Origin of the sequence: Flavobacterium sp. N3904, from assembly GCF_025947305.1 — a bacterium.
Taxonomy (GTDB): domain Bacteria; phylum Bacteroidota; class Bacteroidia; order Flavobacteriales; family Flavobacteriaceae; genus Flavobacterium.
Genome location: NZ_CP110009.1, coordinates 1,777,501 through 1,835,171 on the forward strand (window position 1 = coordinate 1,777,501; position 57,671 = coordinate 1,835,171).

At 34.6% G+C, this 57,671-nt stretch carries 39 protein-coding genes, 1 tRNA gene and 2 rRNA genes (2 of these 42 only partly in view); 23 read left to right on the forward strand and 19 right to left on the reverse strand.

The genetic code is table 11. The features are described from left to right. From OLM57_RS07300 to OLM57_RS07325, 6 genes are all read left to right on the forward strand, one after another. Positions 1 to 194: ribosomal RNA gene (locus tag OLM57_RS07300) — 23S ribosomal RNA — on the forward strand (it extends 2,697 nt beyond the left edge of the window). 154 nt (positions 195 to 348) lie between these two features. Beyond that, positions 349 to 458 (forward strand): 5S ribosomal RNA (gene rrf / locus OLM57_RS07305). A 253-nt stretch (positions 459 to 711) separates the two neighbouring features. Then, positions 712 to 1,116, forward strand: coding sequence for a secretion protein (locus OLM57_RS07310; protein ID WP_264563495.1), 405 nt, complete (start codon positions 712 to 714; stop codon positions 1,114 to 1,116). A 493-nt stretch (positions 1,117 to 1,609) separates the two neighbouring features. Continuing rightward, positions 1,610 to 1,684 (forward strand) — tRNA-Val (locus OLM57_RS07315). 147 nt (positions 1,685 to 1,831) lie between these two features. Continuing rightward, positions 1,832 to 3,058: a Glu/Leu/Phe/Val dehydrogenase dimerization domain-containing protein gene (locus tag OLM57_RS07320; RefSeq protein WP_264566567.1), complete on the forward strand. Its 1,227-nt coding sequence runs from the start codon at positions 1,832 to 1,834 to the stop codon at positions 3,056 to 3,058. A 240-nt stretch (positions 3,059 to 3,298) separates the two neighbouring features. After that, positions 3,299 to 4,201, forward strand: coding sequence for an energy transducer TonB (locus tag OLM57_RS07325; protein ID WP_264566568.1), 903 nt, complete (start codon positions 3,299 to 3,301; stop codon positions 4,199 to 4,201). Between the two features lie 362 nt (positions 4,202 to 4,563). Here OLM57_RS07325 and OLM57_RS07330 read toward each other — a convergent pair whose 3' ends face one another. Both OLM57_RS07330 and OLM57_RS07335 read right to left on the reverse strand, forming a co-directional pair. Then, on the reverse strand, positions 4,564 to 4,959 hold the full coding sequence (locus OLM57_RS07330; RefSeq protein WP_264566569.1) for an ExbD/TolR family protein: 396 nt from the start codon (positions 4,957 to 4,959) through the stop codon (positions 4,564 to 4,566). A gap of 3 nt (positions 4,960 to 4,962) precedes the next feature. Continuing rightward, the gene (locus tag OLM57_RS07335; protein ID WP_264566570.1) at positions 4,963 to 5,658 is read right to left on the reverse strand and encodes a MotA/TolQ/ExbB proton channel family protein; all 696 of its coding nucleotides are present in this window, start codon (positions 5,656 to 5,658) and stop codon (positions 4,963 to 4,965) included. 129 nt (positions 5,659 to 5,787) lie between these two features. On the opposite strand from OLM57_RS07335, the gene OLM57_RS07340 reads away from it, so the two are divergent. Continuing rightward, positions 5,788 to 7,023: a bifunctional folylpolyglutamate synthase/dihydrofolate synthase gene (locus OLM57_RS07340; RefSeq protein ID WP_264566571.1), complete on the forward strand. Its 1,236-nt coding sequence runs from the start codon at positions 5,788 to 5,790 to the stop codon at positions 7,021 to 7,023. Positions 7,024 to 7,063: 40 nt separating this feature from the next. Here the strand turns inward: OLM57_RS07340 and OLM57_RS07345 are convergent, their stop codons facing one another. The 5 genes from OLM57_RS07345 to OLM57_RS07365 form a co-directional block, all read right to left on the reverse strand. Further along, the gene (locus OLM57_RS07345) at positions 7,064 to 8,041 is read right to left on the reverse strand and encodes an MlaD family protein (RefSeq protein ID WP_264566572.1); all 978 of its coding nucleotides are present in this window, start codon (positions 8,039 to 8,041) and stop codon (positions 7,064 to 7,066) included. A 3-nt stretch (positions 8,042 to 8,044) separates the two neighbouring features. Further along, on the reverse strand, positions 8,045 to 8,821 hold the full coding sequence (locus OLM57_RS07350; protein WP_264566573.1) for an ABC transporter ATP-binding protein: 777 nt from the start codon (positions 8,819 to 8,821) through the stop codon (positions 8,045 to 8,047). 1 nt (position 8,822) lies between these two features. Beyond that, on the reverse strand, positions 8,823 to 9,635 hold the full coding sequence (locus tag OLM57_RS07355) for an MlaE family ABC transporter permease (RefSeq protein WP_264566574.1): 813 nt from the start codon (positions 9,633 to 9,635) through the stop codon (positions 8,823 to 8,825). Between the two features lie 414 nt (positions 9,636 to 10,049). After that, positions 10,050 to 12,803, reverse strand: coding sequence for an AsmA family protein (locus tag OLM57_RS07360; RefSeq protein WP_264566575.1), 2,754 nt, complete (start codon positions 12,801 to 12,803; stop codon positions 10,050 to 10,052). A gap of 50 nt (positions 12,804 to 12,853) precedes the next feature. Beyond that, positions 12,854 to 13,435 carry a tRNA-(ms[2]io[6]A)-hydroxylase gene (locus tag OLM57_RS07365; RefSeq protein ID WP_264566576.1) on the reverse strand — a complete coding sequence of 194 codons (582 nt, stop codon included), beginning with the start codon at positions 13,433 to 13,435 and terminating at the stop codon, positions 12,854 to 12,856. A 109-nt stretch (positions 13,436 to 13,544) separates the two neighbouring features. Here OLM57_RS07365 and OLM57_RS07370 point away from each other — a divergent pair, with 109 nt between their 5' ends. Continuing rightward, the gene (locus OLM57_RS07370) at positions 13,545 to 14,789 is read left to right on the forward strand and encodes a glycosyltransferase (RefSeq protein ID WP_264566577.1); all 1,245 of its coding nucleotides are present in this window, start codon (positions 13,545 to 13,547) and stop codon (positions 14,787 to 14,789) included. A 78-nt stretch (positions 14,790 to 14,867) separates the two neighbouring features. Here OLM57_RS07370 and OLM57_RS07375 read toward each other — a convergent pair whose 3' ends face one another. The 6 genes from OLM57_RS07375 to porU form a co-directional block, all read right to left on the reverse strand. Beyond that, positions 14,868 to 16,715, reverse strand: coding sequence for a hydrolase/aminopeptidase (locus OLM57_RS07375; RefSeq protein ID WP_264566578.1), 1,848 nt, complete (start codon positions 16,713 to 16,715; stop codon positions 14,868 to 14,870). A gap of 91 nt (positions 16,716 to 16,806) precedes the next feature. Further along, positions 16,807 to 18,432 carry a pyruvate dehydrogenase complex dihydrolipoamide acetyltransferase gene (locus OLM57_RS07380; protein WP_264566579.1) on the reverse strand — a complete coding sequence of 542 codons (1,626 nt, stop codon included), beginning with the start codon at positions 18,430 to 18,432 and terminating at the stop codon, positions 16,807 to 16,809. A 7-nt stretch (positions 18,433 to 18,439) separates the two neighbouring features. Continuing rightward, entirely contained in the window at positions 18,440 to 19,438 is a 999-nt protein-coding gene (pdhA, locus tag OLM57_RS07385) for a pyruvate dehydrogenase (acetyl-transferring) E1 component subunit alpha (RefSeq protein ID WP_264566580.1), read from the reverse strand. 162 nt (positions 19,439 to 19,600) lie between these two features. Next, the gene (cdd, locus tag OLM57_RS07390) at positions 19,601 to 20,083 is read right to left on the reverse strand and encodes a cytidine deaminase (protein WP_264566581.1); all 483 of its coding nucleotides are present in this window, start codon (positions 20,081 to 20,083) and stop codon (positions 19,601 to 19,603) included. A gap of 152 nt (positions 20,084 to 20,235) precedes the next feature. Next, positions 20,236 to 21,333 carry a type IX secretion system outer membrane channel protein PorV gene (gene porV / locus OLM57_RS07395; protein ID WP_264566582.1) on the reverse strand — a complete coding sequence of 366 codons (1,098 nt, stop codon included), beginning with the start codon at positions 21,331 to 21,333 and terminating at the stop codon, positions 20,236 to 20,238. Positions 21,334 to 21,372: 39 nt separating this feature from the next. Beyond that, entirely contained in the window at positions 21,373 to 25,203 is a 3,831-nt protein-coding gene (porU, locus tag OLM57_RS07400; protein ID WP_264566583.1) for a type IX secretion system sortase PorU, read from the reverse strand. Positions 25,204 to 25,418: 215 nt separating this feature from the next. On the opposite strand from porU, the gene gldJ reads away from it, so the two are divergent. Both gldJ and OLM57_RS07410 read left to right on the forward strand, forming a co-directional pair. Then, positions 25,419 to 27,119 carry a gliding motility lipoprotein GldJ gene (gene gldJ, locus OLM57_RS07405; protein ID WP_264566584.1) on the forward strand — a complete coding sequence of 567 codons (1,701 nt, stop codon included), beginning with the start codon at positions 25,419 to 25,421 and terminating at the stop codon, positions 27,117 to 27,119. Positions 27,120 to 27,180: 61 nt separating this feature from the next. After that, a complete protein-coding gene (locus tag OLM57_RS07410) occupies positions 27,181 to 28,467 on the forward strand; it encodes a UDP-N-acetylmuramoyl-tripeptide--D-alanyl-D-alanine ligase (RefSeq protein ID WP_264566585.1) in 1,287 nt (428 codons plus the stop codon). Between the two features lie 41 nt (positions 28,468 to 28,508). Here the strand turns inward: OLM57_RS07410 and OLM57_RS07415 are convergent, their stop codons facing one another. After that, positions 28,509 to 31,382: a triple tyrosine motif-containing protein gene (locus tag OLM57_RS07415; protein ID WP_264566586.1), complete on the reverse strand. Its 2,874-nt coding sequence runs from the start codon at positions 31,380 to 31,382 to the stop codon at positions 28,509 to 28,511. 323 nt (positions 31,383 to 31,705) lie between these two features. Here OLM57_RS07415 and OLM57_RS07420 point away from each other — a divergent pair, with 323 nt between their 5' ends. The 11 genes from OLM57_RS07420 (at position 31,706) to OLM57_RS07470 (ending at position 49,521) form a co-directional block, all read left to right on the forward strand. After that, the gene (locus tag OLM57_RS07420; RefSeq protein WP_264566587.1) at positions 31,706 to 34,822 is read left to right on the forward strand and encodes a SusC/RagA family TonB-linked outer membrane protein; all 3,117 of its coding nucleotides are present in this window, start codon (positions 31,706 to 31,708) and stop codon (positions 34,820 to 34,822) included. Between the two features lie 14 nt (positions 34,823 to 34,836). After that, positions 34,837 to 36,345, forward strand: a complete 1,509-nt coding sequence (locus tag OLM57_RS07425; RefSeq protein WP_264566588.1) for a RagB/SusD family nutrient uptake outer membrane protein — start codon at positions 34,837 to 34,839, stop codon at positions 36,343 to 36,345. Positions 36,346 to 36,364: 19 nt separating this feature from the next. Next, positions 36,365 to 37,231, forward strand: coding sequence for a hypothetical protein (locus OLM57_RS07430; protein ID WP_264566589.1), 867 nt, complete (start codon positions 36,365 to 36,367; stop codon positions 37,229 to 37,231). A 139-nt stretch (positions 37,232 to 37,370) separates the two neighbouring features. Next, positions 37,371 to 38,435, forward strand: coding sequence for a glycoside hydrolase family 16 protein (locus OLM57_RS07435; RefSeq protein WP_264566590.1), 1,065 nt, complete (start codon positions 37,371 to 37,373; stop codon positions 38,433 to 38,435). Positions 38,436 to 38,526: 91 nt separating this feature from the next. Next, on the forward strand, positions 38,527 to 39,369 hold the full coding sequence (locus tag OLM57_RS07440; RefSeq protein ID WP_264566591.1) for an endonuclease/exonuclease/phosphatase family protein: 843 nt from the start codon (positions 38,527 to 38,529) through the stop codon (positions 39,367 to 39,369). Positions 39,370 to 39,372: 3 nt separating this feature from the next. After that, positions 39,373 to 40,830 (forward strand): glycoside hydrolase family 30 protein, encoded by a 1,458-nt coding sequence (locus OLM57_RS07445; RefSeq protein WP_264566592.1) that lies wholly within the window; start codon positions 39,373 to 39,375, stop codon positions 40,828 to 40,830. Positions 40,831 to 40,876: 46 nt separating this feature from the next. Then, positions 40,877 to 42,334, forward strand: coding sequence for a glycoside hydrolase family 30 protein (locus OLM57_RS07450; RefSeq protein WP_264566593.1), 1,458 nt, complete (start codon positions 40,877 to 40,879; stop codon positions 42,332 to 42,334). Between the two features lie 220 nt (positions 42,335 to 42,554). After that, the gene (locus OLM57_RS07455; protein WP_264566594.1) at positions 42,555 to 44,480 is read left to right on the forward strand and encodes a cellulase family glycosylhydrolase; all 1,926 of its coding nucleotides are present in this window, start codon (positions 42,555 to 42,557) and stop codon (positions 44,478 to 44,480) included. A gap of 101 nt (positions 44,481 to 44,581) precedes the next feature. Further along, entirely contained in the window at positions 44,582 to 46,330 is a 1,749-nt protein-coding gene (locus tag OLM57_RS07460) for a cellulase family glycosylhydrolase (protein ID WP_264566595.1), read from the forward strand. A gap of 32 nt (positions 46,331 to 46,362) precedes the next feature. After that, the gene (locus OLM57_RS07465; protein WP_264566596.1) at positions 46,363 to 48,582 is read left to right on the forward strand and encodes a glycoside hydrolase family 3 N-terminal domain-containing protein; all 2,220 of its coding nucleotides are present in this window, start codon (positions 46,363 to 46,365) and stop codon (positions 48,580 to 48,582) included. A gap of 6 nt (positions 48,583 to 48,588) precedes the next feature. After that, the gene (locus OLM57_RS07470; protein ID WP_264566597.1) at positions 48,589 to 49,521 is read left to right on the forward strand and encodes a sialate O-acetylesterase; all 933 of its coding nucleotides are present in this window, start codon (positions 48,589 to 48,591) and stop codon (positions 49,519 to 49,521) included. Between the two features lie 203 nt (positions 49,522 to 49,724). Here OLM57_RS07470 and OLM57_RS07475 read toward each other — a convergent pair whose 3' ends face one another. Together OLM57_RS07475 and OLM57_RS07480 are read right to left on the reverse strand one after the other, a co-directional pair. After that, entirely contained in the window at positions 49,725 to 50,846 is a 1,122-nt protein-coding gene (locus OLM57_RS07475) for an acyltransferase family protein (protein ID WP_264566598.1), read from the reverse strand. A 95-nt stretch (positions 50,847 to 50,941) separates the two neighbouring features. Further along, positions 50,942 to 53,272 (reverse strand): glycoside hydrolase family 3 C-terminal domain-containing protein, encoded by a 2,331-nt coding sequence (locus OLM57_RS07480; protein ID WP_264566599.1) that lies wholly within the window; start codon positions 53,270 to 53,272, stop codon positions 50,942 to 50,944. 310 nt (positions 53,273 to 53,582) lie between these two features. Between OLM57_RS07480 and OLM57_RS07485 the strand changes: the two genes are divergently transcribed. Further along, positions 53,583 to 54,338, forward strand: a complete 756-nt coding sequence (locus tag OLM57_RS07485) for an NUDIX hydrolase (RefSeq protein WP_264566600.1) — start codon at positions 53,583 to 53,585, stop codon at positions 54,336 to 54,338. A gap of 135 nt (positions 54,339 to 54,473) precedes the next feature. Here the strand turns inward: OLM57_RS07485 and OLM57_RS07490 are convergent, their stop codons facing one another. The 3 genes from OLM57_RS07490 to OLM57_RS07500 all read right to left on the reverse strand — a co-directional run bounded on the left by OLM57_RS07490 (position 54,474) and on the right by OLM57_RS07500 (position 57,081). Then, positions 54,474 to 55,049, reverse strand: coding sequence for a chalcone isomerase family protein (locus OLM57_RS07490; RefSeq protein WP_264566601.1), 576 nt, complete (start codon positions 55,047 to 55,049; stop codon positions 54,474 to 54,476). A 58-nt stretch (positions 55,050 to 55,107) separates the two neighbouring features. Next, positions 55,108 to 55,689: a chalcone isomerase family protein gene (locus OLM57_RS07495; protein WP_264566602.1), complete on the reverse strand. Its 582-nt coding sequence runs from the start codon at positions 55,687 to 55,689 to the stop codon at positions 55,108 to 55,110. Between the two features lie 321 nt (positions 55,690 to 56,010). Next, entirely contained in the window at positions 56,011 to 57,081 is a 1,071-nt protein-coding gene (locus OLM57_RS07500) for an anhydro-N-acetylmuramic acid kinase (RefSeq protein ID WP_264566603.1), read from the reverse strand. 96 nt (positions 57,082 to 57,177) lie between these two features. On the opposite strand from OLM57_RS07500, the gene OLM57_RS07505 reads away from it, so the two are divergent. After that, positions 57,178 to 57,671, forward strand: the 5' portion of a protein-coding gene (locus tag OLM57_RS07505; protein ID WP_264566604.1) for an acyl-CoA dehydrogenase family protein. It continues 646 nt past the right edge of the window; 494 of the gene's 1,140 nt are visible here — the first part of the coding sequence; the start codon lies at positions 57,178 to 57,180; the stop codon falls past the right edge of the window.

Sequence of the window (57,671 nt, forward strand, 5' to 3'; positions counted from 1 at the left end):
CTGTTGTTCCGCCAGGAGCATCGCAGAGTAGCTACGTTTGGAAGGGATAAGCGCTGAAAGCATATAAGCGCGAAACCCACCACAAGATGAGATTTCTTTTAAGGGTCGTGGGAGATGACCACGTTGATAGGCTATAGATGTAAAGGCAGTAATGTCATAGTCGAGTAGTACTAATAACCCGTAAGCTTATGTACACCTTTTCCCGAGCCGCAAGGCTCGGGGAGAAACTTTCTAATAAAATACTTTTTATATTCTTTATCTCAGTATGTTACGATATTATTGCAATTACGAATTCAGAATTATGAATTACGACTTGCAGATAATTGCCCAAAGCAATTATAACAACCTTAAGGTGGTTATTGCGGCGGGGCTCACCTCTTCCCATCCCGAACAGAGTAGTTAAGCCCGCCTGCGCAGATGGTACTGCAGTTATGTGGGAGAGTATGTCGTCGCCTTTCTTTTTAAAAACCCTTCATCCTATCGATGAGGGGTTTTTTGTTTTGAAGAAGGTTTTAAATAAAAAAACTCAAAAACTCAAAGAAAGAACTATTCTAAATTACCTCGAATCTGTACTAAATTATCTCAAGAGTCAATACATCGTTTTCGTGTAGTTAAAATAGCAGTTGTATTGGAAAATACAGTTGCATTTTCAATGGAATTAGGATACTACTTTAGCCATAGAAATTATTACTAATTTAAAACAGCAGTATTATGAAAACGATTTTAAAACTTAGTCTAGTAGTATTAGTAGCGATGACTACCATGAGTACTTATGCAATCGATGGTGATTTTTTACTAAATGTAAAAAAAGGAACGGGTAAAGAAATTAGTTTTTCTGTAAACCAGATTCAAAAAGCCAATGTGACGATCTATGATAAATTCCACAATGTAATCTATAGCGAAATCGCCACCGGAAAAGGGGGTATCTTGAAAACCTATAGTCTTGAGGAATTTCCTGATGGCGTTTACTTTTTGGAAGTGGAAACCAATCTTAAAAAAGTGACACATGAAATCGTGATTGCTAATCAAGCGACCACTTTGTCGAGAAAATCAATCGCCGAAGTTTACAAAGGAGAATTGAAAATGAAAAACCAAAACGTGGCTACAACCAATTAATTGGGTTGCTGTTTAGGACACAATACTTACTTCGAAATTATGAAAAACAGCTCTTCTTTGAGCTGTTTTTTTGTTTATAATGTAAAACGGAATTAAACTATAAAGAGGTTGTGAAAACGTAATTGCATGAGGGATGGGAACGGCATCCCACACTTTTGGGTGTGGATACAGTGGACAGCCCGACCGCGTTGCCAACAAAAAAGTTCTTACCAAGATGAAATGGTGTGCAACGGGGGCATGCCAAAATTCTAAATTTAATTATTCATATTTCTTGATTTCTTGGTTTTTTTAATAGTTAAATGTATTTATTTTGTTTTAATTTATGGTTGTTTCCTTTTTTGGATTGATTTAAAAGTATAATTGATTAGATATTAGGTATATGTGTATTTGATTAAAATAAAAAGTAAAATTTATTAAAAAATATTTTGCACATGCGGAAAAGTAGTCTATATTTGCACTCGCAATAAGGAAATGAAAATTACTAAATTGTTAAGGGCGATTAGCTCAGCTGGTTCAGAGCACCTCGTTTACACCGAGGGGGTCGGGGGTTCGAACCCCTCATCGCCCACAAGACAAACTCCATTAGAAATAATGGAGTTTTTTTATGCTTTATTTTTAAATAATTTTTACTATTGTTTGAAAAAAAATAACTCTAAATGCATATTTCGCATAAAACCTTTATTATATTTGTCATAAATATACATATCACAACAATATGAAAGATTTATTAAATAAATTTGAAAACAAAGCTCCTGAAATTGTATTCAACTGGAAAGATTCTGAAACCGAAGCTGAAGGTTGGACAGTGATAAACTCTCTTCGTGGTGGTGCGGCCGGTGGTGGAACCCGAATGAGAAAAGGTCTGGATATGAATGAAGTTTTGTCATTGGCCAAAACCATGGAAGTAAAGTTTACCGTTTCTGGACCAGCAATTGGTGGAGCTAAATCTGGAATTAATTTTGACCCCAACGACCCTCGAAAACAAGGAGTACTTCAACGTTGGTACAAGGCAGTTTCTCCTTTGCTAAAGAGCTATTATGGAACTGGTGGTGATTTGAATGTTGATGAAATTCATGAAGTAATTCCTATGACCGAAGAATGTGGTGTCTGGCATCCGCAAGAAGGTGTCTTCAACGGTCATTTTAAGCCTACAGAGGCAGATAAAATTAATAGAATAGGTCAATTGCGTCATGGAGTTATTAAAGTTATTGAAAACCCAAAATTCTCTCCCGACGTAACCAGAAAATACACAATTGCAGATATGATTACCGGTTTTGGAGTTGCTGAAGCAGTACGCCATTATTATGATATCTATGGTGGTTCTGTAAAAGGGAAAAAGGCAATTGTTCAAGGATTTGGGAATGTAGGTTCGGCTGCTGCATTTTATTTGGCCGAAATGGGAGCCAAAATTATTGGAATTATAGATAGAGACGGAGGATTAATGAACGAAGAAGGATTTACTTTTGAAGAGATAAAAACACTTTTCCTAAATAAATATGGTAATAAATTGATTGCAAATAATATGATTCCTTTTGAAGAAATCAACGAAAAGATTTGGACGATTGGAGCCGAAATATTTACTCCTTGCGCTGCTTCTCGATTGGTTGCACAAAGTCAGATAGATAGCTTAATAGCCAATGGTCTTGAAGTTATTTCATGCGGAGCTAATGTACCTTTTGCTGATACTGCCATTTTCTTTGGACCTATAATGGAAGATGTAGATCGTAAAGTGAGCTTAATTCCAGATTTTATTTCTAACTGCGGAATGGCTCGAGTTTTTGCTTATTTCATGGAGAAAAAAGTACAAATGACCGATGAAGCTATTTTTACAGACACTTCAGAAACAATAAAAAAAGCCATTGCAAAAGCACATGATTTGAATATTTCAAAAAAGAATATTAGTGCTACTGCCTTTGAGATAGCTTTAAAGCAGCTTACATAAAAATTATATTTCAATGGTTAAAAACGGATTGAACAGCTTTAAAAACTGTTCAATCCGTTTTTTTATGTAAAAAGTTCAATAAAAAATAAAATGCTAAAACAAATTAATCTCTAAAAAACAATTGCTAAGGTTAAACGTGCAGTTATAGTTTGTTTTTAATTCTAGGCAGTTTTTTATTGTTGACAATTTTTAGTACTTTTCAACGTTTTTATAAATACAGTTTTTAATTCAATTTTCACAATGAGTTCTACATTTTCCAACGATCAAAAGAAATCATTAGTTCTATCCATACTCATTTACGCATCCTTATTGCTACTCTTGTTTTTTATCCGTTTTTGGCCACCTGCCAATCTCGAAGAACTGGTAGGCAGTGGTGGAGGAGGAGGTGGCGTTACCCTAAACTTTGGTGATAGTGATTTGGGGTCTGGAAAAAATACGCAAAGCGAGATTCTGAATGTACAAAACCAAGCCAAACAAGTTGCTGCCAAAAGCACTCCTGACGAAGCTATTTTATCTCAAGAAAATGCCACCGAGGAAAGTGTGGTTATCCCTCAAAAAGAAAGGCCCAAAAAAACTGAAGTTGTTGTCAAAGAAACACCAAAACCCGAAGTGGTTAAACCAAAAGTTTCAAACTCTACTAATGACGCCTTGGCTAGTATTTTAAAAGGTTCTAACAAAGGTGGGGACGGCGATGACAAAACCGCTGGCAACAAAGGAAAATCAAATGGAAGTTTGGCAGCTACGGGTTATTACGGTACAGGAGGAACGGGTGGTGGAACAGGCGGAGGCAATGGTACCGGAAACGGTATTGGCAACGGCAGCGGTTATGGTCCAGGGAGTGGTGGAGGCTCAGGCGGAGGGACTGGAGGCGGTTCCGGCTATTCTCTTGGTAATAGAAAAGCGCTCACTAAACCTGCGCCCAAATACACTTGCAACGAATCTGGTAAAGTGGTTGTAGAGGTTTCTGTTGACCGAAACGGAAATACCATCAACGCTGTTCCAGGTACAAAAGGCACGACCAATACTGCAAAATGCCTGCTGGACCAAGCCCGAATTGCAGCGATGAATACCAAATGGGACGCCAGCAGTGACGCTCCCGAAAAGCAAATAGGCAAGATTATTTATAATTTCAATCTGAATTAGGAGCAGCTCTTTTTTGAATTCCATCGACAGTTGTCCTGCTATCCGCTGCAATCTTGCTTATCCCGTAAAAAAAAACGGGACAATCAAGGATTTTTACTACTATCAGGGCTAGTTTACACGTTTAGTTTTTCAAAAGATATTTTATAAAAAACTTCCTCTTTGTCTATATTCCAAAACTTTAATTAATAGTCAATAATTTCTTGTGTTTTTGATAAAGTGCGTGAGGGATAGAAGCAAGCTACCGAAGTAGCGCGGATTCCCGATAGCTATCGGGAGACCGCAATGAAAAAATGGGGCGACTCTAGATTGTCTAAAGTAGCCCCATTTTTTTATTGTGGTCACGCCCAACTAATTTTTAAATTTTACTTTGGACTTGTGGCAATCACGAACTTTAAGTTGTTTTTCACTCCTATTTGCAATACATCAACTAAATCCTGTACCTGTAAATTGAATGGAATCCGTACGATAACGGTTTGGTCTTTTTGCGTATTCATTTTGGACATCAAAGTCGTTTCTAGTTCCTCAAAAGGAACGGGTTCCTTGTCGATATAGAATTTTTTGTCTTCGGTGACGGATAAACTAATATATTGTTTGTTGGTTTTTTCATTGGTTTTTGACTTTGGCAAAGTCATCTTAATCACATTCGGATTTGCCAACGTTGAGATAATCAGGAAAAACAGCAACAAAAAAAACATGATGTCACTCAAGGAGGATGTGGCTACTTCGGCGTGAAATCTTCTTTTTCTTTTGATAGACATGATTTATGCTTTTTGAATAATGTTCACGAATTCCAATATTTGCTTTTGTACTTTCAAAGCATAATTATCGATTTTTCCGTTCAATAAATGGTAAGCGCTGTAGGCAATGATACCAACGATCAGTCCTGAACCGCTACTGATCATTTTTTCGTACAAACCTCCTGAAATATTACCAATACTGATATTTTCGGTTACAGAGATGCTGTAAAAAATCTTGATTACCCCAGATATTGTTCCGATAAATCCTAACGTTGGTGCTATACCAGCGATGAGACCCAATTGACCCAGATGTTGTTCCATTTGGGCAATTTCGATATCGGCGGCACGATCCATATTCGATTCAATTTCGGCAATGGGGCGACCAATTAATAAAATTCCTTCTTTGATTACATTTCCTGAAGCGGTATTGGTTCTCTCGGTGATGGAACGCGCCAAATCAAAGTTCCCTGCAGTAAGATGATCGCGTATGTCTCGCATCAAAAGCGGATCTACTTTGGACACTTTATGGATGAACAAATACCGTTCTATAATTATATAAAAGGTGTAAAATAATAAGATTGCAATAGGAATTAAAAAAAATCCTCCTTTAAGTATAAACCCCAAAACGGAGATTTCAGTATTGGGTGCTATTTTTTCGATAACAACATTGGATGCAGCGTTGGCAAGAGTATCGGCTTGTAATTGTATGAAACTAAACATATATTATTTTGGGTTTATAATCATTAATTCTAAAAATTATTTCAATTTTGTATAAAATACTTTTCACTGTAATATTAAACTAAAAAAAGTGAAAATTATTTCAATTTACAACTATTTTATCAAATAATAATGAACTATCAAGAAACCACAAACTGGATGTTTAATCAACTTCCGATGTATCAATTGCAAGGGGCTTCGGCTTATAAAAAAGACTTGACCAATGTAAATTTACTGGCGGAGCATCTTGATAATCCTCAACAAAAATTAAAATGCATTCATGTTGCGGGTACGAACGGTAAAGGCTCTACGTCGCACATGTTGGCTTCTGTCCTACAAGAAGCGGGATACAAAGTGGGACTATACACTTCTCCACATTTAAAAGATTTTCGGGAACGCATCAAGATTAACGGTGCCGAAATCTCCGAGACTTTTGTTTGTGAATTCATTGAGAAACACAAATCCTTTTTTGAAGAAAACGACATGAGTTTCTTTGAAATGTCGGTTGGATTGGCTTTTGACTATTTTGCAAAAGAAAAAGTAGACATTGCCGTTATCGAAGTGGGATTGGGTGGAAGATTGGATGCAACTAATATTATTACGCCATTGGTTTCGGTAATTACAAACATCGGAATCGATCATGTACAATTTCTCGGTAACACTTTGGAGTCTATTGCAACCGAAAAAGCGGGAATTATCAAACCTGGAATTCCTGTAGTTATCGGCGAATATACTCCTGAAACCCATACTGTTTTTTTAGAAAAAGCTTCGACAAATAATTCTCAAATTTATTTTGCTTCTGATTTGATTTCAGAAACATTTCCTTCTGATTTACTTGGGGATTATCAAGATCACAATAAAAAAACGGTTATTCAAACCATTGCAATTTTAAACGAGCAAACTGATTTTAAAGTGAATGAAGAAAATGTAAAATCGGGATTATTTAATGTGCTAAAAAACACTGGATTACTTGGACGATGGCAACAATTGGGCGAAAACCCAAAAGTGATTTGTGATACCGCTCACAACAAAAACGGTCTAGAAATTGTTTTGAAACAAATACAAAAAGAGACTTTTGAACATTTGCATATTGTGTTGGGAGTTGTCAATGACAAAGAATTGGATGAAGTATTGCCGCTGTTCCCTAAAAATGCAACGTATTATTTTTGTAAACCAAATATTCCACGTGGCTTGGATGCTGTTTCATTACAAGAAAATGCTTTGCGATTTTCATTAGTTGGAAATGTATATGAATCGGTAAATGAAGCATTCAGCACTGCACAAAAAAATGCTTCTAAAAACGATTTTATCTATGTTGGAGGTAGTACTTTTGTAGTGGCTGAGTTGCCATTAAATAAAATTTTTTAAAATCATTTATTGAATGTAAAAAGCTCCTTGTAAGAATCGGTTATTTTTGAGAAGCGGCTTTTTTAGCCTCTTTTTCTTTATCTTTAAAATAACCTCTCAACAAAAAATTGCTTTGGGCTGCCTTAAGATCTTCGTCTAATTTTTCGGAACTGCTTTCTAGATTCTCAATAGTTCTTTTCAAACTGGCTCCTGATTTTTCATCATGTAACAAAACTCCAATAGTTGAATTAGGATTAGCACTAGCTTCTTTAAGATTATCCATAAATACATTGGCTGATTTTGTCATCTTTTGTAATTCTAAAACTGATTTTTTAATCGAATTAAAAACGATGGTGTCGGTAACCAAATCATTCCCCAGAGTACCTTTTTTATTTAATTTCGAGCTATATTCATTAAGTGAAGCAATAAGTTTTTCAGACTTTACAGAGGCTTTATTGAGCGATATAGCTATTGAATTAATGTTGTCATACATAGCATCATCGTTTAACAATTTTCCAACAGTTCCTTCATTTGTTGTTAGCTTATGACTTATTTTTTTAAAATCGGTTGTTATTGCTAGAAGATTTTCATTGTTTTTCTGTAAAGTAATCATCATATTCTCTGTAGAATAGGTGCTTCCTACAAGCAAAGTATCTCCATCCTGTACGGTTGCGGAATTTGCAGTTCCACCATAAATAATAACTACTTTATTCCCTATAAGACCATCAGTACCTATTTTAGTATTAGCATCTTTAAGAATAAACTGCTGTGCGCTTTCTTCAATAGCTAAAGTTACTAAAACATTCCTGCTTGGATTGATTCTGATATTCTTTACTTTCCCAATTTTCACACCAGAAAGCCAAACATTTGCTCCTGTTTGCAATCCGTTTACTTCGTCAAAAACAGTAACTAATTGCATTTTCTTTTTGAAAGTTTCATGAAGATTACCCACCATCAGAATCCCTGCCAAAAGAAATATTAATCCTATGAAAATAAATAGACCAACTAATATATTGCGTTTCCTTGGTGATTCGTTCATAACTTAAAGTGTAAAATTATAGGAATAAAATTGTTTTATCTGTTCTTCTTCTGTTTTGAAAACTTCTTCAAATGTTCCCGTTTTCAAAAATTTTCCATCAAGCAACATTGCGATACGTTCACAGGTGCTCTTTGCACAAGTAAGATCATGTGTAATAACAATGGAACTTGTTTTATATTTCTGTTGCATCTCAACAATGAGTGCATTTATTTCAATACATGTTACTGGGTCTAAACCCGCCGTAGGCTCATCATACAGCATTATTTCGGGTTTTAATATGAGTGTTCTGGCGATACCCAATCTTTTTCGCTGTCCTCCCGAAAGCTCTTCGGTACGTCGCTCAATTTTATCTAATAGACCTACTGCATCGAGAGCTTCTTCCACAGCATCATCAACTTGTTTTTTGCTAAGGTTCTTTACATTCATCGTTAAAGGAAAAGATAAATTGCCATATACGCTCATGCTATCGTATAAAGCGCTATTTTGAAAGGAAAAACCTATACGCAGTCGTAATGCATTTAATTCCTTTTGGTTTAATCGATCCAGTTGCTGGCCAAATATTGTTATAGTACCTCTATCTGGTTTTAATAAGCCTACCAAAAGCTTTATCAAAACGGATTTACCAGTTCCTGATTTGCCTAATACTGCCAAATTTTCGCCTTTTTGCAGCGTTAAATCGACGCCCTTTAAAACGTCAAGTTCATCAAAAGATTTATACAAACCTTCAATTTTTATAACCGCATCTCCGCTATTGCCATATTGAATTTTCTCTTTCTCCATATTAAAAATATCTAATCCAATTAACAATCTGCACAATGATTAACTCTTCGAGAAAAATTAGGAACATAGCCAATATTACCGCCTGATTCGTTGCTTTACCAACACCACTTGTGCCATTGGAGGCAAAAAAACCTTTATAACAGCTAATAATTCCAATGGTAAATCCGAAGACTATAGATTTTGTAAGCGATGAAAAAAGATCTAAAAATGAAATGTTCGAAAAAGCATTGGTGTAAAACACTTGCAGGCTTGTCGCCTCTTCAGTAGAAACATTGTAATAAGAACCTAACAATCCTATACAGCTGCAATAAAACGAAAGGATGGGAATAGAAATGCTAGTAGCCAAAACTCGAGTAACGACGAGATATTTAAAGGGATTAATTGCTGATACCTCCATCGCATCAATTTGTTCCGTTACTTTCATAGACCCTAATTCAGCACTAATGCTTGACCCAACTTTACCAGCACAAATTAGCGAAGTGACTAATGGTCCCAACGCTCGCACAATAGCAATTCCCATTAATGACGGCAACCATGATACTGCTCCAAAATTTTCTAAAGACGGCCGAGACTGTTTGGTAAAAACGATACCAATGATAAAGCCTGTCATTGTTATTAGAGAAAGTGATTTTAATCCAATCTCAAAACATTGATTAATAACTTCCCGAAAATGGAAGGGGGAAGTAAAAGCTTCTTTAAAAAAACGAAGTGCAAATTGATATCCTTTATAAATACCTTCAAAATAGGAATCAATTTTTTTTGAAAACAAATATTTTCTGGCTCCTACTCTAGTCATATTTTTTATTTTTTCCATTTATTGCGCAAGAGTTAGAATATTTATATTCTAACGAGAGCCTATAAAACATTTACAAACTAAAAGATTCACAACTTATAAACTTATAAAAAATTATTACACACATCTTATACTTTAGCAATTTACTTTTACAAGATTCCTACTAAAAATGTACTGAAATTTTAAACGATATAGACATTTGTTAACAAAGAACAAATAGCATTATTATTGTTTTGAAAACACTAAATTACGAACAAATACTCTGCAAAAAATTTACTTCTTACTGATATTTATTATGAATTCCTTTTCTATGCCCATTTCCGGAAGTTTTATTCTCACTACGTACAAAACAGAATCTGGACATTTTAGATTTCTTTAATTCGGCAATTTATATTGAATGACAAAAATAGAAATCAAATCTAAAATTTCTATTCTTTATTCAGTGTCTTGAGTTTCCTCGATTTCATCGCCTTTTCTGCCCACTTTCACTTTCGGATTGTCCTTGGTTCCTGTGACAGTTAACGGTATTCCAATAATGCCCAATGGAGGTAAACCCAGTCTCATTTTTATATTCAACTTACCGTCAAGGCTTGACGTTCCTTCTATCCTTGGCCTGAAACCTGCAAATTTGAATTTGAATCGTTCAATGGTAATAATGTTATTTTTTACGGTTGTTTTAATATCCACTTTAGACAATTCAGGGTTTTTGATGGCTTCATGATCCGCAGTTTTGCTCACGGCACTAAACATTTTCATTCCTTTCAGTTTCACATCTTTTATAGAGAGAATACCTCCGCCAATTAAAGAAGGATAAACAGGCATCATTTGTTGGTTCAGCCTGCCTTTTATTTTATAATCCAACGAAACAATTCCCTCAGCATTTTCGGCGGCACTAGCCATTTCCTTAAACATTTTTACTTCTTTGTAGGCTCTTTTAATATCAAAATCCGTGGCTTTGATACTGTATTCAAAAACAGCTTTTTTAGGATTTATTCCTTGATAAGCAGCATTCATTGCAACATTACAACCAATTAAATTGAATCCTGTATTTTGCATTAGCATTTTACCGCTTTTCATTTTAACTGCGCCTTTGCAGTCTTGTAACATAAGTCCCTGATAATTTATTTTGTGGGCTGTCGCATAAAATTGCAAATCAAAATTGGATGGAATAAGAATTACGCCCGTTTCTGGAGCAGTAGCTTGAGGAGCCGTATTGGACGATGTTGCGGTATTTGTAACTGGAGCTGTCGATGTACTGGACATAAACTCATCGACATTGATGTATTTTGAATTTAAAGTAAACGACCCTCTCAAAACTCCATTTTTGGAAGCCATAAAGTTGAATACATTTTGCAAATACCCATTCAATTTAAAATCGGATTGACCATATGATGCCAAAAATGTATTGAAAGACATTTTATCCTGATTGAATCTGAAGATCCCTTCTTTTATCAATAATGATTTTGGCAAGTATTCTGTAGCGACATTTATATTTCGAAGTTCAAGCGTTCCCTTATTATGTAAACGACTATAATTTCCTTTTTCGGCATCGCTTTGAATTCCTTTCAATTGCAAATCGGCTTTGATAAAACCGTCTACATCCAATCCTTTTTGAGAAAATACTTTGTAGATTTTGCTAATGTTTAATGTTCCTTTGGCAGTGATGTCATAATTCAAATCATCAAAATTTTTCAAATCGGCTTCGACCAAAAAAGGTTCCCCTTCAAAAGTAAAAGTTGCCGGTTTCAACACCACCGAAAGATCCTTGTAAGTTCCTTTTTTATCTGAAATCGTGGTATTGACATTGATATTGGTTATTGGATTTGGGTAATATGGTGTTTTTACAAAACCATTATTCAAATTCAATATTCCATTTGTAATTGGAAAAAGTCCTTGTTTTTGGTCGTATTTACCTTTTGCTTTTACATCGGCAATTAGCTTTCCTTTCAATTCAATGTCAGAAATTCCTAAAGCACGATTCAATTTTTCCAGATCAATATTAGAATTCAAAACCATATCTATCTCCGGAGTGGTCAACCCATTCATTTTCAATTGGGCTTTTAATTGATTTTTTTCTACGTTTAAAGAAATGTTTCGTGCATTCAAATCTAAAAGTTCCGGATTCAAAGACGCCATTTTCGTACTGATATCCATATTTAAATTTGAAACTGGAAAAGCACTTTTTTTATAATTTACAAATCCGTCTTTCAATTTAAAATCTAAACTTAAATCGGGAGCTATGTTTTGCGAAGCAATATATTTTCCTTTAAGCATAAAAAGCAAATCGACATTTCCTTTCAATTCGGTATCTTTCAGCCAAGTAACGTATTTAGGAGGAAAAGCGGTGAACAGATCGTTTAGGTTACTCTTGTTTGATTTTATTATAAAGTCAATATCATAACCATCCTTCAAAAAATCGAATTTTCCAGTAAAATCAACCAAAAGTTTATTGATAAAAAGGTCATTTTGCTCAAAAATAAATGACAGCGAATTGGTATTTATTTTAGTAATCAAATCCCCATCCACTTTTTTGTTCATTAAATAGGGTTCGTTTTCATAAATGATATTTAGCTTTTCAATTTTGGCTTTCGAATGCAAAGCAAAAATAGCTTGACTTAAATCTCCGTTTCCTAAATAATTAAACCCTAATGCATCGATATGCACTTTGGTCGATTGATCGTCATAAATTATTTTACTGTTAGTGATTTCAATTTCCTCTAATTTTAATCCCGTTTCTTCCTTCTCTTTTTTTGTTGCAGTTTCTGGCTCGGATATGTAAACATTATAATTGGCTTCTCCTTTTTGGTTCACTTTGACATTAATCAATGAATTGGAAAGAAAAATTTGGTCTATTTTTATAGCTTTACCAAAAACGAGACTACTCAAATTGATTCCAAAAGCAACCTCATCCGCAGTAACAAATTTTTCTTTTTGAAAAGGAGCCGATCCGTTAAGACTAAAATTGTTTAAAGTCAATGTCAAGGATGGAAAATGAGTAAAAAAGGAAACATTGGCATCCGAATAATTCAGTTCTCCGTTTAATTTTTCATTAGCCGTTTTCTTTACCTGTTCCCGAATTTTATCCGAAAAAACAAAAGGGGTAATAAACATCAACGCCAATAAAACCACAAGGGTAATTCCTGTATATTTTAAAATCTTAAAAAAGATTGATTTGTAGTTGATTGCCATATGTTTTTTATATGAAGTTAAACAAAATATTGGATGCTTCTTATGTTTTATTAACCATGCACGGTTTCCTTTTTACCATAATTGATGATAATTGAGGTTTCAAAATCAATCCATTCCTGCCAGCGTTTATCAACATCAAAATTATCAACATATTTTCTGGCAAAGCCAAGAAAAGTGGTATAATGTCCCGCTTCAGAAATCATTAAATCACGGTAAAATTTGGCTAATTCAGGATCTTTTATATTTTCAGATAACACTTTGAAACGCTCGCAGCTTCGGGCTTCAATCATTGCCGAAAACAACAATCGATCTACTAATGCATCTTTACGGCTGCCATCTTTTTTCATGAATTTAAAAAGCTCATTCACATAATGATCTTTGCGTTCTCTCCCCAATGTCAATCCTTTTCTTTTTATCAAGTCATGAACCATTTGTAAATGATCTAATTCTTCTTTTGCAATGACTAACAGTTCTGTAACCAATTCTTCTAATTCTGAATTGTAGGTAATCAAACTTATGGCATTTGAAGCCGCTTTTTGTTCGCACCAAGCATGATCGGTCAATATTTCTTCAATATTGCTTTCTACTATGTTTACCCATCGAGGGTCTGTAACCAATTTTAATCCAAGCATAACAGGTGATATTTAGTCTTACAAAATTAGTATTTTCCTGTTGATTTTCAATTTAATTGATGCTTTAACCATCTAAATTGTATTATTTTGCAGCATTATTTTAATTCACATGAATCAAACTCAAAAGCTTTTAATCATTGGCACTGTATGGCCTGAACCGAATTCCTCTGCTGCTGGCGGTCGAATGTTACAATTAATTACTCAGTTTCAGCAACAAGGATTTACAATTACATTTGCAAGTCCAGCAATGGATAGTGATTATATGGTTGATTTAGCCTCATTAAATGTTGACAAACAATCAATTATTTTAAATTGTTCCAGTTTTGATGCTTTTGTAAAAAACCTAAATCCAGCTGTTGTTTTATTTGACCGATTTATGACGGAAGAGCAATTTGGTTGGCGTGTTGTCGAGAATTGTCCTGATACTTTGCGAATTTTGGACACCGAAGATTTGCATTGTTTGAGACTGGCAAGACAAAAAGCTTTTAAAGAGAAACGCGAATTTGTGCTTGTTGATTTATTTAAGGAAGATAGTGCCAAAAGAGAAATCGCCAGTATTTTGAGATGTGATTTGTCTTTGATAATATCCGAATTTGAAATGGATGTTTTGAAAACGACTTTTAAAATTGACGAAAAACTGCTTTACTATTTGCCCTTTTTATTAGAACCGATTTCGAGTGCAGCTTTTGAAAACCTTCCTTCTTTTGAAAAAAGAAAAGATTTTATTTTTATTGGGAATTTTTTGCATGAACCCAATTGGAATGCAGTCCAGTATCTAAAAGAAGCGATTTGGCCACTGCTGAGAAAACAATTGCCAGAAGCCCATTTAAATATTTATGGAGCCTATCCTTCCCAAAAAGTAATGCAATTGCATCAACCCAAAGAAGGTTTTTATATCAAAGGACGAGCGATTGACGCCAATGAGGGGGGTCAAAATGCAAGAGTTGTATTAGCTCCATTGCGTTTTGGGGCCGGTATAAAAGGAAAATTGATTGAAGCCATGCAATGTGGAACTCCCAGTATAACAACTGCTATTGGTGCCGAATCGATGCAAGGTGATTTACCTTGGAATGGTTTTGTAACAGATGATATAGGTGAATTCACAAATGCTGCTATGTCATTGTATCAAGATAAAAATCTTTGGCAGAAAGCGCAAGAAAACGGAATTGCGATTATCAATAATCGGTATTTGAAATCACTTTTCGAAAATGACTTTAGATCCAAAATTCAATTTTTACTTTCTAATTTAGAGCAACATCGTTTGAATAATTTTTTTGGTGCTTTGCTCCAACATCAAACTTTAAATAGCAGTAAATACATGTCGAAATGGATAGAAGCAAAAAATAGAATTTAAATAAAATCCCCTCAATTTCAAAAACTAGACGGGATTTGTATTTATAAACTAAGTTGTTTTGCTAGAATAGGAGTCTTTTTATTTTAACATCCCTTCAATATCCTGAACGGTTGTTAAATGATATCCTGATTTTGCCTTTTCAAAAATTTGTTTTGCCCAAGCTTTTCCTTCAGGTGTTTTTATCATTTCTTTGTAAAGTGTTTGCAAGGAGCCTGTTCTACTAGTAGCAATCATAAATTGCTCTATTGCAGGATAGGCAACAGTATAATTATGACGAATTGCGGGAACAAACCACTGACGCTTGATAACAAAGTTACCGCCTTTAGTAAAATTGAATTCCGCATCAATTTCGGCCATTTCTTTTGTAGAAATATCTTCAGGAAGATAATCTATGAAATGCTGTTTCTCATTGGTCGACTTAATTTTCTGGCTCAATCCTTTAACACCTGTTTTTCGCCAGTTTTTTTGAATGCTGTCTATTGCATTAAAATCTTCAGAATTAACCGTTGTGATATTTGATGGAACACCAGGATTATAAACCCATTCGGTTACCTTTATTTTATTGGCAAGAGCTTTGTCGTCTTTTATAAGATTTTCGTTCAAATAATCTACAAAATCTTCTGTAGTTATGGATTGAAAAGCGTGCGCATCAAAATAATTTTTAAGAAAAACATCAAACTTTTTACGCCCAACGGCCTGCTCTATTACTTTTAGAAAATCATATCCTTTTTCATAAGGAATATCGCTTAAGCCATCATCTGGATTTCTTCCGTTAGTATTTACTTTAAGTCGAGTGTCTGGATTCGTATTTCCAAATTCGGTTATGTTATCAAGTAAAACTTTACGGCTTAAAACGTCCTGCATTTTTGCTTCTTTCACTCCAAAAATTTCTTCACCGATTCTATGTTCGACATAAGTGGTAAAACCTTCATTCAGCCAAATATCATTCCAAGTAGCATTGGTTACTAAATTACCACTCCAACTGTGACCCAATTCATGGGCTAACAAACTAGTTAAAGAACGATCTCCCGCAATCACTCCGGGAGTTAAGAAAGTTAAGTTCGGATTTTCCATACCTCCATAAGGAAAACTCGGAGGAAGGACTAGTACATCGTATCTACCCCAACGATAAGGGCCGTATAGCTTTTCGGCAGCACTTACCATTTTTCCCAATTCTGCAAATTCCCAAGCCGCTTTGTTAAGCAATGAAGGTTCAGCATAAACCCCTGTTCGGTCATCAATAGCTTTAAACTTGATATCTCCAACGGCAATTGCCATTAAATAAGAAGGAATTGCTTTATCCTGTTTGAAAGTATAAATTCCTGTGTCGTTTTTTTGTTGCGGATTGACAGCGCTCATTACCGCCATCAAGTCTTTAGGCACGGTAACTTTTGCAGTATAGGTGAATCTTATTCCTGGAGAATCCTGACACGGAATCCAAGTACGAGACCAAATGCTTTCTCCCTGAGAAAAAAGGAATGGCTTCTTTTTATCGGCAGTTTGTTCCGGTAATAACCATTGTAGTGCAACGGCATCTTTGGTTGTATTGTAATAAATATTGACTTTTGTTGTATTGGGTTCAATTGTTATATGAAGTGGTCTTCCGTGAAATTTCACATCTTTTCCGAGTTCAAATTTTGTTTCTTTTTCATCGTCACCAAGCGTAACTTTAGTAATATTAAGTGTGTTTTCATCGAAAATAATTTCGTTGCCTTTGCTTCTATTATCAATTTGCCAAGAGGCTTTTCCCGAAATGGATTGGGATTCGAAATCGACTTTAATATCAAGATCCAAGTGCTTTACAACCGCTTGATTGGGTTTTGAGAAAGAATGTTCATCTTTGACGATTGTGGTTTTCTCGGCATTGTCTTTTTTCTGACAGGCAAAAACGGCAAAAAATAAAATAAGAAGGTGTATTTTTTTCATAGTATGAAACGTGAATTTTACGATTGTAAATAAAATAAAAAAATCCCGTTTGACGAATCAAAACGGGATTTAAATTATAAAAATAAATCTATTATGCCAGCATTGTAACTGGGTTTTCGATATATTGTTTTAATGTTTGTAAAAATTGAGCTCCTGTTGCACCATCGATTGTTCGGTGATCGCAAGCCAATGAAAGCATCATAATGTTTCCAACTACAATCTGTCCATTTTTGACTACTGGTTTTTCTACAATAGCACCTACAGAAAGGATAGCAGAATTTGGTTGGTTGATGATAGAGTTAAATTCAGTAATACCAAACATTCCAAGGTTCGAAACGGTGAAAGTACTTCCTTCCATTTCAGTAGGAAGTAATTTTTTGTTTTTGGCTCTTCCGGCAAGATCTCTTACACTCGCGCCAATTTGAGACAAACTCATAGCATCTGTAAATCGTAGAACAGGAACTACTAATCCGTCTTCAACAGCTACTGCTACTCCCACATTTACATGGTGATTGATGATGATAGCATCTTCTTTCCATTGTGAGTTAATTTTTGGATGTTTTTTCAATGTTAATGCGCAAGCTTTAATTACCATATCGTTGAAAGATACTTTTGTATCCGGAACGCTATTGATAATTGCTCTAGATTGCATTGCTTCGTCCATTGTTACTTCGATTACAAGATTGTAATGAGGTGCAGTAAACAATGATTCGGCCAAACGTTTCGCAATGATTTTACGCATTTGCGAATTTTTTATTTCTTCTGTAAAAATTTCACCTGCCGGTACAAATACTTTTGGAGCTTCTGTTTTTGCAGTTTCTGGAGCTTTTGATGTTGTTGTACTTGGTGCAGCAGTAGTTGATGGAGTAAAGTTTTCGATATCGCTTTTTACGATACGACCGTTTTCTCCCGATCCTTTTACTTGTGCTAATTGAATTCCTTTGTCACTCGCAATTTTTTTAGCTAATGGTGATGCTAAAATTCTTTTTCCATCGCTTACTGTTTCGATTACTTCATTAGATTCAGTTGCGGGAGCTTTGGTTTCTTCTTTTGCTACAGTAGCTGCTTGTGCAACTCCACCTGTTTTATAATTTTCAGCTATTCCGCTAATATCTGTTCCTGCAGGACCGATGATGGCCAAAAGACTATCTACCGGAGCTGTATTTCCTTCCTGGATTCCAATGTATAATAAAGTACCCTCATTGAAAGATTCGAATTCCATTGTTGCCTTATCAGTTTCGATTTCAGCAAGAATATCGCCTTCAACAACGTTGTCGCCAACTTTTTTCAACCATGTAGCCACAGTTCCTTCAGTCATAGTGTCGCTCAAACGAGGCATAGTTACTACGATTACGCCTTTTGGCAAAGCAGCTGCAGGAGCTGTTTTAGGCGCTTCTTCAGTTTTTGCTTCAGCTGGAGCTGATTCTGCAGCAACCGGAGCTGCCGATCCTCCAGCTATCAATGCCGAAACATCTTCACCTTCGTTTCCAATGATTGCCAATAAAGAATCTACTGGTGCAGTTTCTCCTTCTGGGATTCCAATATATAAAAGGGTTCCTTCATTGAAGGATTCAAATTCCATTGTTGCTTTGTCGGTTTCAATTTCAGCAAGGATATCACCTTCGCTTATTTTATCTCCTACTTTTTTAAGCCAAGCTGCTACCGTTCCTTCTGTCATAGTATCGCTCAAGCGAGGCATTGTTACAATTGTTGCCATAATTGATTTATAATTTATGAGGTGTGAATGGATAGTTTTCTTGGTCGTAGACTACGTCGTATAATTGTTGAATTTCTGGATAAGGAGATTCTTCTGCAAATTGAACACATTCTTCAACTAAAGCTTTTACTCTTTGGTCAATTACTTCAATTTCATCCTCATTAGCATATTTTTGATCTAATATTACATCTAATATTTGTGTAATTGGATCAATTTTTTTGTATTCTTCAACCTCGTCTTTTGAACGGTAAAGTTGTGCATCAGACATAGAATGTCCTCTGTAGCGGTACGTTTTCATTTCAAGGAAAGTTGGTCCATCGCCACGACGTGCTCTGTCAATTGCTTCGGTCATTGCTTCGGCAACTTTTACAGGATTCATACCATCAACAGGTCCACAGGGCATTTCATAGCCTAATCCTAATTTCCAAATATCAGTGTGATTTGCAGTTCTTTCTACTGAAGTTCCCATGGCATATCCATTGTTTTCAACGATAAAAACAACTGGAAGTTTCCATAACATTGCCATATTGAAAGCTTCATGCAATGAACCTTGGCGTGCTGCTCCATCTCCAAAATAAGTCATTGTTACACCACCAGTTCCGTTGTATTTGTCTCCAAATGCTAAACCAGCTCCCAATGGGATTTGTCCTCCAACAATTCCATGTCCTCCGTAAAAACGGTGCTCTTTAGAAAAAATATGCATTGATCCACCCATTCCTTTTGAGGTTCCGGTTGCTTTTCCCATAAGTTCTGCCATAATGCGTCTTGGGTCAACTCCCATACCAATAGGTTGTACGTGATTTCGGTATGCAGTAATCATTTTATCTTTTGTCAAATCCATAGCATGCAAAGCTCCTGCCAATACAGCTTCCTGACCATTATATAAGTGTAGAAAACCTCTAACTTTTTGTTGAATGTATAATGCTGCAAGTTTGTCTTCAAACTTTCTCCAAAGAAGCATGTCTTCATACCACTTTAAATAAACTTCTTTTGTAACTTCTTTCATTTGAATTAATTCTTTTGCTTAAGTGTTATTGTATTGTCAATTAGGACCTAGTAACGCAAAATAGTTTCCTCACCACAAATTTGCGCCCCAAAGGGATCGGGATGCAAAAATAAGACATTCCTACTAAGAACTAAAATATATATGCCAATTTTATTTTATTTTTTAAAGTAATTTTGTTTCGAACATAAATGGGAGAAGGTTTTTTAGTGAGGCAGATTTATATATTTGACCAATCTCACCCATAAAATAGATTTCTATTGGGGAACTTTGTCGAATTTCATATTCAGCTATTGATTGCCTGCATGAACCACACGGAGGCACTGGCGTATCGGTTAAGTTAATGTCTGAAGAAGCAGTAATGGCTATTTTTAGAATATGTGCTTCGGGATATATCGATCCAGCTTGAAATATTGCAACTCGTTCTGCACAAAGTCCAGATGGATAAGCCGCATTTTCTTGATTTGAGCCAAGTACAATTGCTCCATTATCTAATAGAATTGCACAACCAACTCTGAATTTTGAATAAGGAGCATAAGCATTTCTCTTGACTTCAATAGCCTTTTCCATTAAATCTTGAACTAAAGTTGGCAATTCTTGAATTGAATCATAAACTATGATTTCAGTTGTGATTTTGATATGTTTCATAAAGGATTGCGATTTACTTTTTAATTAAAGTATTTGATAAATTTAAAGGTATGCTTTATTTAGTTCAAAATGACTTGAAAACATAACGTATCAAATGAAAAAATCCAAATCTCATAAAGAAATTTGGATTTTTGATTTATAATTTTTAACAGTTAGTTATTTTCATATTTTTCTCCAAAATCAAATGTCAAAGAGAAACGCAAAGTATTTTCTAACGGATTCGGCACTTTGGACGCTGAGAATAGGTAAGATACATCAATTTTTACTGCGCTGTATTTAAATCCTGCTCCTAGAGAGAAAAATTCACTTGCTCCATAATTAGGATTTTCATAAAAATATCCAGCACGAAATGAAAATGAATCTTGATAAACATACTCTGAGCCAAGAGAATACGTTAATTCATTGGTATTGCCAAAAGACTGAAACATACCCTGAAACCATCCAATTGATTGATATTCGGCATAAGTTTCTGAATCTTCAGGAGAAGGAACTAATAATTTACTGATTTCTAAATTTACCGCTATCTTACTGTATTCATCCAATATAAAATCAAATCCACCACCTAATTTCATATTGGCAGGAAGGAAATTGGAGTTAAATTCGTCTCCATCATAGTTCACTTTAGGCCCCATATTCTGAAAATTAAATCCTGCTCTCCATCGCCCATTAAAATCACTGTAAGCTATTTCGTCTGACTGATAATAACCTGCAACGTCTACTGCAAAACTGCTTGCAGATGATGAATCATTATTTAAGGAAGGTACTTTTAGATTAGAATTGATATAACGACCAGCAACCGCCATCGAGAATTTTTCGCTTAATTTTAGGGAATACGAAAGATCAAAAGCAAATTCATTTGGGGATACTATCTGAGGTTCACTATTATAATCTTCTCTTAATTCAATGTCACCTAAACCAAAATAACGAAAACTGGCACCAAAAGCACTTTTGTCACTATATTTATTAAAGTATGTTAATTGGCCTAATGAAATATCGTTTGCCAACTCCGTCAAATAAGGGGTATAGCTTACCGAAAATCCCTGTTGGTCTGTAGCAAAAGCATATTTTGCTGGGTTCCATTGTTGCGAAAAAGCATCTGCTGACGTAGCAACACCATTGTCTGCCATACCTGCAGCCCTAGCATCTGCGGCGACCAAAAGGAAGGGGACAGCTGTAGTTGTGACAATTTCTTGTGCATTGATATAATTAAAACCATATAAAAATGTAAGTAATAGAACTGCTTTTTTCATTATTTTAAAAAATTAATTTGAGGTAAATATACTATATTATTAAAGAATCACAAGTTTTTCATATTTTTCAGCCCGTTTATTGGTTAGGATCGATTTTACCGTTAGTTTGTAAACATATACGCCTTTTCCAATTTTATTTCCAAAATCATCTCTAGTATCCCAAGATAGATCTCTAGATAAAAAACCGGCTGTAGAAATAGTTTGATTTTTGGTCCAAACCACTTTTCCGGTGATTGTTAATACTTGAATTTGAACTTCCAAAGGCTCATTTGGTTTATTATGCGTAAACCAAAATTCAGTGTAATTTACACAAGGATTCGGGTAGTTCAAAACATTTGTTAGTGTTATATTTTCATTTCCAACAACTAAAAACTGAATTTCTGTAGTGGTTGAATTATTATATACATCCCAAACCGTAAATGTTACCGTGTGCAAGCCAATTTTTAAATTTCTAAAGGGAAAATGAAGTTCACCTTTAGTAAAATTATCCAGCTCTGTTTGGTAATAATCATTCAGGATAAAAGGATTGCTAACGTCGCCATCCAAAACAGCAACAATATCATGACCAATTCCCCCAGCTGTATTTATACCACTTTCATCCTCCATGAATGCAATAAAAACGGGAGATTCATTTGTTATACCACCTGACACGAATGTCTCATCATTCATATATAACTTCACTTTCGGACTTATATTGTCTGCTGCGGCATTTTCATTTAAACCTCCTACTTTTATTACTGAATTATAACCAGTTACATCTTCTAGTGCGTTATTTTTCTTGGCATAAAAGCTTATTTTTCCGTTGTCTAATGGGATGCGAATATCTTTGGATACAATAAAACTATATTCAAATTTGCCATCGGTGACTGTTGCATTCCCTCTGAAAATTGCTTCTCCTAAAGTAGTGAAACTCATAGGGGGGCTAAAGCCGTCATTGTTTAAGGTAGTTTTAGTTGATGTTTTGTCAAATAGTATAGTAGCCAATACTCCGTTGAACGTGTTAATTGGAATGTCATTTTCGTCGGTTATTTGCCCCGTTACCTTCATTTTCGCCAATGACTTGAAGTCGGGAATAGTTTGGTTGACTGGGACATCATTTACTTTTGTCAATATAACTTTTGGTTTTGGAATAGCAAGAACTAATGCAGGATCACCTAGATACAACACAACATTGGTTGCTGAATTTGGGTTTTCATTTTTAGACAAGCGTAATGCTTCTGCTGCAGATACGTATTGATTTGAACCGTAAGACAAAAGGTTTTTGGTAAATACATCATTGAAATTTTCGGCACTAAATTGCCCTATCGAACGAATTGTGGTGACTAATGAAATCGCTCCTCCTTTTGGATTCCAATAAATATATTCTCCAGCTGTTGGGCGTGTTGGGTTGTCAAATCTTGAAAATTCGCAAGTGATTGTTATAAATAATGGATATTTGTATTGATTGCTTACATTTTGGCTATCAGATTTATCCCAAATGCGCTCACTCGACAATCCGTCTTCACCACCATGTCCCAAATAGTTAAAAACGAGCGCCCCTTTTTCAAATTCATTATAAAAATCTGATTTGGCTTTAGGATATCGCGATCCGCCAGCGGACGCTTCTTGAGTATAGGAGTCTAGAAATATTTTGGATACATTTATAAAAGGTTTCTGCAACGTTATTTCATCTGCCAATGCATTTTGTCTTGATTGTAATGATGCATCCGATGCTTTGTCAGAATCATCGGCAAGTGTTACATAATTGTTTCTCCAACTGCCGTATGATTTTTTGTCATAGTATTCAATAACTTTATTGACCATTTCATCTGCTTGTGTTGTATTGTTAATCAACATTCGGCCAACGGCAATGTCAATTCCGCCATAATTATAAACAATATTGCCTTCGGAATCATCCATTAGACCATAAAAATCATCCGATGCAAATGAAGCTTCACCAATCGTATTGCTTACCAAAGATTCGTAAATGGGAACAATGTTTGAATTGTTTGGGGTTCTTTTTTTATAGTCATACGACGCATCTCCAAAAAGATTGACATATTGAATTTTTTTATCAACAGATGACGCATTATCATATATGTATTTTATGCAATTTCTTATAGCTGAAATGTCTTGTTTGCCTGATGAGAATTCCTGATAAATAGATTCCAATGTTAAGACTTTGACATTTAGATTAGAATTTAAACGATGAAAAGTGGCTAGTTTATCAGCCTGAATTTTTAAAAATTCGGGTGTAATAATAACATAATCCACATCTTGAAACTGACCTTGTGTATTTTTGAAAACTGTTCCTTTTATATTTGTATTCTGGATTTTTGATTTTGCTTCCTTTAAAGGGGAATAATAATCGTTAGGGTCGATAGCAATATATTTTTTTAGTTCTCCGAGGTTTGCTTTGAATGAAAACACACTTTGATTGCTGTTTTCAGTTTTAGAAACATTATAGATATCGGTTATATCCCAGATTTGAGAAATCGCAGTCGCATTATTTATTGTATAACTTACTATGCCGAGGCTGGAACTTGACAAATCATATTGAAAAGGAAATTGCTTTCCGTAACCTTGTAGTTTGCTTTTTGCAATTAATCGTATATAATCCAGATATCCTTTTGAGCCGGGGACACCATTGTTATTGTAAGACAATTTTATTTTTACATTTGCCGAAGCTGATAATGTAGTAGTAGAAGGTAAGTTTCCTGAAAAATACTGAATATCCGAGTTTGTATTCAGAGCTGCAAAAGTAATGTTTCCTAGATCCTGGCTGTTTGCCAAAACTTTAAAGCTAGTAGGAGTATAGGCAGCTGAAGCTAGTGTGATATTCAGTTTTATAGGTGTGGAATTATCAATGTTGGGAAAGTCAAATGAAAATTCCTGATCTTGCGTAATATCAAAAGTTTCACCAAACCATTGTCTGCCAACTTTAGCAATATTTACATTGTCAATTTCGTGAAATTGATAATCATCAAAGGAAGTTAGATTTAAAGTACTTGAACCCGAAGGTTGTGGCATATCAACTATTCTTTTGCCATTGTCACCCTGAATAGTTACATAATAATAGGACTTAGAGTCGTATAAGTTTAAATTAGTTTGGCTCTCTACATTCCAATTGTCAATTCCTTCACCATAAAACAAAATGTAATCTTCATTATTAAATGTACCGTCGTTTTCTCCTTGAATTTGAATGGCATTTTCGGTTAAATCTGAAGGGTAGTATATACTGTTTGAAAGCGGAAGCATTTTTCCTCCATTGCCATATATTTTAATTTTTTTAGGATCAACTCCGTTGAGATTTAATCCAAGCTGTTGCAGAAAATCTTTAGAAATTTTATAAACACCAGATTTTTCAATATAAAAGCGATACCATTCGCCACTTGCCAGAACAGAGTTGGTTATTGCAGTGGTATTTTTTGCGCTTGCGAATTTTTTTGTAGAGCCGTAATTGATACTATAGGAAAAAGATTTTATTCTTTTGTATCCGGATTGGTCCTTTATTATCGGTGAGAGTTTTAAGAAAGATTGTTTTAAATTCCTTGAATCAACAGAATTTAGCGAAGGATTTAAAGTAGTTGGCAGGGCAACAAGGTTTAAATTGCCTAATTGAGAAAGGGTAACAGGTTCGTAAACGGCATTTGAAATTTGCAGGCTGTTTTCATCTAATGCGGCTTGTGTATTTAGGTTCAGATTGTAATACAATAGTTTTTGATTTGTATTATAATAATAACTGTTGCCTTTAAATTGTGGGATTTGAATTTTAGAATTACCAAAAGTCATTTCAGTTTTTTCCAGCCACTCTATTGAAACATCTCCTTTTAATTGAGCAAAAGTGATAAAAGGGAATAGTAATACAAAGGAAAAGAAAAGATTTCTCATGAAAATAGTTAATGTGTTGTGGGGGAAATAATTGCTAAAATTAAGTAAAAAATATTAAATATCTTTTTTGTTGTTTTTTGTAATAAAAAATATATTTTTGCGTTTTGATAATATCATAAAAAAACATTAAAAAATTAAGTTGTAAAATGGTTTTGTGTTTTAATGGTTAATTATTACATTGCACCACCTAAATTAATTATTACCTACTAGAAAGTATGAAAGTAAATAAAATTATAGCCTTAAGGATAATGTTGTCAGTGACATTAGTAGCAGGTTTAGCTAGTTGTAGCAAAAAGTCTAATTCTAATAGTACCTCTAGAGGAACAGGATGGAATGTGAGTAGTTCAAAAGGTGGTTTTAGTAATGCTGCAAGTAAAACTCAAGAAACTGGACCTGGATTAGTATTTGTTGAAGGTGGTACCTTTACAAAAGGGCTAGTTCAAGATGATGTTATGCATGATTGGAATAACATTCCAACGCAACAACACGTTATGTCATTCTATATGGATGAAACTGAAGTTACAAACTTAATGTACTTAGAGTACTTAGAATGGCTTAAAAAAGTATATCCACCAACTGAAGAGAATTACAAAAACATTTATGAAGGTGCTTCCCCAGATACTTTAGTTTGGAGAAACAGGTTGGGGTATAATGAAACCATGACTAATAACTATTTAAGACATCCTGCTTATGCAAACTATCCTGTTGTTGGTGTAAACTGGGTTCAAGCAGTAGAATTTAGTAGATGGAGAACGGACCGTGTAAATGAAGCAGTTTTGGAAAAAAACGGTTTTCTTAAAAAGAATGCAAAATCACTAGATGTTTCAGCTGAAAGTACTTTTAGTACAGAAACTTATCTGACAGCGCCAACTCTTACATATGGTGGTAACGAAGAAATTGTATTAAAAGGAGCTAGTAAAAGCGGTAAAAAAGGCCCTAAACCGGATAAAGACGGTAAGGTAACTGAAGAAAAAAATGTTTATGCTCAAAGATCAACCGGGATACTTTTGCCAGAGTACAGACTTCCAACAGAATCTGAGTGGGAATATGCAGCAGCAGCAGATGTTGGACAAAGAGAATATAATATTTATAAAGGACAAAAGAAATATCCTTGGTCTGGAAGTTATACCCGTTCAGGAAAACGTTCTAACAAAGGATTTCAATTAGCCAATTTCAAACAAGGAAATGGTGATTATGGTGGAATTGCCGGATGGTCTGATGATGGTGCAGATATTACAAATGCTGTAAAAAGTTATCCTGCAAATGATTTTGGGTTATATGATATGGCAGGTAACGTTGCAGAATGGGTTGCTGATGTTTACAGACCAATTGTTGATATAGAAACAAATGATTTCAATTATTTTAGAGGAAATATTTACACCAAAAATAAAATTGGAAAAGACGGAAAAATAGATATTATTACAGGTAAAAACATTGTGTATGATACCTTAAGTAATGGTAAGTTGGTAGCTGTATATTTACCTGGCGAAATTGCTCAGGTTCCTGTTGATGATAATGAAACTTATTTAAGACAAAATTTCAGTACAAGTGATAACATCAACTATAGAGATGGAGACAAACAATCTTCAAAATATTATAAATTTGGTGGTGCTGATGCAGATAAAGGAAAAATGTCTGAGAAAGAAACCATGTATAATGCGCCAAAGAATAATATCAAAATTGATAGCTTAGGGAATTTGGAAAGAAAATATGACAAATCAAACAAGAGAACTACAATGATAAACGATGCAGTAAGAGTTTATAAAGGAGGTTCTTGGAGAGATAGAGCTTATTGGTTGGATCCTGCCCAAAGAAGGTATTTTCCTCAAGATATGGCAACTGATTATATTGGTTTTAGATGTGCAATGTCAAGAGTTGGTTCTAAAGCAAATACAAAAAAATCACCTAGAAATTAATTTTTTACATAATTCAGAATAAAAGCCCTCTTTAGGGCTTTTATTTTTTAAACTATTTTTTATGGATATTAAATTCATTCATAATTTGTTTTTGAAATGCAATTCTATTTCAATTGACACACGTAAAATTGAAGTAAATTCTTTTTTTATAGCCATAAAAGGAGATAATTTCGATGCAAATACATTTGCAAATGAAGCTTTGGAAAAGGGGGCCTCTTATGTTCTGTTAGACAATAAAGAGTATTATATTGATGAAAGGACAATTATTGTAGAGGATAGTTTAAAGGCTTTGCAAGAGCTAGCAAAATATCATAGAGATTATTTGGGATTGCCTATAATTGCCTTGACAGGAAGTAACGGAAAAACTACTACAAAAGAATTGATCAATGTAGTGCTTTCTAAAAAATTTAAAACAAAAGCTACTGTTGGGAATCTAAACAACCATATTGGGGTACCATTGACAATTTTGTCATTTACTGAAAATACTGAAATAGGTATTGTCGAGATGGGAGCTAATCATAAAAAAGAAATTGAATTCCTTTGTGAAATTGCTAAGCCTGATTATGGATATATAACCAATTTTGGCAAAGCGCATTTGGAAGGTTTTGGAGGAGTAGAGGGCGTTATTGAGGGGAAAAGCGAAATGTATCACTACCTTTTTGACAATAATAAAATGGCTTTTGTGAATTTGGAAGATCCAATTCAAGTTGTCAAATCCCATGCTTTGAAATCCTATTCTTTTGGATTAAACAAAGTAAATGCACATGTTGTGATTAAAAAAATTGAAGCCAATCCTTTTGTCATTATATCGTATTCTGAACAAATTATCTCAACTCATTTAATAGGGTTGTATAATGCAAACAATATTAATGCAGCCATAGCGATAGGAACTTATTTTGGCGTTGATAATACAGATATAAAAGACGCATTAGAAAGTTATATTCCTGAAAATAACAGGTCACAATTGATTGTCAGAGGCACAAATGAAATTATTTTGGATGCTTATAATGCTAATCCGAGCAGCATGAAAGTGGCCATTGAAAATTTTATTCTTTTGGATAAAAAAAATAAAATAGCTTTTCTAGGTGATATGTTTGAATTGGGAGAAGAAAGTCTGGAAGAACACAAGTACATCGTTGGTTTGCTTCAAAACAGAAAAGATATTAAATGTTATTTTATCGGAAAAGATTTTTTTCAAAATAAAGTTAATAGCTCAAGCTGCTTATTTTTTGACTCTTTCGATTCGTTTTCTCTTTCGATTAAAGGTATAGATTTTGATCACAATATGATTCTTATCAAGGGTTCGAGAGGAATGGCTTTGGAACGAACATTAGAGTTTATAAAGTAAAATTTAAAAGCTCCTTCTAGACTGAACTGAAGGAGCTTTTTTTATTTGATGGTCATTAAATAGCCAATAAGATTTTCTTTTTTATTTAATTCTAATTTTTTTCGCAACCTATATCTTGCTAATTCTACTCCTCCTGTTGAAATATTCATGAATTCTGCTATTTCTTTGGTTGACATGTTCATCAATAAATATGTTGATAAATCCATTTCTCGTGGGGAAATTGTTGGGTGTTTTTCTTTTAATTTTTTAAGGAAATCAAAATGGACATTTTTTAAGTGTTTTTCGAGATCTTTCCAACTTTTATCGGTATGTACCTCTTTTGTTATGCTTTTGTTTAATTTTATAAATTGAGTTTTGGTATCTTCATCAAAAGTATTACTGTTTATATCTTTTAATTTGTGAATAATTCCGTTTAATATTTTATTTTTTTTAACCACTTGTAAAGTGTTGTTAACCAATTCTTTGTCTTTGGAGAGAATTTTGATTTGGAGTTTTTCATTTTCCAATTTTTCTATTTCTTTTTCCAATTCATATTGGTCTTGTTTTATTTTCGTCTCTTTTTCTAAATAGAGCCTTCTTTGTTCAATTGTTTCAATGTACTTATTTTGTCTTATTTTCATTTTTATTCGTAGTCGGATATAATAAATTATGCCTGCGACCATCAATAAGTATATAAAATACGCCACAGAATGTCTGTACCAAGGAGGATATATTCTGAAATTTACTGTAGATATATCAGATTCTATTCCGGAACTGTTTTTTACTTTGACCTTCATGATATAATTTCCTTCTTTCAGATTGGTATACTCTTTTATTGTGCTGTTGGACCATGGACTCCAATTTTCATCAAATCCTTCCAGTTGGTAAGCGTACTCAAGATTTTCTAAATTTTCATAAGAGGGCGATGAAAAAGAAAATTTTACCTGATTGGAAGCATAAGACAATTTATAATCTTCCTTTTTATTGTTCCCATTGGCAAGATGTATAGTGTCTTCAGGGAATGAAAAACTTCTGATGAAAGCTTTGGGTTTTAATATTGTATTATTTTCGATAGTAGAATCATAGTGTGCTAAACCGTCTGTTAAACCTATAAAAGTATTATTGGAGTCAATGGTATTTATAGAAACAAAATTGGCTACCAAATTTCCAGTTAAGTTCGATAAAGGAGCTTGTATTGACTTGTATTTGTCACCTTCAATTTTCATTAATACTCCAATAGATTCGTTAAATACGTACCAGAGGTTTCCATTTGCATCAACTGTTAGTTCATTTATTTTAGGAATAGGAGCGAATACTTTCGTTAGAATTTTGTCTTCAATATATGCATCTTGTGTTGTTGAATAAGTATAAAAAATATTGTTGGACTGAAAATATACTTTGTTATTTATTTTTTGAAGACTACCAATTCCTGGATTTTGTTCTGTAAACTGGGTATATGTTTTGATTGAGTTTACTTTTTTTAAATCGTTACTCAATGTAATCTGATACATGTTTGCATCTTTTTTTAGCCATAAAAAATTTTCATCAACTTCGAATGAACTGGAGGATTTGTCAATACCTTCTAATTTATTTCTAAATTTTATTCCAGAACTGGTCTTTTCAAAAATTGAAAAGCCATTATAACTTGATCCAATAAAAAAATGCGGATGATTGGGGATTGTTTTGAACCCAAAGTATCCTTTTGGATCAATATTTTCAATCATTTTGCCATTATCCAGCTGTAAAGCGCCTTTGTTACTCGCACATATAAGATTACCATCAATCACTTGTACATTCCATGCTTGAGCAGTTGTTCCTTCTACAAGTTTGAATGAGCCCTCCTTAAAATTGGTGTTCCAAGGGTGATAAAAGACTCCTTGATTTGTGGCAACATATAAATTTCCTTTGTAAACAACAGAAGAATATACAGTTCCTAAATTAAAGCTAAATCCAAAATAAGTAAGAAATGAATTTTCATTTACATAGGCTATCCCATTATCTAATCCCAACCACAGGTTGTTGTTATTGTCAATAAATGAACTAAGGACAGTATTGTTTTGAAGACCTTTGCTGCGATTAATATGTTGAATAATATTTCCATTTAAGTCACAAACAATAACCCCATCTAGTACGGAGTTGATTACTATATAATTTTTTTTGTAAAGGATACAGCCTAATGAGCCATTTTTTTTGATAAATGCATTGGCTTCTGTGTTCCAAGGCAGGACTTTGTTATTTTCCAATATGAACAATCCTTTGTCTAAAGTAGTAGACAAAATTTTATTATTATCTAAAGCAACCATTCCCCAAATTTCAGATTGATTCAAGCTATTTGATCCTTTGAGGAGCATAAGTTTTCCGTTTTTGTATTCCATTATCCCTGAAAAGATATCTTGAACAAATAATCTCGAGTTGGCTATAAACGAGAATTGAAATCTTTTGGGAGCATTAATGATTCTGATTTTATTGTTTTTGTAGATGTATAGCCCATCAAAGGATTGAAAAATAACTTCGTCTTTATAAAGATGTATTTTCCAGATAAAATCCATTCTGTTCAATGTTTTTTTATTCAATAAACTGGAAATGGAAAAATATTCCAATTTGCCTTTTGAATTAGCTTTGAAATAGCCAAACTCATTATAACAGCCCACGTATATTTTTCCTAAAGGGTCAATTTTTAGGCATTTAATTGCATTCGAATTGTTGGCTTTGTATTTGTTCCAGGTAGTGCCATCAAATTGTAAAAGACCATCATTGTTTCCAAAATACACATTTCCATTTTTATCCTGGTTAATATCCCAGTTTTGAGTTCCTCCTTTATATTCTATTCTGCTATAATTTTTTATATGTGGCAAACCTATTTTTTTGACCTGACTTATTATATTATTGGACGAGTTAAGACAGATAAGCAGTAAAAAGAGTTTAAATATTTTCATAAAACAAGTAATTATAAGTGTCGTTATTTTTTTTAAGGAAAATTCTTTTGCCTTGAATTATTGGGCTTTACAATTGATTTCAAGCTAAAGTATCGCTTTTATCATAAATGTAGTGGTTTTTTTAAAATTTATTTTTATGAAATAAAGATTTTATTTTTTTAAATAATTAAAAATCAAATATTTAAAAAAAATATGATGTGTTTTTGTAATACGACTACAACGTTTTTGATGTGTTTTTGTAATGGTTTTTAATTATTAATATAAAAATTTAAGCTATACTATTGCATTAAATAACTAATTAATTAACCAAAATAATCAGAAAAATGAAATTATTAAAAACATTTATTTTTTGTATTTCGTCATTACTATTCTCAGTTTATGGACAGGCACAGGATGCTACCATAAGAGGAAAGGTCATTGACGAAAAGGGGATGCCAATTCCAGGGGCAACAATAGTATTACAGGGAACGACTTTATCAAAAGCGACAGACTTTGATGGGAAGTTTCAAATCGAAGCACCGAAAGACGGTACTTTGACAATTAGTTTTATAGGGTATAAAACAGTTCAGGAATCTATTAATGGAAGAACAGACATAACAGTCAAACTAAATTCTATGACACAAGACTTAAATGAAGTTGTGGTTGTAGGGTATGGAACTCAAAAGAAAGCTTTGGTAACTGGTGCTGTTTCCAAAATTAAAGCAAAGGCATTAGAGGATGTTCCTAATAGTCAAATTGGTCAGATTTTACAAGGAAGAACAACCGGTGTTAGTGTTGCCACTATTTCTGGTCAGCCTGGAGCACTTTCAAGCATTAGAGTAAGAGGTGTAACAACTTTCAACACATATGGAGGAAATAATCCTTTATGGGTTGTAGATGGGGTCATTATTGATAATGGTGGTGCTAATTTTATTAATCAATCTGATATAGAATCAATTGAGGTTTTAAAAGATGCGGCTTCATTAGCTATTTACGGTTCACGTGCGGCTTCAGGAGTTGTTTTGGTTACTACCAAAAAAGGAAAGTTGGGTGGAATTAAAGTAAACTACACTGGTTTTGCGGGGGTTTATGCTCCCGCTAAAAAATTAGAATTGTTAAACGCAACTCAATATGCAACTATTATGAATGAAAAATCAGTTGCTGCTGGGGGTAATATTTTGTATCCAAATCCATCCAGTTTGGGCGAAGGTTCAAATTGGCAAGCACAAATTTTTAATAATAATGCCTTGCGTTCTTCTCATGAAATTAATTTCAGTGGAGCAAATGAGGTTTCCAATTTTTTCAGTTCTGTAGGATATCAAGATCAAGAAGGTATTGTAGCTTCTGAAATTTCAAACTATAAAAAATTAAATTTACGTTTGAATTCCTCTCATAAGATTTCGAAATATTTTACAATTGGACAAACGTTAGCATTCACTAACCAAAAATCGATAGGTGTTGGTAATACAAACAGCGAATTTGGAGGTCCTTTAAGTTCAGCTATAAATTTAGACCCAACTACTCCAGTGGTTGTCACAGATCCTGTAGTTGCCAATCAAAGTCCTTATGTAAATAACCCTGTGATAAGAGATCAAAACGGAAATCCTTATGGTATTTCTAAAGTGGTAGGACAGGAAATGTCTAATCCTTTGGCTTATATCCAGACTAGATTGGGTAATACAAGTTGGGCCAATGACTTGGTTGGTAATGCCTATCTTCAAATAACTCCAATTCAAGATTTGGTTTTCAAATCTTCTTTTGGTGCAAAATTATCAAATTGGGGTTCAGATACTTTCAATCCAGTTGCTTATTTAAGTGCCAATATAAACACTATAAATAACAGTTATGTTAGAAATTCAAACAATAGATTTGACTGGAATGTTGAGAACACACTTACTTATACAAAACAATTTGGAGAACATAATTTTAGTTTGTTATTAGGGCAAGCCTGGTATTCTGACGATAATGTAACAGGTTCAACGGTTACTTATAAAAATTTACCATCCAATAATTATAAAGATGCTTCTTTCAACTGGAATATCCCAGAAACTGACAAAACAGGTTCTGCATATAATAGTTCTGAGCATCGTGTAGAATCAATTTTTGCAAGATTAAATTACAATTATAGCGAAAAATATTTATTTACAGGAATTATCAGAAGAGATGGATCAACTCATTTTGGAGCCAACTATCAATATGGTGTATTCCCTTCCTTTTCAGCAGGGTGGGTTATTTCTAAGGAAGATTTTTGGAAAGAAAGCAATGCGGTTAATAGTTTGAAATTAAGAGGTAGTTACGGACTTAATGGTAATGATGCGATCTTAAACTTTGGATATATGCCTCTTATTAATGGTGGTGCTAATTATCCTATTGGAAATCCGGGTTCAATAGTTACAGGTTATAGCCCAAATTCGCCTGCAAATCCTGATTTGAAATGGGAAGCTACAGCTGCTTCTGACATCGGATTGGATGCAACTCTTTTTAATAACTTCAATATTGTATTTGATGTATATAATAAAAAGACATCCGATATCTTGCAAGAAGTACAAATACCAGGTTATGTAGGTTATCCAAATAATCCTGTTGGAAACGTTGCTGACATGGTAAACAAAGGGGTTGAATTTGAATTGGGTTACCATAAAGAATTTGGAAAAGTAAATTTCTCTGTAAACGGAAATGTATCTTATAACAATAACGAAGTTACTTACTTAGGAAATGGAATTGATTATATTACCACTGGAGCTGCAGGATTCCAATCTATGGGTAATATAACAAGATCTGCAGTAGGACAATCATATAACTCTTTCTTTGGATATCAAACTGCGGGAATTTTTCAAACGCAAGCAGATGTTAACGCTTATACAAATTCAACTGGTGGATTGATTCAACCAGATGCAAAACCTGGGGATTTCCGTTGGGTAGATAATAATAAAGATGGAAAAATCTCTGATGATGACAGAGCATTCCTAGGAAAATCAATTCCAGATTTCAATTTCGGTTTGACTTTAAATCTTAGTTACAGTGGTTTTGATTTTATGGCATTTTTTCAGGGAGCAACAGGAAATAAGATTTTTCAAGGGTTACGTCGTTTAGACATTCAAAATGCAAATTACCAGACAGATGCCTTAGGACGTTGGACAGGTGAAGGTACTTCAAATGATTATCCGAGATTGACCAATAATGACACCAATCATAATTTTGACAGATTATCTAATTTCTATTTGGAAGACGGAGATTATGCACGTCTTAAATTAGTGACTCTTGGTTATTCTTTGCCAACCAAATTAATTAATCAAATTGGAGCTACAAAATTCAGATTGTATGTTACGGGTGAAAATTTACTTACTCTTACAAAATACACAGGATACGATCCAGAAATTGGAGGTGATATTACAGGAATTGACAGAGGATATTATCCTCAAGCAAGAGGTTTTATCTTAGGAGCTAATTTACAGTTTTAATAAAAAATATAATCATGAAAATAACTAATAATAAGTATATCTTAATTGCTATTGCAATTATATTTACAATGGGATCGTGTTCAAAAGACTTTTTAGACGTTTCACCAGAAGGAGTATATACCGATGATAATTACTATAAAACTCCAGCGCAAGCTTATGCTGCTCTTATAGCTGTCTATGACCCAATTAGAACCAATTCTGGAGGTTTTGACAATATGATTACACTAATGAATTCAGGTTCAGATGATCATTATGCTGGCGGTGGTTCTGCTACTGATGGAGCAGGAGTACAAGGGTTTTCTAACTATTCTATTGATGGTAATACCATGCCAGGAAGTTTTTGGAGTACTCCTTATCAAGGTATATTAAGAGCCAATATATTACTTGGTAAATTGCCTTCAATTCCTATGAGTGAAACTGATAAAATAAGATACGCAGCAGAAGCAAAAGGATTACGTGCCTATTTTTATTTCAATTTGGTAAGAATGTTTGGTCATGTACCATTAATTCTAGAACCACTTAATGCATCAGATGCTTTAAATGTACCTCAGGCAAGTGCTGATGATGTATATGCTCAAATCGAAAAAGATTTACTAGAAGCAATACCTGTTCTTCCAGTTACTATTCCTGCTGCTGAAGCAGGTCGTTTGTCAAAAGGAGCTGTAACAGCATTATTGGGGAAAGTATATTTATATGAAAAAAAGTATGCTTTATCAGCTGAGCAATTGGCATTGGTAAATGGTGTACCGGGAACTACAAGTCCTTATGGCTATAAATTATTGACAAAGTTTAGTGACCTATGGGTGGTAAGCAATAAATTTAATTCAGAATCAATTCTTGAAATAGCTCACAGCAACAAAGGTGGATCAAGCTGGAATGTATGGGGTCAAGGAGTTGATGAAGGAAATTCTGTGAATGTCATGGTTGGACCTAGAAGTTATTCCAGACCTGTAGCATCTCCTGCACCAAACTTACCTTCTGGATGGAGTTTTAATCCAATTACACAAGACTTATATGATGCAATCAAAACAGACCCTCGTTTTGCAGCTACTGTTCTTGATATGAAAGCACTAAAAGCAGCTGGCGAAGCCGATTATATACCAGGTTATGCTGATACAGGATATTTTACAAACAAATTTATACCTACTCAGGCTGATGTATCAACTGGTTCTGGAGATGCGGTTTTAAATTATCAACAAGATACGTATGCAATACGTTTGGCAGATACTTATTTGATGGAAGCTGAGGCTTTAGGAGGAACTGGAGTAAGAGCACAAGCTCTTTTAGATGCAGTTAGAGCCAGAGTTGGATTGGCATCAATACCAGTATCACAAGATGCAATTGCAAATGAGCGTAGATTAGAGTTGGCTGGCGAAGGTCACCGTTGGTTTGACTTAGTGAGAACAGGTAAAGCTGCAACTAAATTAGCCAGTAGAGGATTTAAAGCTGGGAAAAACGAAATTTTCCCAATTCCAGTTAGAGAATTAGAGAACACTTTGATTGTTCAAAATCCAAATTATTAATACTTTAAATTAAGATATTATGAATATAAAAATAGTTTTAAAGAGATACATTTATTTATCGTTCGCTTTTGCAACTTTAAGTTTTTTATTGGGCTGCGAATCTGATATTGTTGATAATGGACTTTCAGATCCTAACGTTGATCCCGCATTTACAATCACACCTGTTGAAGGTTCTGCAAATAAATTTATATTAACTGCACAACCAGTTGATGTATTGGGTTCAAAATGGGATTTAGGTGATGGAGGAGGAATGTTTATAGGCAAAATGACACAACCTATTTTTCTTCCGGATGCAGGAACTTATACAATTACACATGGAGCCATAGGACGAGGTGGTATAGTAAATACAAGTTCTCAAGATATTGTTGTCGCAACACCAGATCCTATTGCAGGTAATATTCTTAAAGGGGGCAAACTAGTTGATGCTGCAGCTTGGGCGCAATGGACAGTTACAAATCCAACATCAAATGCTAGTCTTGTTTTCGCAGCAGGTTCAGTTACTCTAACGGCTACAGGTTGGGCTGGAAATGGAATATATCAAGCAGTTAACGTTGTTGCTGGAAAAAAATATGTAATTGATATGGTTACTTCTTCTACAACAGGTTGCAGCGAAACATGGTTAGAAGTGTATTGTGGCTATTCTGTTCCAGTAACAGGAACAGATTATTCTGACGGAGGAAAATTGAGAGCCTTAAGTACTTGGGATGGTTGTGCAACAGCTCCTTTTGCAGGTAAAATATCTGTTGTTGGTTGCAAACCAGAAAATAATCTTGGAATATTCACAGCTACAAAAACCGGTGTTGCTTACTTAGTAATACGTGGTGGTGGTAACGATATGAAAGCTGGTATCAAAATTCAGAATATCGAAATGAGATTATCACTGTAATACAAAAATTCACATTAGTTTAATGCGATAACAATAAGTTAAGTTTAAGTTAGGTTTGAGTTGGTAGAATGGCCCATTCTCTTTGATTATGGGCCATTTTTAATAAAATGACACTATGAATTTGTATAAAAAAATGATAATGAAAAAACATCTTTCTAGAATTAGTTTAATTATTGGTATGAATTGCTTTCTGTTTCTTTCTTGCAGTAGTTCAAATTCAGAAGAAGCAGTAACAACAAAAGTACCAAGTAATCTCGTGGTTACTTCTGCAATTGTTGGGGCAACAGCCCAAGATCCAGCAGGTGATGGAAGCGGGACAGTAAATTTTAAAATATCGGCAACAAATGCAACATCTTATAAAATAGTACTTGGAAACGGGGAGACAAAAGAACTCACAAATGGAAGCTTTACATATACTTATACTACATCGGGTTCAAATACTTATGTGTTGTACGTGTCTGCCTATAATGCTGATAAATTTGTAAGTACATCTCTGTCTATAACTGTTTTAGTTAAGCCCAAATTAGTTTGGTCTGACGAATTTAATACCGATGGTGCTCCAGATGCATCCAAATGGACTTTTCAAATTTGGGATCCGGGACATGTTAACAGCGAACTTCAATCATATACCAATCGTCCGGAAAATACAATTGTACAAGGGGGAGTTTTGAAAATAAAAGCCATCAGAGAAACTTATGGAAAAGGAGAATTCACCTCTGGAAGGTTGGAATCCAATGGAAAATTTGATTTTACTTATGGCAAAGTTGTGATTAGAGCAAAAATACCTACTGGAGTTGGGACCTGGCCCGCTGTCTGGATGCTGGGAAGCAATATTGGCAGTGTAGGTTGGCCTGCATGTGGTGAGGTAGATATTTTAGAATCTGTCGGAAAAGAGCCGAATATCAATCATTCATCATTGCACTCACCGGGGCGTTCAGGAAACACTCCTGATACAGGTATCATAAATGTGCCTAATGACAATACCGAATTTCATATTTATACTGCAGATTGGACAGCAAGTTATATAAAGTTTTATGTGGATGACAAGTTATTTTACACTTTTGCAAATAACTCGTCCTTCCCTTTCAATAAAAACTTTTACTTGATTATAAATTTAGCAATGGGAGGTTCTTGGGGAGGTTCTGTAGATCCAAATTTTACTTCCTCTACGTTGGAGGTCGATTATATAAGAGTGTATAATTAAGAAGATGGTTTTTGTTTTTTAGAATTGTAAATGATTTATTTAGTGAATATTACGTAAGTTTATGGATGTTAAGTCTTAAACAATTGAAAAAATGAGTGCTAAAAAATTTGCTTATATAGTTTGTTTTTGTGCAGTGAGTCTGTTTTCAAACGCTCAGACTCTAAAAATAATGACGTATAATATTCGTCTTGATGTTGCCTCAGATGGGGAGAATGATTGGACGCACCGAAAAGATTTTTTTAATGCACAGATTCAATTTTATGAGCCCGATATTTTTGGAGTTCAAGAAGCAAAACCCAATCAGGTATTGGATATAGCAACCGCACTTCCAAAATACAATTATGTAGGAATAGGAAGAGATGGAATAGGAAAAGGAGAATCTTCGAATATTTTTTATATCAAAGAAAAATTCAAAGTGATAGAATCCAATACCTTTTGGCTGTCAGCAACACCAGATACCATTTCGATGGGCTGGGATGCCGCTTGCAACAGGGTTTGTACGTATGCTCTTTTAAAAAACAAACAAAGCAATAAGTTAATTTGGGTTTTTAATACACACTTGGATCATATTGGGGAACAAGCCAGAACCAAAGGATTGGAGCTGATTCTTTCAAGAATAGAAAAATTAAACAACAAAAAATATCCTGTCATTTTGATGGGTGACTTTAATTCAGAACCCGAAACCGATCGGATAATCGCATTAAAAAACAGAATGAATGATGCCAAAACGATTTCAAAAGAAAAACCTTTTGGGCCTTATGGAACTTTTAATAATTTTAAATACAACGAAGCAACAACACTATTGATCGATTACATTTTTTTATCGAAAAGCAACCACATTACAGTCAATAAATATGCTGTTTTATCGGATGCTAGAGATTTAAAATATCCCTCGGATCATTTTCCTGTTTTTGTAGAAATTAATTACCAATAAAAAATGAAAAATATTCATCAATTGACAAAGCTATTTTTTGTAATAGCGCTTTCCGCGATGCACATTAGTTGTTCATCCTCTAATGATGTAGTTGATCCACCAACTCCGACGCCCGTACCTCCAGTAGTAAAAAATGAAGTTGATTTTTGGTTGACCAAAGGAGATCAGACAGCTCTTTTACAAAAACAGACCGGGATTCTGGCCTTTGGAAGCGCTGTGAATAATTACCTAAACATCGAAGTTGACGATGTTCAAACGTTTCAAACTGTTGATGGTTTTGGGTTTACCTTAACCGGAGGAAGCGCCCAAGTGATTAACCAGTTGACTGCTCAAAAAAAGAAAGACTTATTACAAGAATTATTTGGTTCTGGAGATAATGCAATAGGGTTGAGTTACCTAAGAATTAGTATAGGAGCATCTGATTTGAATGCAACTCCGTTTACGTATGATGATATGCCGGCTGGGCAAACAGATGTTAGTTTAACTAATTTTAGTTTGGCTCCGGATATGACCGATGTGATACCGTTACTAAAAGAAATTCTGGCTATTAATCCCAATATTAAAATATTAGGGTCCCCTTGGTCGGCACCACTTTGGATGAAAGACAACAATAATTTTATGGGTGGTAGTCTGCAACCGCAATATTATGAAGCCTATGCACAATATTTTGTAAAATTTATTCAAAAAATGAAAGCAGAAGGAATTGTAATTGATGCTATTACTCCACAAAATGAACCATTGCATGGAGGTAATAATCCAAGTATGGTCATGACTGCTTTGCAACAGGCCGATTTTATAAAAAATAATTTAGGTCCTGCATTTCAATCCGCTAGTATTACGACCAAAATCATTACCTACGATCATAATTGTGATAACCCCCAATACCCCATTACGATCCTAAAAGATGCAGCTGCGTATCCGTTTGTAAATGGTTCGGCATTTCATTTGTATGGTGGTGATATTAGCGCATTGTCTACCGTTCATAATGCTTTTCCAAACAAAGATGTTTATTTCACCGAACAATATACTTCTTCGACAGGGGCATTTGACGGGGATTTAAAATGGCAGGTAAAAAATGTAATTATAGGATCAATGCGCAATTGGAGTAAAAATGCACTGCAATGGAATCTAGCCAATAATGGATCCTTTGAGCCTCATACTCAAGGAGGATGCAATACTTGTAAAGGAGCTATAACAGTTAATAGCAGTGACAGTTTTGCGAGAAATGTTGGGTACTATATTACTGCTCATGCCTCTAAGTTTGTTCCGGCAGGTTCAGTTAGAATTGCGAGCACCAATAGCGGAAATATATACAATGTCGCTTTTAAAACACCTGCAGGGAAAAAGGTTTTGATAGTTGTAAATGATGGCACTACCGGTGAATTATTCAATATTAAATACAATGGAAAATGGATTACTACTTCTCTAGATGCTGGAGCAGTAGGCACCTATACTTGGTAAATAGTCGCCACCAAAAAATTATAAAAAAACAACCACACTATAGATTATGAAAAAAATAACCACCACAGCATTAATACTAGCCACCTTTTTTGTTTTTGCACAGCAAAAAAATAAATCACAAGCCCACTCTTTTTCTACAAAAGGCAAAACGGTTGCGGTGTATACTACGGCAGAAAGCACTAATTTGAGATTGTCAAAAACCGATAATCTTACTTTTTCTGAACTGGCACAACCCAACGAAAGACAAATTTGTGTGTTTGTAAATCCAGATAAAAAGTTTCAATCCTTTCTGGGAATTGGAGGGGCAATAACAGATGCTAGTGCCGAAGTTTTTGCCAAATTGTCGAATGAAAAACAACAAGAATTGCTGGATGCCTATTACAACACGGAAAAAGGAATTGGCTATACTTTGATGCGTACCACAATTCACAGTTCCGATTTTAGTTCTGCGAGTTATACCTATATAGATGAAGGGGATGCCGCTTTGAAAACCTTCACCATTGAGCACGACAGGAAATTTAAAATTCCTTTGATAAAGAAAGCCACAGTAGCTGCTGGCGGAAAAATAACACTTTTTGCCAGTCCGTGGAGTCCTCCTGCTTTCATGAAAAGTAACAAAGACATGCTGAAAGGCGGAACATTATTGCCTGAATTTTTCCAACCTTGGGCAACGTATTACACCAAGTTTGTAAAAGCATACGAGAAAGAGGGTATTCCGATTTGGGGAATTAGTGTAGAGAATGAACCCATGGCGGTACAAACCTGGGAATCTTGTGTCTATACTGCCGAAGCAGAAAGAGATTTCTTGAAAAATTATCTTGGACCCACGATGAAAAAAGAAGGACTGGGCGATAAAAAAATTATTGTTTGGGATCACAACCGTGATTTGATGTTGCAAAGAGCCAATGTTATTTTCTCTGATCCCGAAGCATCAAAGTATGCTTGGGGAATGGGATTCCATTGGTATGAAACTTGGGCTGGTGGTAACCCAATGTTTGAGAATGTAGCCAGAGTTCACGAAGCTTATCCGGATAAAAACTTGATGTTTACCGAAGGATGTATAGAAAAATTTGATGCCAAAAATTATCAATTGTGGACTAATGGTGAACGTTATGGAACTTCAATGATAAATGATTTTAATAACGGAACTGTGGGTTGGACGGACTGGAATATCCTTCTGGATGAAAATGGCGGACCAAATCATGTGGGTAATTTTTGTTTTGCTCCGGTTCATGCCGATACCAAAACTGGCGAATTAATTTATACTCCTTCGTATTATTATATTGGACATTTTTCAAAATTTATTCGTCCCGAAGCCAAAAGAGTAAGTACTGCCGTGAGCAGAAGCAGTTTGTTGAGTACTTCATTTTTGAATAAAGACGGGAAAATGGTAACTGTTGTGATGAACCAAAGTGAGGCTACCGTAATTTATAATTTATGTGTTGGAACCCAAGCAACCCAAATTACTATTTTGCCTAATGCAATTCAGACTTTGGTGTATTAAGTTAAGAGATTGATCTTTTTTCTTATTGATTTAAGTATAAACTGATTACAAAATATAGCCTAAAAGGTCAATAAGGCCTTTTAGGATTGCTCCTTAAAGATGATTTTATTAACACTAATTATTTTTATTATTGGATCTATTTATGTCTGGTTGAAAAGTGATTTTTTTTGATATAAACTCTTTTGTATAATCTCTATATAATATTAACTAACCAAAAATCATGAAGAACAATAAACCAAAAACCATAAAAAACCAGAAACTTAAACTTCTTCAAAGTACTATTTGTACCATGCTTTTATTACTTTGTTTACAAGTAAATTCGCAGAGACTAACCGTTTCAAATACTGGAGCCAAGATACTCAAAGACGGAAATCCTATAACTTTGAGAGGTGTAAATTTTGGAAACTGGCTTGTGTGGGAGGGATATATGATGAATATTGAACCAGGTGGTAATGTGAGAGAAAAATCACCTACTCAAATAAGAGGATTATTTAAAGATTTATTTGGAAATGATGAAGCGAAAACAGTAAGTTTTGAAAATAATTGGAGAAATTCATATATCACAAATTCTGATTTTGTTCAAGCAAAAGCGCTAGGTTATAATGTTGTTAGAATCCCTTTTGCATACAATATGTTTTGGAATCAAAATACAGGTACTCTTACAAATGACGGATTCATTTGGTTAGATAAAGCTGTTACTTGGGCCAAAAATAATAATATACACGTAATTCTTTGTTTGCATACAGCCCCAGGCTATCAAAGTACGAGCTACACTTGCGACAATCCAAATGGAGGAACACCAAACTTTTGGAACAACTGGAATAATGTAAACATAGCAGCGAGTATTTGGAATCATATAGCAAATCACTATAAAAATTTTGCTGGTAATGAGTGGATTGCGGGCTATGATTTACTTAATGAACCAGTTTTGGACAATGGAAATGGTCAAAAAAGTAATTTAATGGCTTCTTATAAAGTAATGACTGCAAGAATTAGAGAGGTCGATTCAAATCATCTCATTTTTGCACAAGGGAATTATTATGGTAGTGATTTTTATGATATGTTACAACGATGGGACTCAAATCTAGTATTCGAAAATCATTATTATGGACCACAAGGGCAGTTAGATCCCAATCCTGATTTAAATTTAATAAAAGGACAAGGTGCAGCATTGAATATTCCTGTATGGACAGGAGAATTCGGAGAGAATACATTGGATTGGATTCGTGATGCTAGGATAGATTATGATGCTGCCAACGTTGGATGGGCATTTTGGGCTTGGAAAAGACAATACACAGATCGATCTATTTACTCCTTTCCAGGTACCCCAAAATGGGATGCGCTTTGTAATTATGTGAAATTTGGAAGTGCCAAACCTAGTATAGCTGATGCTGTAACGGCAACTAATGAAATTTGTAATAAATCTTTATTATCCAATTGTAATTTGGTAAGCACATTACAAGACAGGCTAAGACCTATTGCTCCTATTGGCAGCGTAATATCACTCCAGAATAGCGGTAAATATGTTTCATCAAACAATAGTGTTGGAGTGGTAACTGCAGATAGAAGTACAGCTCAAGGTTGGGAAAAATTCACAGTTGTTAATGCAGGAGACAATAAAATTGCACTAAGAGACAGTAATGGAAAATATATGAATTCGCAAAACGGAGCTTCACCTGTTACTTCCAATAGTACTGCTGTGAATGGATGGGAGTCATTTGAATGGATTAATATAGGGCAACAAATAGCCTTAAAAGGATTTAATGGAAAATTTCTTAGTTCGGAAGGAGGTGCAACTTCAGGGATGAATTGTAATAGAGAATCCGTGTCTGGTTGGGAATCTTTTAATTACGCTTCAACTACTGCAAAATTATCAGTTGAAAAGAGTCAAATAAAAGAGAATGAGTTTGCCGTTTATCCAAATCCGGTTTCTGATAAATTGAATTTTATTGTCCCAGAAGGCTTTACCAAATACACTGCACAAATTTTTGACCTTACTGGAAAACAATATTCAATCACAACAATAGACTCAAACGAAACAACAAATTCGATAGACACGAACAATTTATCTGATGGTGTTTATGTTTTACGCTTGGAGAATAACCTCGAAGTTAAATCTTCAATTATTATAAAAAGGAATAATTAATAAACAAATATTAGAATAGCAATTTTCATTCTTTTTCAAAAAGAAATAATGTTATTATCTTATAAGTAAAACAACTAATTATAAAAATTAAATTTTTTTTCATGAAATTTTTCTCATCAATACTTATTACTTCCTTGTTTTTTGTTTGTAATTGCTACTCGCAAGGCTTTTTGCATAGAGAAGGGCAAAAAATTGTCGACGGAAACGGAAAAAATGTTGTTTTGCGTGGTTTGGGAGTAGGCGGATGGATGGTGCAGGAAGGTTATATGATTCAAACCGGTGCTTTTGCTGGCCCTCAGTATAAAATCAAACAAAAAATTACGGATTTAATCGGAGAAAAAGGGACGGAAGAGTTTTATAAAGCTTACAAAACCAACGGAATAACCAAGAGAGATATTGATTCTTTGGCGGCATGGGGATTTAACTCCATTCGTTTGCCGATGCATTATAATTTATACACTCCAGCGATTGAAACCGAAAAAGGCGGCCAGATTACTTGGCTCGAAGAAGGTTTTAAAATGACCGATGATTTATTAAACTGGTGTGCTGCCAATAAAATATATTTAATTCTTGACTTGCATGCGACTCCCGGAGGCCAAGGGAAAGATGCTGCAATATCCGACTATGATGATTCAAAACCATCACTTTGGGAGAGTGCTGCAAATCAGGATAAAATGGTGGCACTTTGGGAAAAATTGGCAGAGCGTTATAAAGACAGTCCATGGATTGGGGGATATGATATTATCAATGAGCCCAATTGGAATTTTACCGGTACCAATCAAAATGGTTGCGACGAAACCTCAAATGCTCCTTTAAAAGCGTTGCAGGTTAGACTTACAAATGCAATAAGAGCCATTGATACGCATCACATGATTATCATTGAAGGGAATTGTTGGGGGAATAATTACAATGGCATGTTCCCGCTTTGGGATGAAAATATGGCGTTGAGTTTTCATAAATATTGGAATCAAAATGACATTCCATCCATACAAAAAATGTTGGATTACAGAACCCAATACAACGTCCCAATCTGGTTGGGCGAAAGTGGCGAAAACTCAAATGTATGGTTTGAGGAAGCCATTTCATTAATGGAATCCAATAATATTGGCTGGGCTTTTTGGCCAATGAAAAAAATTGAAAATTTGGCGGGAGTTACTTCGGTTACAAAACCTGCTGGCTATGATAAAATATTGGACTATTGGAAAAATGGAGGTCAAAAACCAAGTCAGGAATTTTCTAAAAAGGTTTTGATGCAAATGGCTGATAACTATAAAATGGAAAACTTGACCATCAGATACGATGTGATTGATGCGATGTTCCGACAAGTGCAAACTACCGATTCCAAACCTTATAAAAAACATAGTTTACCTGGAAAAGTGTTTGCAACCGAATTTGATTTGGGTCAAAATGGGTATGCTTATTCTGATAAAGATGTGGCGAATTACGACGGAACTAAATTTACACAATGGAACAAAGGAAACAAAATGAGAAACGATGGTGTTGATATCGTAACCTGTACGGATAAAATAACCAACGGTTTTCAGGTTTCCTTTATTGAAGATAAGGAATGGCTACAGTTTACTGTTGAGGTAAAAAGCCAAAATAATTTTGATGTTGCTATTCGCTATTCCAGTGAAAAAGCAGGTGGGAAATTGTATTTGGAACAGGATGGAAAGAAAATTTCAGAAACAATTGAATTGCCGGTCACTGGAGGAGAAACGAATTGGAAAACAATTGTTCTTAAAAATATAGCACTGAAGCAAGGAATCAATAAAATCCGCGTTCAATTTGAAGGAGGAAATTTTAATCTTAATTTCTTGGATTTTAAAACGGCAGCCAAATCAAAATAGAGCTTTGCTTAATTGAATATAAAATTTTTATAATGAAGAAAACAACAACATTAGCATTGCTATTTGTTTCGTTTTTTGCTTTTGCACAGCAACAAACGATAGATCAGAAAGTGGAAAGTTTGCTAAAACAAATGACACTCGAAGAGAAAATAGGGCAGATGAATCAATATACAGCAGATAATAGTGCCACAGGGCCAATTACGATTAATGCCAATAAACAAAGCGAAATTAAAAAAGGTTTGATTGGTTCGATGTTGAATGTTATGGGAACCAAACACACAAGACAATATCAAGATTTGGCGATGCAATCCCGATTGAAAATTCCGTTGTTGTTTGGTCTGGATGTGATTCATGGATACAAAACTACGTTTCCTATTCCGTTGGCCGAAGCCGCAAGCTGGGATTTGACAGCGATTGAACTTTCGGCTAGAATTGCTGCTACCGAAGCGGCTGCCTCAGGAATTCACTGGACTTTTGCGCCAATGGTGGATATTTCACGCGACCCGCGTTGGGGTAGAGTGATGGAAGGCGCTGGAGAAGACACCTATTTGGGATCGAAAATTGCCTATGCCAGAGTCAAAGGATTTCAAGGCAACTTGGGTGAAGTCAATTCGGTTATGGCTTGTGTCAAACATTTTGCGGCTTATGGAGCTGCGATTGGTGGGCGCGATTACAACTCAGTTGATATGAGCGATAGAATGCTTTGGGAAACGTATTTGCCTCCTTTCAAGTCTGCTCTCGATGCTGGTGCAGCCACATTTATGAATTCGTTCAACGACCTTAACGGAATACCCGCAAGTGCCAATACCTATTTGCTTAGAGATATTTTGAAAGGAAAATGGAATTTTCAAGGTTTTGTGGTTTCCGATTGGGGTTCGATAGGCGAAATGGTGAGTCATGGTTATGTAAAAGATAATAAGGAAGCCGCTCTTGCCTCTATAACTGCGGGAAGTGATATGGATATGGAAAGCAATGCATATCGTTATAATCTGGAGCAATTGGTAAAAGAAAATAAAGTTCCGGTTGCCTTAATTGATGATGCTGTAAAACGAATTTTACGCAAGAAATTTGAAATGGAATTGTTTGACGACCCTTATAAATTTTGCAATCCAGAAAGAGAGCAAAAAGAATTGAATAATCCAGAACACACCAAAGCAGCCAGAGAAATAGCAGCAAAAAGTATTGTGCTCTTGAAAAATGAAAGAGATGTTTTACCACTTTCGAAAGGGTTGAAAACAATTGCTTTTATCGGGCCAATGGTAAAATCCAAAAGAGACAATCACGGATTTTGGGCTGTTGATGTAAAGGATGTTGATTCGACCTATATCGTTTCCCAGTGGGAAGGTTTGGAGAATAAAGTGGGCAAAAGAACCAAAATTTTGTACGCCAAAGGATGTGGTGTCGAAAGTAAAAGTAAAGAAGGTTTTGCTGATGCATTGAATGTTGCCAGTCAAGCCGAGGTGATCATTTTGAGTATAGGAGAAAACTTCAATAAGAGCGGGGAAGCCAAGAGTAAAAGCAATCTGCATTTGCCCGGTGTTCAGGAAGATTTAATCAAAGAACTTCAAAAAACGGGAAAACCCATTGTTATTTTGATTAATGCCGGAAGACCTCTTATTTTTGACTGGACCGCCGATAATATGCCAACGATCGTGTACACTTGGTGGTTGGGCTCTGAGGCGGGTAATGCCATTGCCGATGTACTTTTTGGAGATTACAATCCGTCTGGAAAATTACCAATGTCATTCCCGAGAACCGAAGGACAAATTCCAATTTACTACAATCATTTTAATACAGGAAGACCTTCTGTTAATGAAGATAAAATTTACAAATCGGCTTACATCGATTTGCCAACAACTCCGAAATTCCCATTTGGATACGGATTGAGCTACACGACTTTTGAATATTCGGATTTGAAATTGTCTCAAAAAACAATGAAAAATACGGAGTCAATTACGGTTTCGGCAAACATAAAAAATACGGGAAGCGTAAAAGGCGAAGAGGTGGTTCAATTGTATTTGAAAGATAAAGTAGGTTCTGTGGTGCGCCCGATAATTGAGTTGAAAGATTTTCAAAAAATAACATTGAATCGCGGGGAAACCAAAACTATTCAGTTTACTATTGACAACCAAAAATTATCGTTTTACAACAATGCATTGGAATTTGGTTCAGAACCCGGTGATTTCGATTTGATGATAGGTTCGTCATCGGCTGACATTCGTTTGAGAGATAGTTTTGAATTGGTGAAATAATTTAAAATGAAATATATTCTACTGTTTCTTCTCATGCCCAGTATGCTTTTGGCACAAACCCAAAAAGACACCATTCGTGTGTTTTATTTGGGAGGTCAATCGAATATGCAGGGGTATGGGTATGTAAAAGAGCTTCCAGATTCTTTGAATAAAAAAAATAAAAATGTTTTTATTTATCAAGGAAATCCTGTCGGAGATAATGATAAAAGCGGAGGGTTAGGAAAATGGGAGGTACTTCAACCCGGGAACGGTACCGGATTTGCATCTGATGGAAAGAATAATACACTTTCGGATCGATTTGGTGTCGAGCTTTCGTTTGCCAAAAAACTACAGGAATTATATCCAAACCAAAAACTGGCCATTATAAAATATGCCAGAAATGGCTCATCGATTGATAGTAGTGGTACTGCTTATTTTGGCGCCTGGGAACCTGATTTTAGAGGAGGAAAAGGAATGAATCAATATGATTATTTTCTAAAAACGGTCAATAACGCGATGGCTGTACGAGACATAAACGGTGATGGAGTTGAAGATGTTTTGATTCCGAGTGGCATTATTTGGATGCAAGGAGAAAGCGATTCCGATAAAACAGAACAAATTGCCAATCAATACTGTGCAAATTTAAAGCGATTAATGCAACTCATGCGAGCGACTTTCAGAAATAATGATTTACCAATAGTCATTGGAAAGATATCCGATTCGGGTGATGATGCCGATGGAAAAGTTTGGGGTTTTGGGGAATTGGTGCAATACGGACAAGAAAAATTTGCTTTAACTGAACCCAATGTTGCCATTGTTAGAACTACAAATACTTATAAATATACAGACAAATACCATTATAAAAGTGATGGTTATATTGATTTGGGAAAAGAATTTGCAAAAGCAGTTTTCTTTCTAAATAATAAGAATAAATCTAAAGGAGAGTCTTTGAATCAATAAATAAAGCGCTCTTGTTAAACAAAAAAGCGACACCATTCTTCTGAATTGTATCGCTTTTTTTGTAAAAGTTTACCATTGGCATTTATAAGAGTCCAATATTTTTTGCTTCTTTCGAAGGTAGTATCGGGGAGATATGTGGTATTTATAAAGGACTATTTATTACCAATGGTATAATTGTGTTTTGGGTCTAAGGATATTATTGATTAATTGTTTTTTAATACTTTTTGTTTTAACCAAATTCGCACAGGCTCATCATATAATTTTAAGCAAGTATAAGCAAGAATAATAGCTCCTATAAATGTCAATAAAGCAAAAGGAAATGCTTGTTGAAAGGAAGGTTTGTTGCCAACGGCCCAACCCGTATAAATGTAGATCAACGGATAGTGAGTTATGTATATAGGATAGGATATTTCTCCTAAAAATTTACAGATTCGGGTTGGATATTTGCCTGTAACTTCCCCGCTTGCACCCAAATAAACAATCAATGGAAAGAGGATAATTATACTCAAAGAATCATACAAACCATTCATCCATAAATGTTCGCTTCCGCCAATTCTGGGCATTGCCAGAACAACAATCGTTAACAAACTAGCCCAAAAGAAACCGTTTTTAATAGTTGTCAGTTTTACGATGCGATGCAATAATAATCCCCCAAAAAATGGAAACAGCATGCGTGAAAACCCAATATGAAGCTGTGCAGGTTCCAGAGACCAGCCGCCAATGACATCTCCATTTGGACTTGTTAGTGCAAGATGAATTAAGAGACAACCTGACAAAAACACCAAAATGGCAAGTGCTGTATTCGAAAATTTACGTACAAATAAAGCATAAAGAATATTGCCAATATATTCAAAGAACAAAGACCAGCCTGGTCCATTCAGCGGATGCATTTCCTGCCAACCTCTTATATCCAAGGATGAGGAAACAGGAATAAGTGTAAAACCGATGAACATTACAACAAGCATTTTCCAAACGGGGACTTCATGTATAGCAGGCCATAAAACTGAATCTTGAAAATAAAAACAAATAGCACCAATTATCATTCCCATCACCACCATGGGTTGCAGTCGGACAAGGCGAATTTTGAAGAAATCAGCGACACTCATTTTGCTCCAGCGATCATCATAAGCATAACTGATAACAAATCCCGAAAGCAAGAAAAAAAAGTCGACCGCAAGATATCCGTGGTTGATAATTTGGTCTAAATGACTGGTCGCATGAGCCTCAAAAATATGGAAAGCAACTACCATAAGTGCCGCTACACCCCGTAAACCGTCCAGTATTGGATAATGTTTTTTTGAAATTAATAAAGTAGATTTTTCCATACAGATAGATTAGATTTTTTTAAAAATGAGGCTGCCCGACAGAGACAACCTCAAAGATAAACAACTATTAAATAACCAATTAATATAGTGTTTTTTTAACTTGCATTAGCACTTTTTAAAATAGCTTGCAGATCTTCTTCGGTAAATTTTCCGCCTGAAAGCAATATGAATTTACTGATTGGCATATCTCCCAGCATGGCTTGCATAAAAGATTCTGCTTTTTTCTCTTCTTCGGTTACAGCTTTTTTATTACCGCCAGTAAAACTTCTAGTAAGCTGTTCATATATCACAGAACTATTTGGTGCGTTTTTGAATTCTTTGAACATAGAATTACGCGTAAAAACAATTTTGGCCGTTTTGGTAGATTGAATTTCAATAGTTTGTTGCAAAGGCAAATCTCTTGAAGAACCTCCTACTCGAATGTCAAATTTTCCTGATTTTACAACCCAGTCGTGAGCAACAGTACTGTAATAAGCAAAATCGCGAGATGTTAAGTGAAAGCTTATTGTTTTTTCTTCTCCTGCATTTAAGTCTACTTTTTCAAAATGTTTCAATTCATTTTCTGGTCGAGACGTTTCTGTAGCTTGTTCACGTACATACAATTCGACTACTTCCTTGCCAGCGACTTTGCCTGTATTTTTTACTTTCAACGAAATAATGATATCGTCAGTATCTTTGGCAAGTGTTGTATTTGCTTTAATATCAGAATATGCAAAAGTGGTGTAACTTAACCCGTACCCGAAAGGAAAATTAGGTTCGATTTTTCTTTTGTCATAATAACGGTATCCAATGAATATTCCCTCACCGTAATTGGCATTACCGTCTTTTGAAGGAAAATCGATTGCTGTAGGAGTATCTTCCAGACGCGCCGGGAAAGTTTCGGATAATTTTCCGGAAGGATTTACTTTTCCAGTCAATACATCAGCAATCGCACCACCACCGGCTTGACCACCTAAATACGCTTCTACAATTGCTGACACCTCTTTTTTCCAAGGCATAGAAACCGCCGATCCATTCATTAAAACCACCACCACATTTTTATTGACTTTGGCAACGGCGTCAATCAATTGGTTGTGTCCCGCAGGCATATCCATGTTGGCTCTGTCGTATCCTTCAGATTCATAAATATCTGGTAACCCTGCAAAGACTATAACAGTTTCGGCATTTTTCGCATTTTGTACTGCTTCGGCAATCAATGTTTCATTTGTTGTTCCATCAGTTGCGTAACCTGCGGCATAAGAAAAAGAGGTTCCTTTAGACAATTTTTGCAATTCATCGTAGGCGTTTTCTATTTGTGTTGGTTTTACTTGCGAACTTCCAGAACCTTGGTAACGCGGTGTTTTTCCGAATGCCCCAATAATTGCAATTTTGGTAGTCGTAGTGGATAACGGTAAAATAGAGTTGTCATTTTTTAACAAAACAATACATTCGCCACTTACTTGTCTTGCCAAAGCATTGTGCTTTGGTTTGTCTACCACTATTCCTTGTTTGTGACTATCTTTCGCTTTAAGCGTTACGGCCAGCGTTTCAATTACAATTTCGTCTAATGTGGTTTCTTTCAAAGCGCCTTTTTTTACCGCTTCGATGATTTTTTTATTATTATATCCTCCACTGGCTGGCATTTCAAGGTTTAAACCTGCTTCAACTCCTAGAGCCCTGTCATTTACCGCTCCCCAGTCAGAAACAACAAATCCTTTGAAACCCCATTTTTTCTTTAGAACATCATCTAATAAATATTTATTCTCAGAAGCATATACACCATTCAATTTATTATACGAACACATAACGGTCCAAGGCTGTGCTTCTTTTACCGCCATTTCAAAAGCAGGAAAATAGATTTCGTTCAGAGTGCGCTCGTCTACATTGGAACTGTTGGACATTCGTTCAAATTCTTGATTGTTGGCTGCAAAATGTTTCATCGAAGTTCCTACACCTTGGCTTTGAACTCCGTTTATAAATGCCGTAGCAATTCTACCAGCCAGAATAGGATCTTCAGAAAAGTATTCAAAATTACGACCGCCCAATGGAGAACGTTTCATATTGACACCTGGGCCTAACAAAATTTGAACATCATTGGCTTGTGATTCTAGAGCCAATGCTTCCCCCATTTTTTGTGCCAAAGCCGTATTCCATGAGGAGGCCAAAGCAGAGGCAGTAGGAAAACAAGTGGCAGGTACACTATTGGTAAAATCAAAACCTACAGCTTTTCGTAAACCGTGAGGGCCATCCGTCATAAATATAGAAGGAATTCCCAATCTCGGAATTGCTTGTGTGGACCATGCTGTTTCTCCAGAACATAAGGACGCTTTTTCTTCCAGAGTCAATTGGGAAACTAACTTTTTGGCTTTTTCTCTATAATCCGTGGTTTGTGAGAATGCTGATACCGAAATAAAAAATCCTATAATGAGCAAAAATGTATTTTTCATAATTATAAGTGGTTGGTTTTTAATAAAATGCAATGCGTTAATATGACGCAATGTACATTTAATTTTAATACAAAAAACAATTTTGGTAAAAAAAAAAGATTTAAATACTGATTTGGATGAACTTGACAGTATTTTTAGGTAAATATTTAATTTTTCGGATTTCAATTTTATCATTCCTTTAAGAATCAATAAGTAACTTTTCTGTTTAAGTGCCTCTCGATAGTTAAGATTAATTTTAGTTTATTTTCTATACTAAAAATGAACTAAATTGCGGCGTAATAACGAATAGGAATAACGATACCACAAAGCCATGTTAAAAACACATTTAAAAAACACTAAAGAGTATCAACCTGGATTGTCAATTGATTGTGTAATCTTTGGTTTTGATGACAATCAGCTCAAAGTTTTGTTAATCAAAACAGGGTACAATGACAGTTGGTCTTTACCTGGGGGGTTTATTTCGAAAGATGAAGATATTGATACTGCGGCTGTTAGTGTTTTACATTCCAGGACTGGACTCAAGGGAATTTTTCTGAGACAATTCAACACATTTGGAGCAGTAAAAAGAAATCAAGATCATTTTAGTAGTGATGCTTTGGCTCATTTTGGAATTTCTCCCGAAGAGGTAGAATGGTACACGAGTCGGTTTGTAACTATAGGTTATTATGCGTTGGTCAATTTTTCTAGAGCCATTCCGCAACCCGATAATTCGAGTGAAACAGTACAATGGATTGATCATAATGAGGTGCCCGAATTGATTTTAGATCACAGGGTAATTCTGGACAAGGCTTTAGAGACACTCAGAACCGAACTGAATTTAATGCCCATAGGATATAATCTTCTGCCAGAAAAATTCACTATACCCGAACTCCAAAAATTATACGAAACCATATTAGGAAGAACATTAGATCGCCGAAACTTTCTTAGAAAAATAATCTCAATAGGAATACTTACTAAACTCGACGAAAAGAAAAGTAACGTAGCCCACAAAGCCCCAAACCTCTACAGTTTTGACAAAGAGAAATACGAAGAAGTCTTGAAGAATGGTTTGACTCAAGGTTGGTAAAAAGTATAAAAAAAACTCCACTATTTCTAATGGAGTTTTTGTTGTTGACCGTGACCTACAATTTTTTAGTTATGCCAATTTTAGATCATGATTATTATTTAAAAATTTAATATTTTTTGAAAGTTCAAAAAAGGACTAAATACCCAATAAACTATTTTTTAAATCTTCGTCAACTGGTTTATCCCCTAACCAAATACCAAAAAATACTTTTTTGAATTCAAATCCTTCCACTTTCCCCTTAAAGAGACCGTTTTTTATAACCCAAACAGAACTGTCAGTTGGATTATAAGTTAATTCAAAAACATCTCCTCTTGTGATTTCTTCAGCCAAATAGCTTTTTAGCAATTCCATTTTTGGCTTTAAAGTCTCAAAACGATCACCTGCAGATTTTTCAAAACCTGCATGAATTGCTCGGGTTAATTTACCTGATGAAACTAATGCTGAAGTAATTTCAATTCGGATTGACATGGTAGAATTGTCATTGATGATTTCTTTAGGATCTTGAGACAATATACTCAAATACAAAGCTTGAATATAAACCTCTACCCACATTTTAGATCTTGATCCAGCACCATTTAGTTGCAGCGTTTTATTTTCAAATTTCATTGTTCTCGGTATGGTTACTCCTTCAAAGACAATTTGTTTTTGAGCATTTGCTTCAGAAAATAAGGCCGAAATAACAAGTGTTATTACTAATATAATTTTTTTCACGATTATGATAGTTTATAGTTTTTAAGGAATAGTAAATTTATTTAAAAAACAGCTTGGATTAATGTCCTAATAAACTGTTTTTTAATTCTTCATCAACAGGATTATTGCTCAACCAAATACCAAAAAAAGCTTTTTTGAATTCAAATCCTGGAATCTTACCTTCTAACACATTGTTTTTGTAAACCCAAATTGATTTATCAATTGGTGTGTAGATTAAATTAAAATTGTCATTTTTATTGGTGTCTTCGCGATTCAAAAGTTTCTCCAGTAAATCTAATTGGGTTTGGAATTTTGGTACATTTTCTTCTCCAATAGATTTTACAATACCTTTTTGTAAAGCTTTAGATAATTTTTTTGAAGAAACTAATGATGATGTTATTTGCAAACGAATTGCCATATTAGTGTCGCTATTTAAAATATCTGTAGCGTTATCAGATAAATTGCTTAGGTATAAAGCTTGTATATAAACTTCAGTCCAAAATTTGGTGCGAGATCCAAAACCATTTAGTTGTAAATCCCTACCTTCAAATGCAATTGTTCTAGGAAGAGTTACTCCTTCATAATCTATTTGTTTTTGAGCATTTGCTTCCGAAAATAAACTAGAAATGAGAAGAATTGCTACTAAAAATATTTTTTTCATGTTTGAGGTATTTTTAATTTCGCGCAAAAATAATGCTAAAACGTCATAAATTTAATTTTTTAATAACTTTATTTTATTAAATATTTAAAATATAACGTTATAGTTGTTTATTTCTTATAAAAAAGTAATGTACTGGTAAATAAACACTTACAATAATTATAAGATAATAGCTATTTTTTGATTTAAAAAAAATACTTTTAAGATAATTTTATTGCATTTAAACTCTATAGTAATTACATAAAGAATTATTATGATTTGTCTAATTAATTGATAAACAGTATGTTAATAGGTTTGATATTTGAAAAAACGAAAAGAATTCTTTTAGTTGCCTAGAAAAATAATTCCAGAACTATGATCGTGATGTGCTCCTGTTACACTTTGTAGCACATTGGTTTCTTCCCGAAGTTTTAAAACCCCGAGTAAAGCAAAAATCAATGCTTCTTTAAATTCCAGAATTTTTTTGGAGGGTATTATTATATTCATTTTTGGCAAATAAAATTGAATTCTTTCCATTAAGAAATCGTTGTATGCGCCTCCTCCAGTGGTTAATAAGTTACCATCTTTTTTTGGTAATGCTGCAGCAATTTGAAACGCTACGTGTTCAGAAAAAGTGTTTAATTTATCCTCAACAGGAATTTGATACTTTTCAATTATAGGCAAAACAGTTTCTTTTACAAATTCAAAGCCTAATGATTTTGGGTATTTTTTGTTATAAAAATCCAAAGCGTTTAATTCGTCAAGCAAAATAGCATTGCACTTACCCGTTTTTGAAATTTGACCTTTGTCATCATAATCGAGACCCAGTTGATTGGCATAAAAATTAAGCACCGTATTTACAGGCGAAATATCAAAAGCAATTCTTTGGTTGTTTTCTTCAAAAGAAACATTAGAAAAACCACCAAGATTCATGCAATAATCGTATTCTGAAAATAAGATGCGATCGCCAATCGGTACCAACGGGGCGCCTTGACCACCCAATTGTACATCTTGCACCCTGAAATCGCAAACTACTTTTTGATGTGTCAGTTTTGCAATTTCGGGTAAATTTCCAATTTGAAGTGTAAAACCGTTTTGTGGCTGATGTAAAATGGTGTGTCCATGCGAACATACGGCATCCAAATCGTGAATGTCATGCTTCTTTATAAAATCAACAATAATGGAAGCCAAAAGTTGAGTGTAGTTTTTATTTAATGCTATCAGTTGGTTTTCTTTGTAATCTACGGCAGTTTTCAAAATGGAAATCCAATTCAAATCGTAAGAAATGGTTTCGCATTCGGATATTTCAAATGACCATTTATCATTTTTTATTTCGAATTGAATATGAGCCAAATCGACTCCATCTAGCGAAGTTCCTGACATCACTCCGATAACGTTATAGTAATCTTTTTTCATAGGCCAAATTTACGATTCAAAATTGAAAAATTCATAATTAAAAATTACCTTTGACAACATTTTTAAAACAAAAACCAATTTTTATTTTATATTATTATGGATTTTAATCTTACCGAGGAACAATTAATGATACAGCAAGCAGCGCGAGATTTTGCTCAAACTGAATTGTTGGAAGGAGTAATAGAAAGAGATGAACACTCTAAATTTCCTACAGAACAAGTCAAAAAAATGGCTGATCTTGGTTTTTTAGGAATGATGGTAGATCCAAAATATGGAGGTTCTGGTTTGGACAGTGTTTCCTATGTTTTGGCGATTTCTGAAATTGCTAAAATTGATGCTTCAGCAGCGGTTATTATGTCTGTGAATAATTCATTGGTTTGTGCTGGATTAGAAAAATACTGTAATGAAGAACAAAAAATGAAATATTTGGTTCCACTTGCCAAAGGAGAGGTGATTGGAGCATTTTGTTTATCGGAACCAGAAGCTGGATCGGATGCAACTTCTCAAAAAACCACTGCGATTGATAAGGGGGATTATTATTTATTGAACGGAACCAAAAACTGGATCACCAATGGTGGGACCGCTTCTAC

Excerpts from the sequence above, each read along its gene's own strand:
- OLM57_RS07310 (WP_264563495.1), top strand. The coding sequence starts at position 712 with ATGAAAACGATTTTAAAACTTAGTCTAGTAGTATTAGTAGCGATGACT.
- OLM57_RS07320 (WP_264566567.1), top strand. The coding sequence starts at position 1,832 with ATGAAAGATTTATTAAATAAATTTGAAAACAAAGCTCCTGAAATTGTA.
- OLM57_RS07325 (WP_264566568.1), top strand. The coding sequence starts at position 3,299 with ATGAGTTCTACATTTTCCAACGATCAAAAGAAATCATTAGTTCTATCC.
- OLM57_RS07330 (WP_264566569.1), bottom strand. The coding sequence starts at position 4,959 with ATGTCTATCAAAAGAAAAAGAAGATTTCACGCCGAAGTAGCCACATCC.
- OLM57_RS07335 (WP_264566570.1), bottom strand. The coding sequence starts at position 5,658 with ATGTTTAGTTTCATACAATTACAAGCCGATACTCTTGCCAACGCTGCA.
- OLM57_RS07340 (WP_264566571.1), top strand. The coding sequence starts at position 5,788 with ATGAACTATCAAGAAACCACAAACTGGATGTTTAATCAACTTCCGATG.
- OLM57_RS07345 (WP_264566572.1), bottom strand. The coding sequence starts at position 8,041 with ATGAACGAATCACCAAGGAAACGCAATATATTAGTTGGTCTATTTATT.
- OLM57_RS07350 (WP_264566573.1), bottom strand. The coding sequence starts at position 8,821 with ATGGAGAAAGAGAAAATTCAATATGGCAATAGCGGAGATGCGGTTATA.
- OLM57_RS07355 (WP_264566574.1), bottom strand. The coding sequence starts at position 9,635 with ATGGAAAAAATAAAAAATATGACTAGAGTAGGAGCCAGAAAATATTTG.
- OLM57_RS07360 (WP_264566575.1), bottom strand. The coding sequence starts at position 12,803 with ATGGCAATCAACTACAAATCAATCTTTTTTAAGATTTTAAAATATACA.
- OLM57_RS07365 (WP_264566576.1), bottom strand. The coding sequence starts at position 13,435 with ATGCTTGGATTAAAATTGGTTACAGACCCTCGATGGGTAAACATAGTA.
- OLM57_RS07370 (WP_264566577.1), top strand. The coding sequence starts at position 13,545 with ATGAATCAAACTCAAAAGCTTTTAATCATTGGCACTGTATGGCCTGAA.
- OLM57_RS07375 (WP_264566578.1), bottom strand. The coding sequence starts at position 16,715 with ATGAAAAAAATACACCTTCTTATTTTATTTTTTGCCGTTTTTGCCTGT.
- OLM57_RS07380 (WP_264566579.1), bottom strand. The coding sequence starts at position 18,432 with ATGGCAACAATTGTAACAATGCCTCGCTTGAGCGATACTATGACAGAA.
- pdhA (WP_264566580.1), bottom strand. The coding sequence starts at position 19,438 with ATGAAAGAAGTTACAAAAGAAGTTTATTTAAAGTGGTATGAAGACATG.
- cdd (WP_264566581.1), bottom strand. The coding sequence starts at position 20,083 with ATGAAACATATCAAAATCACAACTGAAATCATAGTTTATGATTCAATT.
- porV (WP_264566582.1), bottom strand. The coding sequence starts at position 21,333 with ATGAAAAAAGCAGTTCTATTACTTACATTTTTATATGGTTTTAATTAT.
- porU (WP_264566583.1), bottom strand. The coding sequence starts at position 25,203 with ATGAGAAATCTTTTCTTTTCCTTTGTATTACTATTCCCTTTTATCACT.
- gldJ (WP_264566584.1), top strand. The coding sequence starts at position 25,419 with ATGAAAGTAAATAAAATTATAGCCTTAAGGATAATGTTGTCAGTGACA.
- OLM57_RS07410 (WP_264566585.1), top strand. The coding sequence starts at position 27,181 with ATGGATATTAAATTCATTCATAATTTGTTTTTGAAATGCAATTCTATT.
- OLM57_RS07415 (WP_264566586.1), bottom strand. The coding sequence starts at position 31,382 with ATGAAAATATTTAAACTCTTTTTACTGCTTATCTGTCTTAACTCGTCC.
- OLM57_RS07420 (WP_264566587.1), top strand. The coding sequence starts at position 31,706 with ATGAAATTATTAAAAACATTTATTTTTTGTATTTCGTCATTACTATTC.
- OLM57_RS07425 (WP_264566588.1), top strand. The coding sequence starts at position 34,837 with ATGAAAATAACTAATAATAAGTATATCTTAATTGCTATTGCAATTATA.
- OLM57_RS07430 (WP_264566589.1), top strand. The coding sequence starts at position 36,365 with ATGAATATAAAAATAGTTTTAAAGAGATACATTTATTTATCGTTCGCT.
- OLM57_RS07435 (WP_264566590.1), top strand. The coding sequence starts at position 37,371 with ATGAAAAAACATCTTTCTAGAATTAGTTTAATTATTGGTATGAATTGC.
- OLM57_RS07440 (WP_264566591.1), top strand. The coding sequence starts at position 38,527 with ATGAGTGCTAAAAAATTTGCTTATATAGTTTGTTTTTGTGCAGTGAGT.
- OLM57_RS07445 (WP_264566592.1), top strand. The coding sequence starts at position 39,373 with ATGAAAAATATTCATCAATTGACAAAGCTATTTTTTGTAATAGCGCTT.
- OLM57_RS07450 (WP_264566593.1), top strand. The coding sequence starts at position 40,877 with ATGAAAAAAATAACCACCACAGCATTAATACTAGCCACCTTTTTTGTT.
- OLM57_RS07455 (WP_264566594.1), top strand. The coding sequence starts at position 42,555 with ATGAAGAACAATAAACCAAAAACCATAAAAAACCAGAAACTTAAACTT.
- OLM57_RS07460 (WP_264566595.1), top strand. The coding sequence starts at position 44,582 with ATGAAATTTTTCTCATCAATACTTATTACTTCCTTGTTTTTTGTTTGT.
- OLM57_RS07465 (WP_264566596.1), top strand. The coding sequence starts at position 46,363 with ATGAAGAAAACAACAACATTAGCATTGCTATTTGTTTCGTTTTTTGCT.
- OLM57_RS07470 (WP_264566597.1), top strand. The coding sequence starts at position 48,589 with ATGAAATATATTCTACTGTTTCTTCTCATGCCCAGTATGCTTTTGGCA.
- OLM57_RS07475 (WP_264566598.1), bottom strand. The coding sequence starts at position 50,846 with ATGGAAAAATCTACTTTATTAATTTCAAAAAAACATTATCCAATACTG.
- OLM57_RS07480 (WP_264566599.1), bottom strand. The coding sequence starts at position 53,272 with ATGAAAAATACATTTTTGCTCATTATAGGATTTTTTATTTCGGTATCA.
- OLM57_RS07485 (WP_264566600.1), top strand. The coding sequence starts at position 53,583 with ATGTTAAAAACACATTTAAAAAACACTAAAGAGTATCAACCTGGATTG.
- OLM57_RS07495 (WP_264566602.1), bottom strand. The coding sequence starts at position 55,689 with ATGAAAAAAATATTTTTAGTAGCAATTCTTCTCATTTCTAGTTTATTT.
- OLM57_RS07500 (WP_264566603.1), bottom strand. The coding sequence starts at position 57,081 with ATGAAAAAAGATTACTATAACGTTATCGGAGTGATGTCAGGAACTTCG.